Genomic DNA, 57,671 nt, shown 5'->3' with positions numbered 1-57,671 from the left:
TATGCAGATTATTTTTCAAGATCCGTATTCTTCTTTAAACCCTCGGAAAAAAATATTGGATATTGTGGGAGAGGCTCTTGATATTCATAAACTTGTGAAAACAAATGAAGAACGCCAACAGCGAGTTGAACAGTTACTTGAACTAGTAGGCTTAGACAAAGAACATGCAATGCGTTATCCACATGAGTTTTCAGGTGGTCAACGCCAACGTATTGGTATTGCACGAGCATTGGCTGTTGAACCGAATTTTATTGTCTGCGATGAACCACTATCTGCACTAGATGTATCGATTCAAAAACAAATTGTTGATTTATTAAAGGATTTACAGCAACGGCTTGGCTTGACATATTTATTCATTGCACATGATTTATCTATGGTAAAACATATAAGTGATCGTGTGGCTGTCATGTATGGTGGGAAAATTGTTGAGCTTGCGGAAAGTGAAGAACTATATACGAATCCACAGCATCCCTATACACGTGCATTGTTGCAATCTATTCCAATTCCAGATCCAGCCATAGAAAAACGAAAATACGCTCATTCAACAAATGATGAACCACAAGTACAATATGATGTAGAAAATAGTGAACTCGTTGAAGTTTTACCTAATCATTGGGTTGCAATAACATCTACATAACTTGAATGTAGTAGCTTGATATTTTACAATAGAAACAACGTGAAACTTTTTTCATTCGGCCAGGACTTTTACTCCTCCTCGCCGATGATTAGTTGAACGTATCAGACTTTTATAAGGGTCTCTTTCTTAACTACAGTAAATAGTTAAGCAATGGAGCAGGGATTACTTATTACAGTGTGATAATGACGAATAGTTGTGAGGGAACTACTACATGAAAATGCAAGACATCAAAACGTTAATAACGAGTGGTACAATCATTCTTGCTGTTGCTCTATATATGATCTTTGGCAGAACACCAACAGAAGATAAGGATACAACTACTTCTGAACAACAAGGCATTATTTCGATTGAAGCGGTTGAAGAAAAGACTGGGAATGATCGCTTTAATGTAGAGTATATAAAAGCTTATGATGGCGATACTTTTCAGGCGACCATTAATGGTGAGAAACAAAAAATCCGCTTATTGATGGTAGATACACCTGAAATGAATTATAACAAAGATGATGAACAGCCTTTTGCACAAGAGGCGAAGGATTACTCGATAAAGCTTTTAGAAAACGCTAAAAAAATTGAAGCGGTCTACGATGTAGGACCAGAAGTAGATAATTACGATCGTCTACTAGTTTATGTCTTTATTGATGATGTGTTATTACAGGAAGCCTTATTAAAAGAAGGGCTTGCAGCTGTACGTTTTATTCATAAACCAAATAATACGTTTGAAGATGAATTCCGTGAAATTCAGCAAGACGCACAAGAGGAAAAATTAAATATTTGGTCACATGATAATTACTTCCAAAAAGATGGATTCCATCCCGAAGAAATCAATTAAAATCATCAGATTACTACGCTTTTAATCGTCATTCTTAATAAAGAACATTTTGCAAGTTCAAGAAGATGCTGTCTGTATTTTGCAGGCGGTATCTTTTTTTATTGATTCGACGAGAACACACATGACCTCAGTCATGAGATGAATCTATTGTGTGGTGCGTTAAATATAGAAAAGAAATATTGCGAAGGCTAATAGATAAAACTTTGCAAAACGTTATTCGTAAAATCGCAAGAGAGCACGAAATAAATATTGTTAAAATGGAGACTGACGGCGATCATATCCATTTATTAGTTGAATGCACGCTTCAACAATACATCCCTGATGTGATGAAGGCTTTGAAAGGTGTTTCTGCAAGGATTATATTCAGAACATTCCCTACTTTAAAATCAAGTCTTTGGGGAGGTTACTGATGGAACCCTAGCTATTTCATTGCCACAGTTAGTGAAAATACCGAAGAACAAATTCGAAATACTATTCAAAATCAAAAGAAGAAATGAGGTTTAATCATAAGACGACACAAAGCCTATAAGTTTAGAATCTTTCCAAATTCAGAACAACAAATACTTATTGCTAAAACTATTGGTTCTTGTCGTTTTGTTTTTAACCATTTCTTATCAAAATGGAACGTTCATTACAAAGAAACAGGCAAAGGTCTTACTTACAGTCTTAGTTCAGAAGAATTGCCGAAAATGAAACAAACTCCTGAAAACATTTGGCTAAAGGAAGTAGATAGCAAGACTTAAAACATTTGTCAAAGACTTGACGGATGCTTTTACACGTTTCTTTAATAATCAAAATTCTTTTCCTCGTTTTAAAAGTAAACGCAATCCTACACAACAAAATGCGTAAACAATAGTATAGAGATGCTTACAAGTCATATAAAATTGCCCTTCTCGCTTAACCACTTCTAACGTTTCACAATTTATCAAATCTATTTTTTCTTGATAATACCCAAATCATGATGATTGAAGAGTATTATCCTCGCAATTTTTCGCAATCATTAACCTATCTTTACATGATTTACAAACTTTCGGAATAGATGGGACAAAAACGGAATCCTAATTCAATTGGATAAACACATCTTCAAAGAATGATATAGAAAACTTCCCCTTGGAATCTATTCACAGTATGTAAGCAATCGTGTCGTTGACTCTTAACGGAAACTAACTGCTAAACTATTGGTTAAGTAAACGAATAATGAAGTTAGATTCATTAAATTTGTTTGATATAAATTATATCAAGGAAATTGATTGTCAAATTATGTTCTAAAAGTAGCAAAGAGTGATTTTGATTATTGAGAAATAGTTGTTATGATTTGAATATTCTTGGGAATGGTGACTATATACCTATTTATCTAGCATTAAATGAAAATTCTAAAGTTTTTACATAAAACGAATTAACCTAATGGATCTATGGCTCCTGCTTTCAACTTTGATTATGTTATTAGTTTCAATGTTTTGTGGGATTCAGACTAAGAAAAAGCGGCACGATATTCTATAAAAAAGTTAAATAAACTTCGTTTATGGGAAACTATGTGTAAACATGACGCTGATAGGAATGTTGGTTGAAGACTTTGGGGTGAGACTATGCATAATTTTTTAGATCGATCTACTTTGCATAAAGTACAGGTACTAAATCTTATTTATAATGAAAATCGATTTTTTTCGAGTTTTGAGTTAGCTCAAGTTACGGAGTTGTCGGAGAGAACCATTTTGAAGATACTAGCGGAAATTTCTTTAGATTTACAAATAATAACAGAAGCTGCATATATAAAGGAAGAAAAGCCAAAGTATTTTAAATTGGATTACCAAGATCATTTTTCAATTAAGACCGTAGAAAGACATTATTTACAAAATTCATTAACATATAAAGCTTGTGATGAGATTTTTCATAATACATTTGATGATATTACTACATTTTCATTAGAAAATTTCACAAGTTTGGCCTCTATGTACCGTCGTATAAATAAAATTAAGCCGTTGTTAAATCAATTTCATTTAAAATATAAATCTCAACAAATGGTAACTCTTGAAGGAACAGAGAAACAATTTCGCTATTTTTACTATTTGTTCTATTGGAATTCATGTTGGGGAGAAGTATGGCCATTTACTTTAGTTACAAGAGAGGCAATTCAGAAAGTAATGGAGGAAGTGAATATAGAGCTTCCACATTCGGTGATATATTGGCTTGCTATTTGCTTAACACGTGTGAAATTAGGCTTTCAAATTGGGCAAGATCCAATGTATTCCACTTTTACAAAACATCATTATCATTATGGGGATTTTTCCAAAGTAGTTGAGCGTATATTTAAGGAACTAACTACATTGTCTGACGAAGAGATTGAATTAGAAATGATGTTTTCATTTACATTCACTTGTTGTTTACAACATTATGACAAAAAAGATAAAGCAGTAAGTTTAATGATGAACTTTGCTCAGCACCATAATCAAGACTTATTCGTGCAAGCAACTTTGTATTGGATAGAAACATTTATGGATCATTTTTCCATTACACTAAATGTAGAAGAATATGGAGTGCTATTTGTGAATTTACTTCATCTCCATTATTTTATTATAACTTTTTCTGGTCCATCTTTTTTATTTAAAGAAGATCCTTATCAGAAGAGGTTTGAGATGCATGAAACTACTCAAATAGAAATAATGAATCAATTTTATGATCGACTTATGGAAAATGAAGATTTTTCACTTGTTTTTAAACAGAGAGATACTTTGATAGGGCGGTATCACAAATTATTGAAACAAACGATTAATATTATTAATAGAGAAGTAATTAAAATTAAAATTGTTTCGATGATAAATGATATTCCACATCTATTCGATCAAATTAAACGTGTCTTTATACATGTTGAATTATGTTCAGAAGTTGAAGAGGCGGAGTTAATCATTACAGATAGTCTATACTTAAACCTTAAAAAAGAAGCACGAGAATTGTTTGTGTGGGATGTGATGCCTAAAAAAAGTGACTATGAAAGGGTAGGAAAAAGATTACAAGAAATATATTTAAATAAAAACGAAGAATCAAATAATCTTTTAATTAAAGCTTTAATATGTCAAATCTAATAGGCATTCAATATTAAAGAAAAAATTAGTAGAAATTACATATGAAATGCAAAGCATCATAGATAGAGTAACCAAAATTTAGGGTGGACCGAATTTATTGTCATTAACTATAACAATTGTAGCAGTAAGCGCTGAAAAACTTGGAAGAGGCTTAGATATTGTTGGAGAGGCGGTTAAAAGTTACCTTCTAATGTAACAAAAAATCAGTCACTGATGGAAGTCGTAGAAACTAAAGATGCAAAGTCAACACTTCTCTTGAAACGATTAATACCTTTGTTCAAGATGGAAATCAAATCATAGAAGGAATGAGGGACACTAATATGTACGAAAGACAAATTCCAGATGAACTAACCTATTATTTGAAATTGGGAGACGCAGTCGTAATTACGGATGAAAATCTAATAATCTTGGAAGTCAATAATCAATACAAAAATATTACAGGTTATAAGAGAGAAACTATTATCGGATCACCAGCTGAATTTTTAAACTCAAATATGCAGCCAATTATGTATAAATCATTAAGAAGTGCATTAAGTAATGGTAAATCATGGTCTGGTGTAATGGGCGATATAAAGAAATCATCAGGATCTTGGTATTCTACCATAACGATCACGCCTATTAAAATAAATGAACAGATTTACTATGTAGGAATCACACGAAGTGCCGAACAACTTGTAGTACAAGACAACCACCGAAGAAAAGAGGAACAAAAAGAATTATTTAAAGTGTTAGCTATATCAAGTGAAATTCGTGATACAGGTATAGTAGAACATCTTTTAAGCGTTCAAAAATTAACAGAGAAATTCTTGTTAACCCTTACTGAGGAGAAAATATATAGCTTACCTGTGAAGTATATAGATAAAATTATTCAATATAGTATATTGCATGACATTGGAAAATCGGGTATTCCTGAATCAATACTTTATAAACCTGGTCCACTTACGTTCTATGAAAGGAAAATAATCGAAATGCATCCGTTAATCGGAGTTGAAGTCCTACATAAAATTTCTGATGGAATGAATTATAAACTTTTTGATGACATAGAAATAGCAAGTAATATTATTAAATACCATCATGAAAAATGGGATGGTACGGGATATCCTGACGGACTAAAAGGAGAAGATATTCCTTTTGAAGCAAGGATAATAGCCATAGTAGATGTATATGATGCTTTAATTAGTAAAAGATCTTATAAGAAGTCTTGGTCAAAAAAAGAGGCTTTGTCCTATTTGAAAGAACAAAAAGGAATTCAATTTGATCCTTTTCTAGTTGATGCTTTCCTAGAAAGAGTTATTGATTTACCAAGATGATGAATAGTAGCGGAATTCTCTGCTATGATCGAGTAACTAACAGCAATGAGGGCATCTTCTAGAAATGTCGCAATGGTTTGTATGTCCCTAAGTGCCGCATAGAACAATAAAAGAATTATTTAATATTGAAGAGCTCGTTTTTTAAAAAATGAGTTCTTTTTATGTGCGATTTTTTTCTACAACCTTGATGGTACGAACAACTTGGTACTTCACAGGTATTTGAGGTAGAAGCGCAGATATATAGGTTTTTTGAGCGGGGATTTGTATACATTCCACGGGTGTTACTGTACATAAAGGGCAGGAGAATGATTCGTAAATTTTTCCGATCTTGTAATAAGTGAAAAGCCTTATCTGAACAAAATATTTTTTTACTCATACTATATAGAAACATAGATAATCAGATCTGAGGAGGTTAAAAATGCATTGGATTACCATCATTCTTATAGGTATTGCTGCTAATCTAGATAATTTAGGAATTGGTCTTGCCTATGGTGTTAAAAAGATGAGAATTCCAGTCCTATCAAACGCAGTTATTGCCATTATGTCAATGATTGTCACATATGTTGCAGTAACTGCTGGGAGCACAGTTATTGAGTATATCTCAGCGCATACGGCAAATCTTTTGGGAAGTCTTTTGTTATGTGTTATTGGGATGTGGACGTTATTGTCCACTCGCTTTTCTAAAAAGGGGATCATGAGCAGTCCTGAATTATTTGATGAGGATAAAAATAATGTTATCTCATTCAGGGAAGCCATTACACTGGGATTCGTCTTATCAGCAAATTGTTTAGCAGGCGGAATTGCAATTGGAGCGAATGGTATTTCAGCCATATGGACTGTTATATCGATTGGTACTTTTTCATTTATAACCGTCGCGATTGGTAGTCATTGTGGATCCTTACTAACAAAAACATTCATTGGAAAGTATTCGACAGCCATTTCTGGATGGCTATTAATGATGATTGGTGTATTTGAGATATTTGCTAAATAGTCTTGTTATAGTTTACTAATTGAGAATAGATTTACCTAAATAATAAAGATGTTACTTAGAAATAGAAATTGTTTTAAGTGTAATAGCGTAAATGTACATTGTGGATTTGGATTAAAAGTCCATGCAAAATCAGATTATAAGTGATTTTTGTACATAGTCTCTAAATTGATAGTATTGACATAAAAAGGGAGCATGCAGAGGTTTTTCTGTAGTGCTTCCCTTTTTATGACAGGAAATTTTGACATATTAAGGACGATTTTGGTTTAATAGTTGACATACGCTGGTATTAACGATTATTCTTGGAAATAAGGTTGTAATTGAGAATTGTTTTCGTTTGCGCGAAAATGCTTTTATGGAAAACATTGTGCATATAAATTATTTCAATTATAATGATTTATGGAAAATGGATAAAAAATTTCCATTATTATAGAGGAGGCATGCAACACATGAAGAAAATAATGATGTTGGTCATGCTAGTCAGTATGTTTGTATTTAATATAGCTTTACCTCAAGCATCTGCTCAACTAGCTGATGGCACACATTCTGTAAAATATCAGGTGAATAAACCAGATAGTAGTTCTGCGTCCATTGCAAATGATTATTTCGTAAAGCCTGCAAAGGTGACTGTGAAAAATGGGACAGCTACTGTGCAAATTACCTTGAAAAATAGTGCATGGATAACTAAATTCCAACCACCTGGTGGTGCTTCTGTTGTAAGCGAAGATAAATCAGCTGACACTCGTGTTGTACAATTAACAGTAAAAGATTTAACAAAACCGGTAGTTACATCGATGAAAATTGATATCGATGATATTAATTATCACCATGAATATAGCGTCTCATTAGTATTCGAAGTAACATCAGCAGGAAGTTCGACAGCAACGATAGCAAACGATACTAAATCGCCAACGCCAACTACTTCCGAAAGTCAAGTGTCTAATCCTCAGACAAGCGATGCTACGCCGTATTTATTAATCGTTGGTTTAGCAGGATCAGCATTTTTACTTTATAGAAAAAAAACACAAACAAAATCGGAGGCTCAATAATGACTAAAAAACGTCAATCACGCGCAACAAAAATCGTACTAGCTTCACTACTAGCTGCATCACTTTCAGTACCATCTTTTGCATCTGCGAAAGAAGCTGAAGTCACAACAGTAAATACTGAAGTGAAAGCAGAAACTACAAAGGAATCAGTAGTTACACAAGAAGGAACAACTGTAAAATTCCAAACATTCAAACCAGGTACAGATGAAGCTGGTTACATGGACAAGTATTTCGCAGGAACTGGTTTACTTGTAGAAAAAGATGGTACATATACTGTGAAATTAACAGTGCCAGCTGAATTTGCGGCTATGATTCCTGGTTTCCAAGTGAAACAAGGCGATAAATATGTTGATGCAACAATTGAAAAACAAACAGATGGTTCAAGCATCGTGTCATTCCTGGTAGATCCAAAAGCGAAAACAGCAGCAAAAGTACATGTTGTTGTGGCTGAAGCTAGCATGGACAAATGGTACGACTTTGATTTCCAACCAGTAGCTGCTACAGAAGAAACTGTTACTGAAGAAAAACCAGTTACTGAAGAAGAAGTAGTCGTAACAGATGAAGAAGATGTAGATGTAGATGTATATGAAGGAACAGTAACTGTTTATAAAGATGGCACTAAAGAAGAATCAATGATGAAAAACTACATTGACTCTACAATAGCAGTTGCTAAAGCAGACGGCACATACGTTGTTGGTATGATTTTCCCTAAAGGTCAGTATGTTCAATCATTTAAAGTCGATGGTCAGGACGCTGTATTAGACGAGGAAGAAACTGATACAGATGAGCGTCTTTACTTGTTTGAAGTAAAAGATATCAAGGCACTTACAACAGCACAGATTCATATTATTGTAGATGAGCCAGCTGCTGGTGTGAAATATGATTCAGTTCACACAGTTCAATTTAAATTTGATGTGAACTTTGACCAACCTGTAACAGAAACAGAAGAAACTACTGTTGATAATCCATTCAAAGATATCGACAACAATGAAAACAAAGAGGCAATCTTAAATTTACTTGCTTATGACATTATCGTAGCGCAAGATAAATTCAACCCTAACAATAGCTTAACTCGTGCACAATTTGCTTTAATGATTGCACGTACATTAGAATTAGAAGCTACTGAAGTTGCTGGCTTCCAAGATATTAAAGGTATTGAAGCAGAGAAAGCAATTAACGCTCTTGCTGAATATGGCATTGTTGAAGCACGTGATAAATTCAATCCAAATGGCACATTAACACGTCAACAAGGTGCTTTAATGATTTACCGCGCAATTCAGGCTGTTACTGAAGGCGAGTTAAAAGTAGACATTTCATTACCTTATGCTGACGTATCTACTATTGCTAATGAAGAAGCGAAAGAAGCATTCTCGTTACTAAATAAAGAAGGCATTATGACTGGATCTGTGGGTAAAGATGGTAAGACTTATATCAATGCCAACAAACCATTAACACGTGGACAAATGGCGAAGATACTAAATAATTCTTTAGATTTCTTTTATGAATTTGAAGAATAACAATAAGCACTAAAACAGCAACTTCCTTTCTCACTTAGATGAGGAAGGAAGTTACTGTTGCTTCTATAGAAAATTGGGGGAAATTCATGGTGAAAATAAATAGAAAAAACTTTCTTTTGTTAGCGTTCATTCCTATTTTTTTAGCATTCCTCCCTCCATTTGTATGGACGCATGCACAGGCTGAAGAACATAGATCCATAGAAAATGGATCGTATCAAGTTGAACTAAGTTTTCCATCACTTGATGGAGTGGAACAAAGTCTTTTATTCAGTAAAGAAGCAAAACTTATCGTCAAGAATGGACACTATACATTAGCTTTGGCGGTAGAAAATAAAAATAGACTGACAAATATACATATTGAACAAAGCGAAAAAACGCTTCCCTTTAAAAAAGAGAGTACTGAAAATTTAGTTCAGTTTGATGTAATAGATTTAATGCAGCCGATATTTGTAATGGGTTTAATGGCTATGGATAACCTTCCTTTTACACAAGAGCTTCTAATAAAATTAGAGACTATTAAACCGATAGAGATTCAAAGTGAAGAGTCTATATTAGAGAATGAGGTCGAAGAAAACTCTACAATAGATATACCTGAAAAAGAGTGGACAATGAACTATGTACTTCTAGTTGATGGAAAAAAAGAGCCCTCAATTATGAATACATATGTAAATCCTGTGGCAAAGATGATAGAAAAAGAAGGACTATTCTATGCGCAGCTGACGCTATTAAAATCTGCTTGGATAACAGGGCTTACGGTGGAACAACAGGGGCGGCAAGTGGAACCTAAGCTTATATCTCTTATAGATAATGTGCGGATTATTGAATTTGAAATTGAAGATTTACAACAATCGCTAAGAATGTGGGTAAAGGTTGATATTCCGGAGGTTTATTATCATCATCAATATTTCGTTCATCTAAATTTCGATCAACAACAGGTGGCCAAGTTTTTAAATAAACTTTCAGAAGCGGAATCCTCTGGGCAGGTAGTCAAAGTAGCGCCTCCCATCATTACTAAAGTAGAAGAAGTAAAGAAAGCACCAGACAAATGGACAGTCGAGTCGGTGACAAAACCAACCATGCTAGCACCTCCGATAGTTCAACCTACACCTTCTGTCCCAAAGGAAGAACTGTTAGCTTTTGACCGTACACTTGATACAAATACTGAAGACGTTACTGAAGATGAAGCCAATAAAGCTGAAGTCAAAAAGGAAACAGTTACTGAAAAGGTAGTGATGGATACAATGACAACCCAGCAGCTGGCTCTATTAGATAAGGTGAAAATGGCATTGCTCATCATTATTTGTATTTTATCGGGGTGGTTACTTGTTCGCCGCATCAAAAATGCTAAAAATGAAGCAACGGAACAGAAATAAGTAGGAGATGACATTATGAACAAATATTTGAAAGCGTTGATGCTCTTCATGGCACTTATGACTTTATTCGTAATTGCTGGTTGTAGTGGTGGAGAAGACAAAACTGAAGCACCTGCTGAAAAAATGGAAACAACAGCAGCATCAACTGAACAAAGTGAAAAACGTATTATTGCAGGTACAGTTGTCGTTGCGGAAATTTTAGATAAGCTTGAGTTGGACGCGATTGCAGTACCAGAAACTGAGAAAGTATTAGCTCCACGCTTTGACGGATTACCAACTATCGGCAATGCAATGGCACCTGATATGGAAATTGTGAAATCTTTGAATCCAACAGATGTATTATCAGTTTCAACGTTAGAATATGATTTACAAGATAAGTTCAAACAATTAAAAATTCCCGTAAACTTTTTAAATTTTCAAAGTGTCGATGCGATGCTTAATGAAATTAAATCTCTAGGCGAACAATATGACCGTACTGCACAGGCAGAAGAATTAGTCACGAGCTTACAAAAAAATATTGATGCTGTCCAAACGGTTGCGACCAATAAAGAGGGTCCACGTGTATTAATTTTACTTGGTATTCCAGGTAGTTATTTAGTGGCAACTGAAAATTCTTACGCAGGTGACCTTGTGAAACGTGCGGGGGGTATTAATGTGATGGAGGGACAGGATGCAGAGTATTTATCTTCAAATACAGAATATCTGCATAATAGTAACCCAGATATTATTTTACGCCTTTCGCATGGTATGCCTGATGAGGTGGTAAAAATGTTCGATGAAGAATTTAAAACAAATGATATTTGGAAGCATTTTAACGCAGTGAAAAATGGCAAAGTATATGATTTAGAAGAAGAATTATTCGGTACAACTGCTTCCTTACAAGTGCCACAAGCTTTAGGGCAGCTGATGGAAATCTTCTATCGTTAATAGCAAGTAGAAATTGACGCTCGTATCACAAGCTAGCCTTGTTATAGAGCGCTTTTCTTATATTTAAGGTAAGCGTGAATTAGACAAGAAAAAGGGAAATCGATATGACAAAAAAAATAATAAGTTTTTCGATCGTAATAGTGTTGTTGCTTGTCACAGTGGTCTATTCGGCAACAACAGGTAGTATTAAAATGGGCTTTTTTGAATTTATAGGTGCACTATTTGACAAAGAAAATAGCCAAATGGAGGCAATTCGTGATTTACGCTTCCCGCGTATTATTGTTGCGCTATTTGCCGGGGCGGCCCTTTCTGTTTCAGGTGTACTTTTACAATCTGTCATGCGGAATCCTTTAGCGGATGCTGGGGTTATTGGTATATCTTCTGGGGCAGCATTTGTACAGTTATTTATTATTTCATTTTTTCCTGCCTTATTTTTCATGACACCCGTTCTAGCGTTTATGGGCGGGGCTTTGGCCTGTGCGCTTGTTTTTGCCTTGTCATGGAAGTCGGGGTTAAGCCCTCTGAAATTGATATTAGTTGGGATTGCTATTAATGCCATGTTTACTGGTTTAACAGAGGCGTTTATTAGCTTAGGGGGCTCGTTAAATACATCAGCTTCTAGTGTCATTGGTTCGAATTTAACAATGCGCACTTGGAAAGATGTCTCGACAATTGTAACTTACGGTTCAGTGGGGTTAGTTGTTGCCTTGGCGTTATATAGTTGGTGTAATCTTCTTGTCCTACAGGATAAGACAGCAAAAAGCTTAGGTTTCAACGTTGCACGTGCTCGATTATTGATAGCAGCAGTTGCCGTACTGTTATCAGCTATTTCTGTTGTCGTAGCAGGCGTAATATCGTTTGTTGGCTTGTTAGTGCCACATATTGCAAGGCGTTTAGTAGGTTACGATCATAAGGTACTGATCCCATTTACCGCTTTAGCAGGGGCATTATTAATTTTGGTGGCAGATACAGTTGGTCGGACAATTGTTGCACCACTTGAAATTCCTGCTTCCACTATTATGGCAATCATCGGTGGACCGTTCTTAATATTCCTACTACGAAAAGAGTGACGAAACATGGAAATGCAAGATATTATCGTATCTCATGATAATACGCGAAATCATTTAGACGGTGTGACGACGGCCATTCAAAAAGGCAAAATAACAACAATTATTGGTCCAAATGGTTGTGGAAAATCCACATTGTTAAGTGTAATGTCGCGCAATAACATGCCAAAATCAGGCCATGTCTCATTAGAAAATAAAGATTTAGTGCATTATAAGTCAAAAGAATTTGCTAAAAAGTTGGCGATTGTCTACCAGCAGAATGAGGTACCGAAGGATTTAACCGTTGAAAAATTAGTAAGCTTTGGACGACTACCACACAATACAATGTTAAAGCGCAATCAGGAAGAAGATGCGAAGGCTATTGACTGGGCGCTTGCTTGTACAAATTTACTAGAAAAGCGTGACAAAGATTTAGAGGCGCTATCAGGTGGAGAACGTCAGCGTGTGTGGATTGCGATGGCGTTAGCACAGCAATCTGAAATTTTATGTTTAGATGAACCGACGACGTATTTAGATATTTATTATCAAATTGAGCTATTGGAGCTTGTCAAAACATTAAATGAAGAGCATGGCTTAACGATTGTTATGGTACTTCATGATATTAACCAAGCGATTCGCTATAGTGACCATATTATATTGATGAACGCAGGGAAGATTGTCACTGAAGGAGTACCGCGTGACGTCATTACGAAAGCAGTCATAAAAGATGTATATGGGGTTGAAGCCATCTTTAATGAGGATGAACAACTTGGTCTTTATATGGTGCCCTTGGGGATATAAGTTGGTGGAATGATGAAAAAATGGACATCTAAACTTTTAACCTGTGTATATTTAGCGATATTTTTATATTCTGGCTATGCACTAGTAAAGTATTTTTATACGTATTACGAGACGTCGAAATCACTTAAGGAAGTACAAAGCATTTATGAAGAAACATTGATAACTATTGACAAAGAAGCTGATGTTTCATTAACTTCGACAGAGGAGTTACTAGCAAAATATACGATACGCCCACAATTTAAAGAGCTATTAGCTGTAAATGATAGAATTGTTGGTTGGATATCTGTGGATAACACGAAACTTAATAATCCCATTTTGCAAGCGAACAATAATGATTTTTATTTGAATCGTAATTTCAAAGATCGTGAAAGTCGTGCAGGAAGTGTTTTTATGGATTATCGTAATGATGCACTTGATATGAGCCGAAATACTATTTTGTACGGGCATGCTATGAAAAATGGGACGATGTTTGGGAGTCTGAAAAATTATTTAAACCAGGATTATGCAGATGCACATCGTACGATTTATTTGGACACACTCTATGAAGGTTATGATATTGAAGTTTTTGCAGCATATGAAACAACAATTGATTTTTATTACATTGAAACAGAATTTAACAGCAATGATGATTTCCTACAATTTATTAAGGAAGTTCAAACGCGTTCTACAATCGATATGAATATAGCTATTGGACCAGACGATAAAATCCTTACATTGTCCACTTGTAAAGATTCTGTAATGAGTGATGAACATCGCTTTGTTGTGCAAGGAAGACTAGTAAAGCGATAAAAGCTCCTCTAGAGGCAGAAAGGAGTTGTCTCAAATGAAATTTTATGAGATAACTCCTTTTATAATCGTAATTTCGTTAAGACAAGTCAAAGAAAGACTATGGTTAAAAAAACTATTAAATAAAAAATAATTACTTGACGTAATTTGTTTATTAATATATAGTAAGTTACATAAAGTAATCAAATGCTTTTAGTATCTACAATCAGTCATCATAGAAATTCAGCTAAAGTAACTGCAAATGTTTAACCTTTTTAGTAACAGGGTAACATAAAAATAGTAGTTACTTCATATTTTATCATATATCTCGAATTCGAGATAAAAACAACAATTGGAGGAATTCACAAATGGCAAAATGGAACATCGATTTAGGGCATTCAGCAATAAACTTTCAAGTAAAACACATGATGGTATCAAAAGTAAAAGGAGTATTTGATACTTATTCAGCAGATATTGAGGCAGCGGATCTTACAGATTTAACTACAGCAAATATTAGCCTTAGTATTGATGCAGCAAGCATCAATACACGTAGCGAAGACCGTGATAATCACTTAAAAGCAGAAGATTTCTTTGATGCAGAACAATATCCAAAAATTACATTCAAATCTACTAGCATTACTAAAAAATCAGATGATACGTATAACCTTACTGGTGATTTAACGATTAAAGATGTAACAAAATCGGTAACATTCGATACAGAGTTTAATGGTAAAGGCACAAATCCATGGGGCCAAGAAGTCTATGGTTTCGAGGCAGAAACGACAATTAATCGTGAAGAATTTGGATTAACTTGGAACGCAGCCCTAGAAACAGGTGGCGTACTTGTTGGGAAAGACATCAAAGTAACTGTAGAACTTGAAGTTAATCCTGCTTAATATTACAGACTTAGCTGTGCTCGAGAAATAAATTCTCGGGCACAGTTTTTTTGTGGAAACGAGAAATGTTACGGTTTGTAAAAATAATCCGTAAAATAATTGCCTTGCATATTTTTAGTAAATTATGCATATAAAACATCATATTGTTTTTGGGGGCGATGGGATGAATGTATTAGTGACAGGCGGTTATGGGTTTATTGGTAGTGCTGTAGCGAAGCGTTTCTTTAAGGAAGGTGCAAATATTTATATTATTGATAATTTAAGTACAGGGCATTTACGCAATATAAATTTTGAGCACAAATCTTATCTATTAAATGTGGAGGATGAGGTTTGTGAGCATTTCTTTAAGGAAGTGGCATTTGATGTAGTGATCCACTGTGCAGCACAGACGAGTGTCCAAAAATCAATGCATGAGCCAGTGAAGGATATTTTAACGAATATAGTAGGGCTTAGTCAGATGCTCTTTTTATCGTCAAAATATAAGGTAAAGCATTTTGTTTTTGCCTCGTCGGCTGCTGTGTATGGTGATAGTCACTATCCACCACTTGACGAAAATGATATTAGCGAACCTGTTTCGATGTATGGTTTAAACAAAAGTATCGGTGAAACATATTGTGAGAAGTGGCAACGAGATTATCATTTGCCGACATTAATTTATCGCTTTGCCAATGTGTTTGGTCCTAGTCAATCCATGCAGGGAGAAGCGGCAGTCATTCCAAGTATGTTAAAAAGTATTATAGAAGGAAAGCCTTTTACTATTTATGGAAATGGTGAACAGTCTCGTGATTTCATCTACGTGGATGATATTGCAGATGCCATCTATGCAGGTGTAGAGGTTGGCCTTAAAGGAACATATAATGTGTCAACAAATGAAGCATGGTCGATTCATCAGGTTATTTTATTATTACAGCATTTAAATCATCCTTTAGAAATCCAGTATGCACCTTCAAGAGAAGGTGATATTGAGCACTCTTTTTTAAATAATGAAAAACTGACGAAAGCAATTGGCTGGAAGCCGAAAATTTCCTTTGCTGAAGGTATAGAACGAACACTACAGGCATTACAGAATGAAAAAATAGTTGAAATTTAACTTTTTTGAATAGAATTTCTCCAATTTATTGAGCTTCTAGTGGATTTCAGGTTAGGAGCAGAATAGGATATCAGTAGACGATACAAGTTGATTGGAACGAAAGGCGCGACACTCCTGCAGGAACAGCACGTGCGGAAAATCCATTTTTGCGGCGATTCGCCGCAAAAATTAGTAGGAGCCGTGCCTGCGGAAAGGGAGCGCCTGGAACGGAAATCAACGGTTTCTTACTATTTATGCTAAAAAGAGAAAGACAGTAGGCAACCTCAAATTTCTTTGAGTTTGTCTACTGTCTAAAGTATCTACTCTTAGGAGTGGATGCTTTTTTTAGTAGCTAGTAATTATCTACTAATTTCAGCTTCAGCTACTTTTTTTACACGCGCTATAAATTCTACTACTACCTTGTCAGTAGCAAACATTAAAAATAATTTTACAAACCATTTTAAAGGGTGATTCGTTACAGTATATGTAAAAGAAGTCTCTTTTTCATTTATTTTATATAATTCATAAAAAGCCGTGATTTCAAACATATTAGCAAGTGTAAAACCCACTTTTAGCTTTTTTTTATCAGGTGTATTCGTATATTCTAAAGTTTCTACATCATACTCTGCTATGCGCTTTCCTTCTTTATATTTTTGGCGATATACACTACCAACCACTTCTTCCGTTATCTTAACAGGCTTATTTTCAACCACTTGAGGCATAATCTTTTGCATTTCAGCTAAAGAACCATCAAGAAATTTCCAAACATCTTCTATTGGGGCATTTATTGCAATACTTTTTGTCCATGCTTTCATCGAAAAACACCTCGAGTTTTTATAAAATTAATTTATTCATTCATTATCATTATAATATCCTGTAAAAATTTACTTCAAACAGCATATTTAAAGCTATTTCTAATCAAACTGATAATGTAATTGTACTAAACATTTGTAAAGTAATAAATCTATTGAGCGTTATGATCTTTAGATGCTATGCATTGTATTAATTTTACGATGAGTAATATGTCTTTTTTTAGGTATATTGTATAATTAATTAAGGAATGTTGTGGAATTGAACGGAGGCTATTTCATGCTAGTGGATTTTAGAGTGAAAAATTGTTTAAGTTATAAGGATGAAACAATATTTTCAATGGTGGCAGGCAGTCGAATTCGAAAATTGAAGGATACACACACGATGAAGATCGAGTCATTACGCCTGGTGAAAAGCGCTTTTATATTTGGGCCAAATGGTAGTGGGAAATCGAATTTATTCGCAGCCATTAAAGTTCTACGTTCGTTGTTGTTTAACTTTGAAAATTTAAATAACGTCAAACAGCTTCGTTTGCCATACCAGCCTTTTAAACTAGGTGGTTATCAAGGGATACCAACAGAATTTATGATCTCGTTATTACTAGACGGTTCTCTTTATGATTACGAAGTACAATATAATGCAGAGCAGGTACTTTTTGAGCGCTTAACAAAAGCATCGAAAACGAAAAAAGAGGCGTTATTTATTAGACGATGGGATGGCACGGACTACACGTATGAAACTGCACAAAGTACGTCACTTGAGCTGACAAAATATACACGCAATAATACTGCCTTCTTATCAGTATTAAATGTTTTTAATGATGCCGATGCAACGAAAATTTTTGATTGGTTTTTACATAAAATTTTATTTTTAGATGAGGCACATCGTTTATCGAGTCATCCGCTCATTCGTAAGCTTGAGGAGGAGCCATTTAAGCGAGAGGTTATTAAGTTACTAAAAATTGCAGACTTTTCGATTCAGGATTTGACAGCGAGATGTGTAGAACGCAGAGAAAAAAATACAATTAGTTATGATTTTGATACGCCAGAAATTATACAAGAGATAGATATTGATTTACATTATTTATCGTTTGATGAAGTGGGTACACCACTTGGCACAGAAACAATTAATTGGACCATGGATTCAAAGGGAACAGTGCGTATGCTTCATTTGGCATGTGTCATGGTGGATGCATACAATAAAGGGAAGACAATTTTTATAGATGAGTTTGATACGGCTTTTCATGTGTCGATTTGCGAATTTTTAATGGCTATTATGAATAGCAAGCGCAATGAAAACAATCAATTTGTTGTGACCAGTCATGAAATTGATTTATTGGATCAGCCACTACGCTCCGATCAAATTTGGTTCGTCAATAAAAGTTTTAAAAATGAATCAGAGTTATATTCCTTATTTGATTTTGCCGATTTGCAGAAAAAACGAGGGGATATGTCGTACGCAAAGCGTTATTTAAAGGGAGAATTTGGCGCAACACCAGTTATTAATGAATACTTATCAAATCAATATTTAAGTGAATTGGAGGTATTCGAGCAGTGAGAGTACGTCACCAAGGAAATCGCACGCTGCGTAAAACGATCTTAATTTATTGTGAGGGTGAAACTGAGCGCATTTATTTTGAGCAAATGCGAATTTTAAAGCGATCAAAAATGGTGAGTGTCAAAATTAAAAATGTTAAACGCTCTGCCATCAAGTTAGCACAGCACGCTTTTCGAGATTCTAGCTACCAATATTTTGATGAGGTATGGGTTGTTTTTGATAAGGATGATTTAACTGAAAAGCAGTTAGAGGAAGTTAATGTGTTCTGTGAGGAAAAAAATATTCATATCGCCTATACAAACGAAGCCTTTGAACTGTGGCTTCTGCTACATTTTGAAGAAGTCGATATAAAGGAAAAATATCCTCGTGCCGTGTTAAATAACAAGATGCAACAGCATCTTGGCGTGACGCGCTATTTCCGACATAAGGCCGACGAGTCTATCATTGCACCGATAGCACTACGACATGAGGTAGCTATTAAAAATTGTACAGATATGATGGCTCTTCAAAACACTGAAAGTCGTGACAATCCTTATTGCAACATACATGAAATGATCCAATACATATTCTAAAAAGTATAGCAGGTTTTCTGTCCATAGACGGAAAGCTTGCTTTTTTCATCTATGTTATCTGTATTAAGAAGCTCTTTCTTGTACTTAGAAAGATTAAAAAATATTTACATTGAATTTTCGGAATTAATTTTTTTTTATAGAATTTAGGTTGTAATTTTGAACTGAGTATAATAAAATAACTTAAAACATATTAAACCTAGTAAAATTATAAAGATTAAAAGAGGTGACAGGATACATATGACAGCACCGTTAATTTCTATACAACGAGTAAGTAAAACATTTGCTGAGCAGTCTGTGCTCAATCAAATATCATTGGATATACAAAAGGGCGAAGTGATTGCTATTTTAGGAAAGAGTGGTTGTGGTAAAAGTACCCTATTGAATTTAGTAGGAGGCTTTGAACAGCCTACAGCAGGACAAATTTTATTGGATAACCTAGTGGTAACAAAGGCGAGTAAACGCTGTATAATGCTGATGCAAAATTATGGCTTACTTCCTTGGCGTTCAGTTCAAAAAAACGTTGAATTAGCCTTAGAGGGAACAACATTGACGAAGATAGAGCGTCAACAACGTGCACAATATTACTTAAAACTTGTTGGTTTAGAGAATCGTTTAACAGCATTACCAAGTGAGTTATCGGGTGGGATGCAACAGCGTGTAGCAATTGCCCGTGCATTAGCGATTGAACCAGAAGTAATTTTGATGGATGAACCATTTGCGGCACTCGATACTTTTACACGCTATTACTTACAAGATGAGCTACTTGCCATTCAAAAAGAAGAGCAAACGACAATTTTATTAGTGACACATGATATTGACGAAGCTATTTATTTGGCGGATCGCATTTTTATTATGAGTCCAAATCCTGGGCGCATACACCGTGAATTACAACTTCGAAGTACGAAACCGAGAGATCGATCAGATTCGGAATTTCAACATTTCCGTGAAGTCATTTTCAATGAATTCCAGTTTACTCATCCGCAGGATACAATCGAATACAATATTTAAAATGGAGGAAAAGACATGAAAAAGAAATTAGGCTTATTCTTACTTGTATTAACATTACTACTCTCATTAGTGGCGTGTGGAGAGAATGAAGAAAGTACAGGAGCGCAAGTTGCAGGAGATAAAAAAGTAGTGAAAATTGGCTACTTACCAATTACACATGCAGCACCCCTTTATATGCAAACTGACAAGGAGTATGAAGGTTATGCCATTGAGCTTGTGAAATTTGGGTCCTGGCCTGAGCTGATGGATGCTTTAAATACAGGCAAAATTGATGGAGCATCTGTGCTTATTCAATTAGCGATGAAAGCGAAGGAGCAGGGAATTGACTTAAAGGCGGTTGCTCTCGGACACCGAGATGGCAATGTTTTAGTTGGGGCACCGGATATTGAAAAAGTAGAAGACTTAAAGGGAAAAAGCTTTGCCATACCAAATAAATACTCTACGCACAATATTTTATTATATCGTATGTTGCAAGACGCAGGCTTAAATTATGATGATGTGGCTGTTGTCGAATTACCGCCAGCGGAAATGCCAGCTGCGTTAGCGGAAGGTCGTATCGCAGGATATGTAGTTGCAGAACCATTCGGCGCTCTTTCTGTGGCACTCGAAAAGGGGAAGGTATTATTCCAATCTGAGGAAATTTGGCCGAATTCAATTGACTGTGGATTAGTCCTCCGTAGTGCATTTATTGAGGACGATAAAGAAACAGCCAAACAGTTCGTAAAGGATTATGCAGCTGCTGGTGAGCAGATGAATGCAGGGGATAAACATGCGCATGATGTTGTTGCAAAGTACATTAAAGTTGACGAAGAAGTATTGGATTTATCGTTAAATTGGATTTCTTACAATAACTTAAAAATCGAAGAGGGTGCGTATGCTATTTTAAGAGATTCGTTAATGGAAATGGGCTTATCCGAGGAACCTCCAACGTATGAGGAGTTTGTAGATTCGACATTAATTGAACAATGGTAGGGTGGCATAGGTATGAAAAAATTGAACAAAATTGGTCCCATTTTGCTTGGATTTATGTTACTAGTTGGAGTCTGGCAACTGGCAACGGTCATTGGAGGACATGATGCAGCATTATTCCCACCACCGTTAGCGGTATTTACTGCCTTACTGAATACGATTAAAGACGGCTCCATTTTTGAGCATATACAAATTAGTCTTTTACGATTTTTTAGTGGTTATTTGCTAGCAGTTATTGTGGCTGTTGTTCTTGGATTGTTCTTGGGGAGATGGACAAAGGTTTGGGCTGTTTTAGATCCAATTGTGCAGGTATTGCGCCCTGTATCGCCAATAGCTTGGTCACCATTTATTGTTCTATGGTTTGGAATTGGTAACATGCCAGCCATAGTCATTATCTTTATTGCAGCATTTTTTCCAGTACTATTATCGACAGTATCTGCCGTAAAAAAAGTCGACGATGTATATTTACGCGTAGCAGCAAATTTTGAAATGTCACAGTTTGATTTATTGCGAAAAATTGTCTTTCCTGCAGCATTTCCGATGATTGCAAACGGATTACACATGGCATTAGGGAGTGCATGGATTTTTCTTGTGGCTGGAGAGATGGTTGGTGCGCAGTCAGGACTTGGTTTCTTAATTGTCGACGCAAGAAACTCACTAAGCCTAGATTTAGTAATGGCAGCCATTATTGTCATTGGTGTACTCGGTTTACTACTAGATAAAGCGATACGCTATTTCGAGAGCTGGGTTGCAAAAATTTGGGGTGGTCAAGGAGTCTAGTATTACAATGATGGATACTTTTTTTCAGAGGTATCAGCGATTTGTGCTGGGCGATCAGCGGAAGTAGGGATTTTAACAGAGCTGTTGAGTGTTAATGTCATAGAAAAGAACTGCTCCAATGATTTATCCCGAATTAACGGTCAGTAATTGATCTGTTCCGAAAGCGAAGCGGCAGCGACAGGATGTTGGTCACACAAGCTTTTTCACAGGATGTGAAGGTTTTAGCTTGTGTTCCTCTATTTATCGTGGGGGATGAAGATAACCCCCACTGATTGAAGTTTCACTTTATTGGGCAGCTCCAGTTTGTATGGCACGTATTTGAATTGTTTCGATGCGCTCGCCTGTATTTTTTGAATAGTAGCCTAGTTCTACTTTTTCGCCAGTCTTGGCATCGACGATTTCTTTAAAGCAAGGATCCAAGTGTTCACTGCCCCATAAAATCATGGCGTTAAACACGGGTTCTAATGCCTTTCCAGCCTCGGTTAAGGAATAGGCATAGCGAGGAGGATGAGCTGAATAGAGCGTGGATGCCACAAGCTCTGCATCTTCTAAAGATTTTAAACGAGCAGACAATAAATTTGCTGAGAGTCCTGGCAAATTTAATTTAATATCATTAAAATTTGTTTGTCCGATTAATAGCTCATGCAAAATGAGCAAAGTCCAGCGGTCACCGATAATATTCAAAGTTTGTGCAATATTGCATGGTAAGTCATAACGTGTTTTCATAGTACTTCCCTCCATGCAGTAGTGTAGCACAAAATATAATTTTTAGTAAATTCAGTTGTTTTTATTAAGTAAGTATAATAAAATAACTCACATAAAGGAAAAACAAACTAATCGGAGGTATTTACTATGAGTTTATTTTTAGTAGAATCAACAGTAAGTGAAGTAACGAACAAAGAGCAATTTGCAGCATTAGTAGAACGTATTGGGCAAACGCAAGATGTTTCAGTTATAGAAGTGCAAGTTGCAAAAGATTTTAGCCGAGCATACTTCATCGTGGAGGCTAATGACGAGGCGCAAGCAACAGTTGCCTTATCTGAACAAAAAATTCAGGCAGATTTAGTAAAAGAAGTTCGTCTCGTTGGGAAAGAGCTTGAAGATGTGAAACAAAATCAAGAGGTCGTAAACTACTTAGTGGAATGGGAGATCCCAGCGGAAATTACAATGGATCAGTACCTTGCTCGTAAAAAGAAAAACTCAGTGCATTATGAAGAAGTACCTGAAGTGCATTTCTCTCGAACATATGTCTGTGAAGATATGACAAAATGCTTGTGCTTCTATGATGCACCAGACGAAGCAGCGGTTAAGCGTGCACGTGAGGCAGTACAAACACCAATTTCGTCTTTAACAGAATTAGCCGATAAATAGAATCCGTAATTGGTGAATCTTAACCGATATCTAGTTGAACTAATCGGACATTTGCGGGTGGAGTCTTCCTATTGCGAAGTAGGAAACTTAGCGTCTGTTAGTGTATGGAAAATATAGGATAGGAGTGAAAAACCATGGCAGTAGATGCAGTAGTGTTACAAGCTTTAATTGATGAAAAATTAAAACCGTTGGTAAAAAAGATTGATGAGGAAGCTTATTATGCGGAGGATTTTTTATACGCGCTAGGTAAGGCTGGATTTTTTGCTTCAATACAAAAGGATGAGCAGACTACGCTACTAGATGAGCTAACGATTGTACAAGAGACGGCGAAAGTTTGTATGACGACTGCATTTTGCTTATGGTGTCACCTTGCCGCCTTAACGTATATACGTAAAACGGAGAATGAACAATTACGTGTTACTATTTTGCCATTACTTGAAAGTGGCGAAGTGCTTGGCGCGACAGGATTATCAAATCCAATGAAATATTATGCTGGCTTAGAGAAGTTACACTTATCAGCGAAGCGTGTAGAAGGTGGCTATATTATCAATGGCATCCTACCAGCGGTATCAAATTTAGGGAACAATCACTGGTTCGGTGCCATTGCACATAATGGCGAGCAGGAAGTAATGGTGTTTGTAAATACTGATAATGCGGCTATTACGCTAAAAGAAAAAATACACTTTTTAGGCGTGAATGGTAGTGCGACCTATACATGTAAGTTTGACAACGTGTTCGTTGCGGATGACTTTGTCGTAACACATGAAGCGAGCTCTTTTGTTGATACAATTCGTCCAACATTTGTACTGTATCAAATCCCACTTGGCTTTGGTGTTGTTGAGGCTTCAATTGAATGCATTGAAAAGGTCTCGGCAAAACAAAATGGCTGCAATGGATATTTACAGGTACAGGCAGATAAAATTGCAGAGAAGCTACAATATTTAAAAGGAACCTTAAAAGCGCTCGTGCAATCGGATGAGGTCAGTTTACAAGCTATTTGCCAAATTCGTTTACAAGCAGTTTATGATACATTGGCAGCAGTACAAGCAAATATGCTTCATAATGGCTCGGCGGGCTATATTGTCGGAAGTGTATCTTCTCGTAAACTTCGTGAGGCATACTTTTTTGCCAACTTAACGCCAACAGTAAGACAGCTTGAGAAAATGACACAGAATTTAATGATAGCTGAATAGATATAGAAAGACCATGGAAAGCTTAGCCGTCCATGGTTTTTTTGTTTCTTTGAATGAAGCTATTCTTGAAACACAATAGGAAGCATGTTTATTCCAGAGAAACATATAGTGTGTATAGAGCGTAATTAGTACTGGTACGAAAGGGGATTGCGTGGATAAATCTTGGTCAAATCAGGGCAAAGATGTAGATGGTAATGCAAAGGATAAGCAGTTAGAACAGTTTCGTATCAATAATGAAGGAAAAAAGATGAACACCAATCAAGGAATTAAAGTTTCAAATGATGAAGATTCATTAAAAGCTGGTGTACGTGGTCCAACAATCATGGAGGATTTTCACTTTAGGGAAAAAATGACACATTTCGATCACGAGCGCATACCAGAACGAGTTGTGCATGCAAGAGGCTTTGCGGCACATGGAGAATTTGAACTGTATGAGCCCATGAAAGAGTATACAAGGGCAAACTTTTTGCAAGATCCAGGTAAGAAAACACCCGTATTTGTAAGATTCTCTACTGTGGTTGGAAGCTTAGGTTCTATGGATACCGCTAGAGATGTTCGAGGATTTGCAACGAAATTTTATACAGAAGAAGGCAATTATGATTTAGTCGGCAATAATATACCTGTATTCTTTATTCAGGACGCCATTAAGTTTCCTGATTTAATTCATGCAGTAAAACCTGAACCACACAATGAAATGCCACAAGCAGCCTCCGCTCATGATACGTTTTGGGATTTTGTTGCCAATAATCAAGAAATAGCCCATATGATAATGTGGCATATGTCCGATCGAACGATTCCTAGAAGTTTCCGTATGATGGAGGGCTTTGGCGTTCATACTTTCCGTTTCGTGAATGATAGAGGAAAGTCAAGATTTGTGAAATTCCATTGGAAACCAGTTTTGGGTGTGCATTCACTCGTTTGGGATGAAGCACAAATCATTGGCGGCAAAGATGCTGATTTTCAACGACGTGATTTATGGGAATCAATTGAAATTGGGGATTATCCAGAATATGAACTTGGTGTACAGATGATTGAGAAAGAAGAAGAATTTAAGTTTGATTTTGATATTTTAGATGCAACAAAGCTTTGGCCAGAAGAGTTGGTGCCTGTAAAAAAAATTGGCAAAATGACATTGAATCGCAATGTGGATAATGTTTTTGCAGAAACAGAACAAGTAGCCTTCCATCCAGGAAATGTTGTGCCAGGCATTGACTTTACGAACGATCCACTTTTACAAGGACGATTATTTTCTTATATAGATACACAGCTCATTCGTCTAGGCGGTCCAAATTTTGCAGAAATCCCGATAAACAGATCGATTTGCCCAATTCATAACAATCAGCGCAATGGCTTTAGCCGACAAACCATTAATCTAGGAAAAGTGAGTTATCATAAAAATTCACTGGCAGATAATACGCCTTCAACATCTACCGAGAAAGAGGGTGGCTTTGTCCATTATGAAGAAAAGATCGAGGGACGTATTACACGAGCCCGCAGTAAGTCTTTTGATGACCACTTCTCACAAGCAAGGCTATTTTGGAATAGTATGTCCCCCCCTGAAAAGCAGCATATTATTGATGCCTTTAGCTTCGAGGTAGGCAAAGTGAAAAGTAAATCTGTTCGGCAACAGGTTGTTGATATGTTCGTCCATGTTGATAAAGCGATGGCGACGACTGTAGCTGAGAATATTGGTGTCAATCGACCAACTGGCGAACAATCGAAGGTCTCGGCCTCATCACCTGCCCTTAGTCAGGCAAATACAATAAAATTACCGCAAACACTGAAAGTTGGTGTACTAATTGGTGATGGATTTGATGCGAATGAAGTGGGAGAGGTGCTGAAATATTTAACCAGGCAGGGTGTTCGATATAGCATAATTTCTGATAGACTGGGTGTAGTTACAGCCAGTAACGGCGTTCAGTTAATGGCCAGCGAAACATTTATCACAACGGATGCGGTGTTATTTGACTCGTTATATGTTGTAGGCGTTCGAGCGGACAATCAGGCAAAATTTAATACACATATTGTGAACTATATAAATGAGGCATATCGACATTATAAACCGATTGGCATTGCCATATCTGGTATGACATTTTTTAATATGTCAAATGCTAATGTAGGATCAGGCATTGTCATGGCGACGGGCAACGCACAATTTGCTAAAAAATTTGTAGAAGCTATTGCACAACAACGTTTTTGGCAAAGAAATATTTATTAACGCACTATGGAGCTATCATATTTTCATTTAGAAAGAGTTATTAGTGAAATAATGATTTTATCAGCGACACAGGCTGTTCTATCATCGGAAAATGCGATTCTATCAGCGCAACTAGCCAATCTAATAGCGATAATGTAAACGGGGACTATTCGACGTCGAACAGTCCTTTTTATAATTTTAATGATTTCACCAAATAGTATGATAGTAAATCTTCCCTATAAGTCACTACCCATTTCGTATATACTTAAATGGACTATATTTTGAGAAAGGGACCAATATTATGCAATGTTTTAAGAAAGTATTATTTTATCTGGCAGCTCTCTTCTTCTTTGTAGCCATTTCAGATCAGGCATTTGCTGCCAAGTCTACAAATTTTTATGAATATAGTAATGCGAAGGGTGTTACGGTCATTAACTATCATTCATTTGGAGATTACAAAGAAATTGCCAACATTAATATTACAGCAAAGCTATTCCGTGAGCAGTTACAGATGCTTAAGGACAGTGGTTATACAACCATTACCGAGGAGCAGTTAATTGCTTATTTACAGGGGCATGGGCGCATTCCTGTGAAATCTGTATTTTTAACGATCGATGATGGCTTCGAAAGTGTGTATACGATTGCTTACCCTATTTTAAAGGAGATGGGTATGCAAGCAACACTATTTGTTATTGTCAAAGATGTGGAAACGGGTTATAGAAAAGGTGTACCAATGTTGAACTGGCAGCAAATAAAAGAAATGTCAGACTCACATAGTATTCATGTAGGTAATCATACATATGATTTACATTGGCGTGGCAACAATGATGCACCAAAGCACGAGGCGATGATACTAAATCAAACGAAAGATGGAAAGGCGCTTACAAATGAGGAACGTCAACGTTACATTCTTGAGGATGTAACAAAAGCACATCAATTAATAGAGAAACATACAGGGAAGGCACCTACATCCTTTGCCTATCCATATGGCGTTTATGATCGAGTTGCTGAACAAGCAATAAAAGAAGCTGGCTATCGAATCGACTATTCAACACAGGGTGGTTTTAATATGTTCGGGGATGGAACCGTTCATATTAAACGAATTGATTCCAGTAATCGTGTAAGTGCGCACGACTTAAAAAAGATTATAGAAAACCATCAGAAACTAGCAGAACAGCGTTATATTAATCGAGATATTCAGGTCGAAGCACAAGTTTCGTCGAACAAGGTTGCACTTAAAGCTTGGCTGAAGAGTGATATGAAGAATGGTACGCTTCAGGCAAAAGAAACTCGATTTGAGCTCTATAAAATGGTGAATGGTGAACGCCAACTTCAACGTAATTTTGGAAGTTATCATGTTGCAGCGAGTTCCAATACAAAGGTTATGTCGACAGAAGAGAATGTAATAAATTACGAAGCTGGTGGCTACTCCGTCAAATCGATTATTATAAAGCAAAACGGAAGTAAAGAGGTTTTTTGGATTAATTTTAATCGATGACATAGAAAGTGCAAGTCTCTCATTTATCTTTTCAAGGATGATGGGAGACTTTTTATGTGCCTATTGCATCTTAAATGCTATTGCTGGATTGTAGAGATTTACGGCAGCATGCAAAGGGGAGATAAAATGTTTTTGAATTTCCTACAAATGGTATCTCGTTGCATTCAAATTTTGTAAATGTTAAGGTGAGAGATGAGGTGAATTTAGTGGAAAAGTTTGATGTAGCAATTATTGGCGCAGGTCCAGGGGGATATGTGTCAGCCATCCATGCAGCTAAAAGTGGCATGAAGGTCGCTTTAGTAGAACGTGGAAAAGTAGGAGGAGCGTGCTATAATGTTGGCTGTATTCCGTCCAAAATTTTATTAGAGCATAGCAAGCTTGTACAAGAAATTAAACGTGGCAATGAGTGGGGCATTGAGACAACTACTGTGAATGTGAATTTTGAGCGCTTGATGCAACGCAAAGATATTGTTATTGGTGAGCTATTAGCGAACATTGAGCATTTTATTGCGAGCAATCATATTACATTTTATCGTGGCGAGGCAACTGTTGCGAAGGATTTAACGGTAACGGTTGGTGCCGATAGCTTTGCAGCTACAGATATTATTTTAGCAACAGGCAGTAAACCTTTTGTACCACCGTTCAAAGGTTTAGAAAAGTCTACATACTATACAACAGATACCTTTTTTGATATGAAGGAGTTACCAGAGCAATTAACGATTATCGGTGGTGGTGTAATTGCAGTAGAAATAGCATTTAGCTTGGCTCCACTTGGAACGAAGGTAACAATACTTAATCATAGTGAAGATATTTTACAGACGGAAGAATCGGATGCAAGACCAATTATTCGTGAAAAGATGAAAAAGCTTAATATTGAGCTAGTGAAAGATTTCCAATTTGAGCATTTTAGTGGCAATGAAATTCACACATCTGAAGGAATCTATACATACGAAAATTTATTATTTGCAACGGGGCGTCGTCCAAATACAGAAATTGCACAGCAGTTAGGACTTGATTTTGATGGTCGTTTAATTGCTGTGAACGACCATCTTGAGACGAGTCAGCCACATATTTACGCTATTGGTGACTTAGTTGGGGGATACCAGCTTGCACATGCAGCAAGTGCGGAAGGCATTCATGTTATTGAGCATATCTTGGGAAACGCACCTGCAGTGATTGACCAAGCATTAATCCCTCGTTGTGTCTATACCCATCCTGAAATTGCTACATTCGGTCTGTTAGAAGAGCAAGTTGAGGTAGAATATACTGTAACAAAAATGCCCATTCATACAAATCCTAAAGCGTTGATGGAAGGCAATATCGAAGGTTTTGTAAAACTAATTGCAACACAACAGGATGGGCAAATATTAGGGGCATGTGTAGTTGCAGATGGAGCTACAGAAATGCTGAATGCCATTTTAGCTACGAAAAATGCAGGTGGTACAGCGCAATACCTAGCTGAAATGATTTTCCCACATCCATCAGTATCTGAGCATATAGGCGATGCAGCGAAGGCTGTATTTAGAAAAGCGATTCATCAATAAATGACAAGAGGTTGTCACCAAAGTCAGTTGTAAATGACTTTGGTGACAGCCTTTTTTAAAATTATTATATATGTGGCGTTTTATCACACAATGTACCGTTAAAATTTCCTGAATACCTATTGACATTATAAGGTATTATGATAAATTAAGTTAATAAGAATACTTGGTATTTGAGGAAAAACAAGCTGACTAGACATCTAGAGGCTTCTATTTTATACAGGGGATATCCCTCTATGTATAAAATAGAAGCCTTTTTTTTTAGATATAGGAGGAAAGAAGAACAATGAAATTAGGATTTTGGTTACCAATTTTCGGTGGATGGTTACGGAATGTAGAAAATGAAAGTATGCCAGCAACTTTTGAGTATGCGAAACAGGTTATTCAAACAGGTGAAAAGCTCGGCTTTGATGCAACTTTAATCGCAGAGCTCTATTTAAATGATATTAAAGGGATTAATGCGGATGCACTTGAGGCATGGTCAACAGCGGCGGCACTGGCAGCAGTTACTGAAAAGATAGAAATATTAGCGGCAGTTCGACCTGGTTATCATAACCCAGCTGTAACAGCAAAAATGGCTGCAAACATCGATCATATTGCCAGAGGTCGGTTTACATTAAATATCGTGTCAGCTTGGTGGGAACAAGAGGCGAAGCAATATGGTGGTCATTTTACAGAGCATGGTGAGCGTTATGACCGTACAGAGGAGTTTGTCGATATTTTAAAAGGTTTATGGACAGAAGAATCATTTAGTTATAACGGTAACTATTACAAACTGGAAAATGCACATTTATCACCAAAACCAGTTCAAAAACCATATCCAAAGCTATATGCAGGTGGCGAAAGTGAACGCGGCAAGCAGGCGATTACTAACCAATGTGATGCCTATGTTATGCATGGTGGTACCGTCGGGGAAGTAGCTGAAAAAATAAAAGATATGATAACTCGCCGAGAGTCTGCGGGGAAAACATCATTCGAAACGTTTGGAATGGCGGCCTATGTTATTGTTCGTGATACAGAGGAAGAAGCACAGGCTGAGCTAGCACGAATTACCAATGTGCAGGATACAGCAGGTTATGTAGGTTTTGGCGATTTTACGAGTAAATCAAAGCTAGAACAGGAAATTACACTGCAGGATTACTCAGTATCCAACCGTGGCTTACGACCAAATTTAGTGGGTACACCACAGCAAGTCGCTGAGCGGATTTTAGCGTACGAGGCAATAGGCGTGAACTTATTATTACTACAATTTTCACCACAGTTAGAAGAAATGAAACGTTTTGCAAGAGATGTGATGCCTTTAGTTAAAACCAAAACAGCCATTTTGCAGTAAGGAGCGACCACATGACGGCTAAAATTTATATACTTCATGAAAATGATGAATGGACAATTCATTTGATTAAGCGATTACAGGAGCAAAACCTTCCTTATGAGACATGGCATCTAGCAGAAGGCTTAGTGGATTTATCAGCAGAGCCGCCACAAGGAATATTTTATAGTCGTATGAGTGCCTCATCTCATACTCGGGGGCACGCATATGCACCTGAATTAACAGCAGCTGTGCTTGCATGGCTAGAATTCCATGGAAGAACCGTTATTAATGGTAGTCGCGCGTTACACTTAGAAATAAGTAAGGTTAATCAATATACAGCGCTTGAAGCTGCTGGTATTCAAACGCCAAAAACAATTGCAACTGCCGGTAAAAATCAGCTAATAGAAGCGGCTGAAAAAATTGGTACGGCATCGTTCATTACAAAGCATAATCGTGCAGGTAAGGGTCTGGGGGTACAATTATTTCACTCAGTAGAAGCACTGGAAGCTTATGCACATAGTTCTAAGTTTGAATCGCCTGTAGATGGTATCACGCTAGTACAACAATATATCAAGGCGCCTGAGCCCTACATTACACGCTGTGAATTTGTCGGTGGCAAATTTTTATATGCTGTTCGTGTTGATATATCAGAGGGCTTTGAACTTTGTCCTGCCGAAGCTTGTCAAATAGGTGATTTATATTGCCCGGTAGGGGATCCTGTCGCACAGAAACCGAAGTTCCATATTGTGGATGATTTTCCGGGTGAACTAATTGAGCGCTATGAAGCATTTTTGGCACGTAATAAAGTGCGTGTGGCAGGCATTGAATCAATTATTGATGAGGGTGGCATGGTTTTTACGTATGACGTGAATACAAACACAAATTATAATCCCGATGCAGAAAAGGAAGCCAATCAATACGGTATGTTAGCTGTTGCGAAATACTTAGGTGCAACATTACATCAATATGAAAATGCATTACAAATGCTTTAAGGACGTTTTCGAATAGGCATGTGCAAAGGAGAAATAATAAATATAGGCTTAAAAGGAGTGGTTAAGGTGACAAAAGTAGTGATTATTAATGGCAGTAATACAAGAGATTCACGTGTTACGGGGGTACAAGAAAAGGTAGAGCTCTTCTTCAAGGCACAAAGAGTAGCGGTTCATACCAACTATGTGCACGAATTACCGACAGCAGATTTAATCAAGGCCAATTTCGCCAGTGAGGCAATTATAGCTGAAAATAAATTAGTAGAGGAAGCCGATATTGTCGTAATCATAACGCCGATTTATAAAGCCTCCTACACGGGGATTTTAAAAACCTATTTAGATTTATTGCCTCAAAAAGCATTGGAGGGTAAAATGATTTTGCCAATAGCAGTGGGTGGCTCAATCGGACATTTGCTTGCATTAGAATACGCCCTAAAGCCAGTTTTGGCTGTGTTAGGAGCCACAGATATTGCACATTCTGTATATATCATTGACAAGCAAATTATTCGATTAGAGGATGGTGGCTTTGCAGTTGAGGAAGAAGCTATTAAACGTCTAGATGTAGAATTAAACAAGTTACAGCACATTGCTACCGTTAATTAAAAAAGTGATTTCCAACATTGCATTAACAAGCATCGTTTTGTTTTAATGTGTGAAATAAAAATAATAGCGCATCATAGGAGAAAATATCCCATGATGCGCTATCTATTAATTTGCTTCAGGTTCGTCCAGTAAAGTTTCCTTCTCCGACGTTGCTGTAGAAAGGAATAAGAAAGCTTCATCTTGCAATAACAATATTTTCTCTTCACAAATACCATGCGCTAATGGCCCTGAAAAAATGGATTCCCACCAAGTTCCTGTTGTTGTTGTCATTATCTACGCCCCCGTTTCAATTCATTCATATGTAATTGTATATTTCCCGAGATCAAAAAAGTAAAACATACCCTACATAACTTCAATTTTTGATTTTTACAGCCATATCACCCATTGCAGAAAGAGGATTTTTGGTCTTCGATGTTGTATCGTATAGACAATGATAGTTTGTTTCAAAAAGACAAAACTATGTATGCCATTATAAAAAAAGGGGTGTTTTTTTTATGAATTTTACCACACAAGATGTTGAAAAAATGATTACAGAACAACGCACATTTTACTTCTCACGCGCGACAAAAGAAGCGAAGTTTCGTAAAGACCAATTATTGAAATTAAAGAAAACCATTTTAAAATATGAAAAAGATGTCTTGAATGCATTATATTTAGATTTGCGAAAAAGTGAATTTGAGGCATATGCAACAGAGGTTGGCATTGTTCTCGATAGCATTTCATATATGGTAAAGCATGTGGAAGAATGGATGAAGCCAGAAGCTGTAAAAACCCCAATACAGTATCAAATGGGGAAAAGTTTCATTGTTCGAGAGCCATATGGTGTTACATTAATCATTGGACCTTTTAATTATCCATTTCAACTCGTCATGGAGCCATTAATTGGAGCAATCATTGGTGGGAATACTGCCATAGTAAAGCCATCTGAAACATCAGTGCATACAGCAGCAATTATCAAAAAAATAATAGAGGAGACGTTTGATTCCTCTTATATTCGTGTTGTGGAAGGCGAAAAGGAAGAAGTGACGGCGTTAATTCATGCCTCATTTGATTATATCTTTTTTACAGGAAGCGTAGCAGTTGGGAAAGTAGTAGCAAGAGCAGCGGCTGAGCGTTTAACACCGATTGCACTTGAACTTGGTGGAAAAAGCCCAGCGATAGTCGATCAAACAGCGAATTTAGAAGTAGCTGCAAAAAGACTAGCATGGGGAAAATTCACAAATACGGGTCAAACATGTGTAGCACCAGATTATGTGCTCGTCCATAAGGATGTCTATGAACGATTTATAAAATTGTTAAAAGATACGATTCGTTCTTATTACGGGAAAAATGCCCTGAAAAGTCCTGATTACGGTCGTATTGTAAGTACTAGACAATTTGATCGCTTGCAACAGATTTTAGTGGAAGAGCGGGATGTGATTACGTACGGTGGTCGATCAGATCGAGATGATTTATATATGGAGCCTACGATTATTGAACAAGTAAAATGGTCAAGCCCTTCAATGCAGGACGAATTATTTGGACCGATTTTACCGGTTATGATGTATGATGATTTGCGTCTTGCTATTCATCAAGTTCGTCAATTACCAAAGCCATTAGCGGCATATTTTTTCTCTGAACATGAGAAAGCTATCCAATATTTTTTAGAAGAGCTACCTTTTGGTGGTGGCTGTATAAACGATACGATTACACATGTTGGAAATCTCCATTTGCCGTTTGGAGGCGTAGGTCCTTCAGGCGTAAAAGCCTATCATGGTAAGGCAAGTTTTGAAAATTTTACACACCCAAAATCAATCTTAAAAAAATCATCGAAGCTCGAAACGAATGTTCTTTTTCCACCATATAAACAAAAGGTTAAGCTTGTCCGTACTATTATGAAATAATGTGTTAGTGGAGGTGTCAGGTCACTATTCTGGAGACACCTCCATTTGTTAATTTTTAATAGCAGGTAATTTTATTTTTATGATTGTACTGCATTTTATCTTACTTTCAATGGCGATGTTTCCACTGTGATCCTAAATTATTTTATTTGTAATAAATATTCCAAGACCTGTACCATTTCATGAAGATCAATACATAAACTGCGTTAAATCACACGATTGTATCCAGCCGATAGTAGGACAACAAAGACAAAGGTCTCGCAATACTGCGTATGAAGTATGTTTTCTGCTGAAATACGGTGATAATAAGATAAAGAAATAATTTCTAACAAAAAAACAATACTAAGGATAGTATTAATTTTAAAGGATTGATAAATCGTTATTACACCGATTAGAACCTCGAAGTTGTTAAATAACTTGAGCATGACGAGCACACCATAAGCAAAAATAGCTGTCACAAAAAATAAAAACAACAACAATTTTATTGCGCATACGTAAAAGGGCAATTTGTTACAAGGCAAGCACCTCAATTTCTACAACGATATTCACCATCCATACATGATTTGACGTTGTCGATAAATGACGATTTTTGATAAGAAAGGCAAAATTCAATATATTATTAAAATGGTAGCGTTTTCATCAAAAAAACGTATCCTGAAGCATTTCATTTATAGGTGAATAAGTAGTAAAATAAATTCATTAGAATGTGGGGGTATTCAATTTGTCATTTTTTGTCGAAAAAACAAGGGTGATGAAATGAGTGTTGAGATTGATTGGAGGACTATGAAATGTATGCAGAGGAATTGTTAAGTGCATTACCTTTGAAAAAAATTATTGGAGAGCTACCAGATCAAGTCAGTGATATTGTGATTGATTCTCGTAGTGTGCAACCAAATAGTATGTTTGTTTGCATTAAAGGCTACACAGTAGACGGTCATGACTATGCGGAGAAGGCTGTAGAAGGTGGCGCAACGATCGTGTTGACTGAACGTCAATTACCGTTAGCAAATACTATTGCACAAGTTATTGTAAAAGATACGGAACGCGCAGTTGGCTTACTAGCGGCTAAGTTTTTTGATTATCCATCGAAGGATATTACAATGATTGGTGTGACCGGAACAAATGGTAAAACATCAGTAACGGGTATCATTCAAAATATTATGCATGGTATGGGCGAGAAGTCTGCACTATCTGGAACAATTGGCTTTAATTTGAATGGTATTTTATATGAATCTGCAAATACTACGAGCGATGCATTATCGACCCAGCAAATGATTTTTCGTGCAAAAATGGAAGGCTGTCGATTAATGACAATGGAAGTCTCTTCACATGGTTTAGCCCTTGGGCGTTTAGCTGGTGTTGATTATGACGTAGCTATTTTTACGAATCTAACACATGATCATCTTGATTTCCATGGTACGATGGAAGAATACGGCCATGCAAAAGGCTTATTATTCTCCCAACTTGGACAAGATTTAGAAAAGAATAAATACGTGGTGTTGAATGCAGATGATGCTTGGTCTGAGCGCTATTCAGCGATGACACCCTTCCCAGTATGGACGTACGGTTTAAAAAATGAAACAGCCGATTTCCGTGCCATTAACTGTGAGTACCATGACTATATGACCTCTTTTGACGTGGTTATGCCAGAAGGTACATACCCTGTCAAAATGCAATTACTTGGAGAGTTTAATATTTATAATGTACTTGCAGCGATAGTTGCTTTTTATGGTCGCGGCTACTCAATGGAAACAATTATTGAGCAAATTGAACAACTACCGCCAGTTAAAGGACGAATGGAGAAAGTTTGTTCAGATTTACCCGTACAAATTTTTGTCGATTATGCGCATACACCTGATGCTATCGAAAAAGCGATTGCTGCGGCGGAGCCTTATAAAAAAGGTAAACTGATTTTCTTGGTAGGTACAGGTGGAAACCGAGACAAATCAAAGCGTCCAGCGATGGCGGAGAAGGCATCATCAGCAGATTATGTTATTTTAACGACTGATGATCCTCGCTATGAAGATTACGATAGTATTACGGGGGATCTTGCGAAAGGAATGCAACATACGAATTATGCACGTATTGGTGATCGTGCTGAAGCAGTCCGACATGCAATTGCTATAGCTGAACCAGGTGATATGATTATTTTTGCTGGCAAAGGTCATGAAGATTATCAAATTATTGAAAACAGGAAATATCCGCATAGCGACGCAGAAATCGCTGTAGAAGCAGGCCGTTTAAAATTTGTCTAATTTTATTTTATCGAGTCTCCCACTCCTATAGCTGGAGAGAGGCTTTTGATCTAATGGACCAGAGGAACACCAATTTGTTAGCACCTTTTTAGTTTATAGAGAAACCTTTTAGTTAGAAAGTTAGTGACTAAGAGGTTTTCTTTTTGGAGAATTCATGTAAAAAGGTTGTACGAAAGGCAAGTCTTCTTTTATTATTAGTAGGTATGAAAAAAGGAGAATGACGAGATGACTTCAAATTTAGAAAAAGATATATTAACACGACGTACATTCGCCATCATCAGTCACCCTGATGCTGGGAAAACGACGATTACAGAAAAGCTTTTACTATTTGGTGGTGCGATTCGTGACGCTGGAACAGTAAAAGGGAAAAAATCAGGAAAGTTCGCAACATCTGACTGGATGGAAATTGAAAAGCAACGTGGGATTTCAGTAACATCTTCAGTCATGCAATTCGATTATAATGGTTCACGTGTGAATATTTTGGACACACCAGGGCACCAAGATTTCTCTGAGGATACGTATCGTACTTTAATGGCAGTGGACAGTGCTGTCATGGTTGTGGATGCAGCAAAAGGGATTGAGGCCCAAACATTAAAATTATTCAAAGTTTGTAAAATGCGCGGTATCCCTATTTTTACCTTTATCAATAAGTTAGACCGTCAAGGTAAAGAGCCACTTGAGCTGATTGAGGAGCTTGAAGAGGTACTTGGCATTCACGCTTACCCTATGAACTGGCCGATTGGTATGGGGAAAGAGTTCCTCGGTATATATGACCGTTATAATAAGCGTATCGAGCAGTTCCGTACAGAAGAGGGAGAACGCTTCCTACCAATCGATGAGAAAGGCGCTCTAGCAGTAGATCACCCGATGAAAGTAACTTCATATTACTCGCAAGCAATGGATGATATCATGCTACTTGATGAAGCGGGGAATGCGTATTCTGAAGAAAAAATTCGCCGCGGAGAATTAACACCTGTATTCTTCGGTTCAGCCTTAACTAACTTCGGGGTACAAACATTCCTTGAAACTTATTTACAATTTGCACCAACGCCACAACCGCGTATCACTGAGGATGAGCAATATATTGATCCAGTTGAGTATGGGGAATTTTCGGGCTTCATTTTCAAAATTCAGGCCAATATGAATCCTGCACACCGTGACCGTATTGCTTTCGTACGTATCGTATCTGGTAAATTTGAGCGTGGTATGAATATGACCTTATCTCGTACAGGTAAATCTTTCAAAGTAACACAGTCTACACAATTCTTAGCAGATGACCGTGAAACAGTAGACGAAGCAGTGGCTGGAGATATCATTGGCTTGTATGATACAGGTACGTATCAAATTGGTGACACAGTCGTTGGCGGTAAGAAAACATTCCAATTTGAAAAATTACCACAGTTCACACCAGAGCTATTTGTCCGTGTGACGGCGAAAAATGTCATGAAATCGAAGCAATTCCATAAAGGGATTCTACAATTAGTGCAAGAAGGTGCGATTCAATACTATAAAACGTTGCATACAGAAGAAGTTATTCTTGGTGCAGTCGGTCAATTACAATTTGAGGTATTTGAGCACCGCATGAAAAACGAATATAATGTTGAAGTAAAAATGGAGCCGATTGGTTCTAAAATTGCACGCTGGATTGAAAACGAGGACGATGTCAAAGAATCAATGTCTTCAGGTCGTTCAATGCTTGTAAAAGATCGCTTTGACAATTATGTATTCTTATTTGAAAATGAATTTGCTATGCGCTGGTTCGCTGATAAAAACGAGCACATTAAATTGTATAGTCTATTGTAAAATAAAAACACGAATCGACATTTATGTGATTCGTGTTTTTTTACAAGGAAAAATGGGGATAGGTGTTGAATATAAACAGTATTAGGAAAAACTAACGGGTGCCAACCTTCAACCCAACAAGAGTGAATAAAAGTGAAGATTTAATCCCCAGCAAGTGCTCACTAAAGAATACATAATAAAATCTTTATAAACGTCAGTGGCGTGTGAGACACCACTTGAGGTTCCTAACTATTTAGAAAATCTCCAAATTTAAATTTCACTTTATAAAAAATTCTCCTTTTCGGCAATCATACTAAGGAAGAGAAGAAAAAGGAGTTTATACAACATGAACATTAGTGATTTTTCGATTAAAAGGCCAGTTTTCACCATCGTTACGATGCTGCTCGTCATTATTTTAGGTGGCGTATCCTTACTTAAAATACCTATAACACTAATTCCTGAGTTAAATCCACCTATTGGCGTCGTTGTCACAAGTTATCCTGGCGCAAGTCCAGCAGAGGTGAACGAGAAAATAACGAAGCCATTAGAAACAACGTTGGCTACCTTACCAGGTATAAAAAAAATTCAGTCTACCTCACAGGAAGGATCAAATTTAATTGTTCTTGAGTTTAATTGGTCAACAAATATAGAGGACGTTCAGCTAGATATTTTGCAACGTATCGATATGACACCACTACCGAATGACGCAGAGAAACCGAGCTTTTTAAAATTTGATCCATCGCAATTTCCAATAATTCAGCTTTCTTTACGTGCTGAAAATGACAAGATAGACGTACGTGTATTAGCGGATGCTTTGGAAAAAGAACTTCGACGTACAGACGGTGTTGCCAGTGTTAATGTGTCAGGTAAGCTGGTAGAAGAAGTCCAAGTAACATTGGATGAATTGAAACTGAAGGAAAGAGGTTTAACGCAAGCAGATATTATACACATCATTCAAATGAATAATATTTCACTTCCGGGTGAACCGGTGTCAACTGCTGATGGAAAGATGCTGACGACACGAATTATTAGTACCTTAACATCACCAGAAACTATCGCTGATTTAATCGTCTCGGTGAATCCAATAGACGGTCAATCATTAACAGTAGGGGATGTAGCTACCGTTAAACGAACGGAACAAAAATCTATAACAGAAACACGTGCTAATAATCATTCAGCTGTATTAATGTCTGTTCTACAAGAATCAGGAGCCAACACTGCTGAAGTGTCAAAAGCCTTTCAACAGGCTTTAGACGACCTACTCGCGAGAGAGCAATATAGTGGTGTAGTAGCTGATGTGTTAGTGGACCAAGGTAATTATGTGGATGCAGCAATTAGCAATATTAGTACTTCACTACTTGTTGGTGGCTTATTTGCAATGCTTGTTTTGTTTGTCTTTTTACGTGGCGTGAAAAGTCCAATTATTATTGGGATTGCTATTCCCTATTCGGTAATCGTCACATTTGTTTTAATGTTTTTCGCCAATTTCTCACTTAATATTATGACGTTAGGAGCATTAGCGCTCGGAATTGGGATGTTGGTTGATAATGCCATCGTCGTGATTGAAAATATTGAACGTCATTTAGGTCTTGGCAAAGGGCCAATAGAGGCTGCTAGACAAGGGACAAGGGAAGTTGCTTTAGCTATTACTGCGTCTACATTAACAACAGTAGCTGTCTTCATTCCAGTTATGTTTATTGAAGGCTTAATTGGGCAAATTTTCACGGAATTTGCACTGACAATTTCCTTTAGCCTAATTGCCTCATTGACGGTTGCACTAACGGTCGTACCGATGCTGGCAAGTCGTTTTTTAAAAACGAAAATCGAAAATATCAATGAGAGTCGTAAAGAATCACGATTTTATAAGCGTTACAAGGCATCCGTTGTATGGGTATTGCATCATCGAATACTTGTACTCATGACGACAATTTTTCTTTTCGCCATTTCCTTGTTTGGTTTAATGAAAATCGGTACAGAGTTTTTACCAGCAACAGATGAAGGTTTCGCAACTGTGAATGTGAATCTTGAAAAAGGGGCCGCAGTGTCCGAAACAGAAAAGGTTGTTGCTAAAATCGAGAAACGCTTGAAAGAAGAGCAAGATGTTGATGTATACGTTAGCTTAATTGGTGGTACACAACAATCGCAATCCAGAGGACAGACAAGTGCCAATCAAGCAGAAATGTATGTGAAGCTGGTGTCACTCGCAAATCGACAACGATCAATTTTTGAATTTGTTGAAGAGGTCGAACAAGATTTAAAAACAGAACTAGGCGCGCGAGCTGATATCACCTTCAATGTATCAACAACTTCAGGCTCATCACCGAATACATTAACATTCCGTTTAACGGATTCAAATGAGCAACGTCTTCATAAATCGGTTGAAAAAGTACAGCGGGAGCTATTAAAAATTGAGGCAGTCACGAATGTTATGACTGATTTAGATGATACGATACAAGAAATTCAGATTGAAGTTGACCGTGAGAAGGCAAAGGATTATGGCTTCTTACCTGCACAAATTGCACAAACAGTTAATCACATGACAAAAGGTCAATTTACGTCGCAAATGATTGCAGCGGATGGAGCAGTATTATCAATCTATACAGGCTTTGGACAGGCTTTTAATGACAGTGTCGACTCATTGAAGGAGATGCAACTGCGTTCACCTGCGGGGCTATTTGTCAAACTGAAGGATATTGCATCTGTTTCTGTGCAGGAAGGACCAGTATCCATCCGACGCTCCGACCAAGCGGCTGCGGTAGCATTTTTTGTTGACTATGAAACGAAGGAGTCACTTGGAAGCATTTCAAAAAAGGTTGATGCAGCTCTTGAAAAAGCTAGTTTACCTTCTGAAACTCAAATTATCTTTAGTGGTGATCGAGAGCTATATGATAGTGCCATCGATGATATGCTATTAGCTGTTGCACTTGCAGTAGTGCTTGTATATATTGTTATGGCTGCGCAGTTTGAATCCTTTAAATATCCGTTCGTCATCATGTTCACTGTGCCATTGATGATTATTGGTGTTGCTATTGCGATGTTTGCTACGAACACTTTAATCGGTGTGACATCTGTTATAGGTATCTTAGTACTTGTAGGCATCGTAGTGAATAACGGTATTGTACTTGTAGACTATATCAACCAGCAAAAGGAAAAGGGGATGGCACCTTATGAGGCGATTTTACTTGCCACAGTGGATCGCCTTCGTCCAATCTTAATGACTGCACTTACAACTATTCTTGGGTTACTACCACTTGCTTTTGGCATTGGTGAAGGAGCAGAGATGAATCAGCCAATGGGGATTGCCGTTATTGGTGGTCTTGTGACATCCACTTTGCTGACATTATACATTGTGCCGATTGTGTATAGCCTAATCGATAAAGAAACAAGGAAAATACAGTAAAGACAAGGGGGGAATGGGAGATGGCTGTTCATTTTTTTACGGGATTTCCAGGGTTCATTTCGAGTCAGTTAATTCGTGAGTTATTTGGAAAAAACAAAACACAGGAAGTCATTGCTATTGTCTTAACAGGAGAGTTACGAAAGGCGAATATAGAAAAAAATAACATACTGGCGGAGTTTCCAAATTGCTCGATTCAGATTGTAGAAGGGGACATTACGCTCCCAAATATTGGTCTTGGAAATCAAATCATGCAGGAAATTTTACCTCAAATTGAAGTCATTTGGCATTTAGCGGCAATTTACGATTTAGCTGTGCCACGTGATATAGCATGGAAGGTAAATGTACATGGAACCGCGATGGTCAATGATTTTGTACGTACACTACCGAATGTAAAGCGTTATATGTACTTTAGTACGGCATATGTAGCTGGTTCACGGGAAGGGATTTTACGTGAGAATGAGCTTATTCGACCGCGTGCTTTTAAAAACTATTATGAGGAAACAAAATATGAGGCTGAACATCGTGTGGAAGATTTAAAATCGGAGGTTCCACTCACAATTATTCGCCCTGGGATTGTACGAGGACATTCTGAAACAGGAGAAACGATTAAATTTGATGGGCCATATTTCTTTTTAAATATGGTAGATAAATTAAAATGTTTGCCGTTCATTCCGTATATCGGAGATTCAAATTCAACTATAAATGTCGTACCAATAGATTATATTCTAAAGGCATCTATATTTATAATGGACGAGAAAAGTGCTGAAGGGAAAACACTACATTTGACAGATCCTAATCCTCATCCTGTGCAGGAAGTATATCGTACGATGGTAAAACTATTGACGAATCACTATCCAAAGTGGCGCTTACCACTAGTTCTTGCAAAAAAATCGTTGCAAGTACCATTTGTCCGAAAAAAGTTAGGCGTTGAGCAAGAAACCTTAGATTATTTAACCTGGAATGCGATATTTGATACAACAGAAGCGGTTACTATTTTACAAACAGGCGGTATAACATGCCCTGACTTTATACAGACTATGCCAATGATGGTTAATTTTTATTTAGCGCATAAAGAGGATGAGAGCTATCAAATACAGATTAAATGATGCTAGATATTTTTGTCAGTAATAAATGATAGTGCTATAATAATCCTACAGAAGAAAAATCCTTCGACATTTGTCAAAGGGAGTAGCTAACAGATGAGAGCGATGTATCTGGTTTCTCATTCGTCAAGATAAGGTGTAAACCATCTGTTGCGAGAGGGAATGACTTAAGTGAATGATATAAAATCCACAGTGGGGATTTATGCACTGAGAGCGAAGTAACAGTTATAAATTTGCTTAGCAAGGAGGTGTCTCAAAAGTCATTTGAGACGCCTCCTTCTGCGCGAAAGCGAAGCGGTAGGTATGTTAAAATTGCTTTTTTAGCTATTATTATCAGCAAAACGGTCAGTAAGACGTTCACCTCAAGTGGAAAGATGTGAGTGAGTACACAAGGTGGTCGAACAACTGATCGTAAAAGCCCGATTGGTTCAACGAACAATCAGTGAGGGGAGAAGGAACCCCCCACTGATTAGAGTTTCACTTTATCGTATTTGGCTTATTAGAAGCTTCCTTTTCTTTTGCAAACGTCTAGTAATTGTTAGTTATTTGGGTATACAAGCTTAAAGGGGGCACATTGAATGGAAGCAATATTATTACAATATGGCTGGGTACTCATGGTACTAGTTGTATTAGAAGGATTATTAGCAGCAGACAACGCGGTTGTGATGGCTGTAATGGTTAAACACTTACCACATGAACAACAAAAGAAAGCATTATTTTATGGATTATTTGGGGCATTAATATTCCGATTCTCTGCCCTGTTTGTTATTACAGTTTTAGTGAATTATTGGCAAATCCAAGCTGTGGGGGCAGCCTATTTACTATTCATGTCCGCCAAAAATATCTATGACTTGAAAAAACACAAAGATGAGCCTGAGGAAGAATATGAGGGAAAAACTAAAAAAAAAGGCTCTGGTTTTTGGATGACTGTTGTTAAAGTAGAATTAGCAGATATAGCTTTTGCCATTGATTCTATGCTAGCTGCAGTTGCTATAGCTGTGACCTTGCCGCATTGGGGTGATTTTGATATAGGAGGCATCAATGGCGGGCAATTTACTGTCATGTTACTGGGCGGTTTTATTGGGGTCATTATGATGCGTTTTGCAGCTCAATGGTTTGTTAAAGTATTAAATGACTATCCTTCACTTGAAACGGCAGCATTTTTAATAGTTGGCTGGGTAGGTGTGAAGCTTGTTGTTTTAACATTAGCACATAAAAATGTGGGTGTTTTACCAGCAGATTTCCCACACTCAACAGCATGGGAATTAACTTTCTGGATTGTTTTAATAGCAATAGCATTAGGTGGATACTTAATTGGAGTACGAAATAAAAAAACTAACTAAATAATTTTTTGAGGTTGTCCCTAAAATCCCTCAAACAATATTGATCGTCTTCCTATAGGATGATAATCTGCTTCGCTTTCCGCAGGCACGAATCGCATCAGCAACATGTTTTATGTGCGAAAGCGAAGCGACAGCAACAGGTGTTTAATGTGCGAAAGCGAAGCGACAGCAACAGGATGTAGGTCACGAAGATGTCACAGGACGTGACGATTTTAGCCATTGTTCCACTTGGCCATAAGTACTCCAGGTACACTATTTTTACTTTTAGGACAGCCTCTTTCTTTTTATTCCTATTTTTTCTATACTAATATCAAGTTTGTCATCAAGAGGTGGAAGGGGGTTGGTGAGGTGCCGTGGAAAAAATCATCGAATAAACTCGTGACACCATTTCAGGTACTTGTTTCTTATTATTTTATAGCAATAGCGATTTCCTTCCTGTTATTACGTCTTCCCGGCGTTCATAAAGAGGGTGTGGAAGTTTCACTACTAGATAGCTTATTTACAGCTGTGAGTGCTGTTAGTGTGACAGGCTTGACGACATTTAATATTTCAGCGACCTACACAACATTTGGCCTTGTCATGGTTCTTGTTATTTTGCAGCTAGGTGCAATTGGTATTATGTCACTTGGCACCTTTGTTTGGTTGCTTGTAGGAAAAAAAATTGGTATGCGTGAGCGTCAACTAATTATGATTGACCATAATCAGTACAATTTGTCAGGTGTTGTCCAGCTTATTCGGGAAATTTTGAAGATCTTGATTGGTATTGAATTAGTAGGCGCTATTATCTTAACGGCTCATTTTATGAATTATTTCGATACATTTGAGGAGGCACTTATTCACGGTGTCTTTGCCTCCATTTCTGCTACTACCAACGGTGGATTTGATATTACGGGGATGAGTCTACAACCATTTCATAATGACTATTTTGTTCAATTGGTAACGATGGTGCTGATAGTTTGTGGAGCAATCGGATTCCCAGTATTAATTGAAGTGAAAACATTTTTACTCAATAGACACCCAAATTTCAGATTTAGCTTATTTACAAAAATTACAACATCCACATATGCGATTTTATTTGTTGTAGGCGCACTTGTTATTTTACTGCTTGAGTCATTCCACTCCTTTAAGGGAATGCCTTGGCATGAGGCGATTTTTTCAGCAATGTATCATTCTGTTTCGACTCGTTCGGCAGGACTTACAACGTATGATGTAACAACCTTTAGCGAGGCCACGGATATATTTATGAGCTTTTTAATGTTTATTGGTTCTTCCCCAAGCTCAGTAGGGGGCGGGATACGAACGACGACTTTTGCCATCGCTATTTTATTCTTAATCACGTTTGCAAGAGGAAGAGAGGATATTCAAGTATTTGGACGTGAAATCCATCTAATTGATGTATTCCGCTCGTTTGTCGTTATTTTATTGGCGTGCTTTATGGTGTTGACTGCCACAATTGTTTTATTGATTACGGAACCGCATGCGACACTCATTCAAATTATCTTTGAAATTACATCGGCGTTCGGAACATGTGGGATGTCCTTAGGGATAACCTCAGATTTATCGGTTATCGGTAAATTTATTATTATTATATTAATGTTTATTGGTCGGGTTGGTTTAATATCCTTCCTTTATACACTCGGTGGTGGTGGAAGAGGAAAAAAATCAAGTTACCACTATCCAAAGGAAAGAGTAATTATTGGGTAAGGAACCTAAATCATTAGTATAAAAGGCTTTTGTGGGGGGATATTTTTGAATTCCCCCTTTTTTTTGCCCCTTAAAGATTAATTTTTGAGGTAATCTTCGAATTTTTTAAGGGAATTTCTCTCGTGATCAGGTGTAATGTCTTCGTTAAATAGGAAAAGGTTAGGAAGTAATTTAGCGACGTGACTGTCACATTACCAGGTAACGACGAAGTGTTTCGATATGCCAAACAAGCCTTGAAAACACAAGTGAAGGGGCTATTAATAAGTAATTGAATGAATAATAAAACCAGGTACTCAAAAATGTGAGCCTGGCTTTTCTCATTTCCCAAAAAAATATTTTTATTAATAAAATACCAAAACAAGTCGCTTCATTTTTACATCTTACCTAGACATTAGTACGACTAGGCACTATGATAAATAAGAGAAAAAAGGGGGGGCTTGAATGGGGAAAAAACGGTATTCTTCAGATTTTAAATTAGAACTTGTTAAACAATATCGCCTCGGCACCGCTGTAAGTAAACTATCAAGCGAATATGGTATTTCAGAAGTTACGATTTATAAATGGATAAAATTATACTCACCTGTTGAAGGTGTGGTCGATATGACAAAGGCAGAAGTATTAACAATTCAAAAAGAAAACGAGCGATTAAAACAAGAGGTTGATATTTTAAAAAAGGCTATTACCATATTCGCACCCAAATAGCTGAAACAGATGTGATTGAATATATTGAACGAGAAAGTAAAAAATATGCGGTTAAAGTACTTTGTGAGTTATTAGATTTACCAAAAAGTACGTATTATAACGCATTGCAAAAAAATGCAACACCAACACAATCTGCACCAGAGGGATTATTAGAAGAAATTGAACAGATTTTTATTGAAGAAGGACAACTTTACAATGCTTCCCAGTTGTATGAAATTTTAAAAATGCGTGGCTTTCAAGGAAGCTTGCGAAAAGTACAGCGTGTGTTAAAAAAAGCAAAAGTAGAAGCGCAAGAAGAAGAAAACCAGGAGCCTATTGTTAATGTTGGCTTTGAAACGACGGATGCCAATAAAAAGTGGGTACTCAATATTAGTTATGTACCAACATGGCATCAAGGTTGGGTTTATATGGCATCTATTTTGGATGTACATACAAAGAAATTAACGGGCTTCAGCTTTGATAAATCATTAAGTGAAGATTTATTTGTAGAGTCAATAGAGAAAGCATATGCACAATTTGAAATACCACCAGTACTTTACACGTCTTTACAGCCAGAGTTTATTGCTCATTGCAAAGAAGCTTGTAGTGAAAAAAAACTGCCATTACCACGAATTATTCATAAAGAATATTTATATGACAATGAATGTTTACAAGCAATCGTGCCGTTCTTAACAGGAGCAGAAAATCGACTGCGTCGAGGTCATGCCTCACTTCGCAGTTTAAAGTTAAAGTAAATAGGAATAAATAAAAAGGTGAATAGCAAACATGCTATTCGCCTTTGGTTTTTAATAAAGTTATAAAATTTAACTTTTTTGTGTCCGAATTGTTGACGTTTTATGAAAAATTATTTATATTTACTGTGTAATAGGATTTTGTGAACCTAATTACATATCAAAATCCATTTTGAGGGGAGCGATTTTAAATGAAAGCATTAGTCTATGTAGGTCCAGGTAAAAAAGAATTACGCGAAGTTGAAAAACCACATGTAATTAAAGACGGTGACGCAGTTGTTCGTCTATTAAAAACAACAATTTGTGGTACAGACTTGCACATCTTAGGAGGCGATGTACCTGCTGTTAAAGAAGGTACAGTTTTAGGTCACGAAGGGATCGGTATTGTAGAAGAAGTAGGTACAGGCGTATCAAACTTCAGAGTAGGCGATAAAGTAATCATTTCATGTGTTACTTCATGTGGTAAATGTCACTATTGTAAACAATCTTTATATGCACACTGTGAAGATGGTGGTTGGATTTTAGGTCACTTAATCGACGGTACACAAGCAGAGTACGTACACATCCCACATGCAGACAACTCTTTATACCACATTCCTCAAGGGATTTCAGATGATGCGGCTGTAATGATTTCTGATATTTTACCAACAGGTTTCGAAATTGGTGTATTAAATGGTCAAGTATCTCCTGGAGATGTAGTAGCTATCGTAGGTGCAGGTCCAATCGGGATGTCTGCATTATTAACTTCACAATTCTATTCTCCATCAAAAATCATCATGATTGATCTCGATGATAACCGTTTAGAGGAATCAAAGAAATTCGGGGCAACACACACAGTCAACTCTCGTGATGCACAAGCTGCAATGGATAAAATCTTTGAACTTACTGATGGTCGTGGTGTAGACGTAGCAATCGAAGCTGTAGGTTTCCCTGTAACATTCGACCTTTGTCAACGTATCTTATCACCGGGAGGTCGCTTAGCGAACGTTGGTGTACATGGTAAACCGGTCGAACTACAATTACAAGATTTATGGATTCGAAACGTAACAATTACAACAGGCTTAGTATCAACAAATACAACGCCAATGTTATTAAAAACATTAGAAACTGGCACGATTAAGCCTGAGGCACTAGTAACACACCGTTACAAATTTGACGATATGATTGAGGCATATGAAACATTCGGAAATGCAGCGAAAGAAAATGCTTTAAAAATTATTATTGATTTCGAATAATTAAGAATCATCGTTGAAAGCCTCTTAAGATTTAAAAGTGAATGCGAAAAACAAATGACAAATACCAGGTACTCACGATGGAGTCCTGGGTTTGCCTTTTAAAGCCGAAATTTGTTATCGATTTTTGTCGCTCCTAACATGCCCCCTATAGTAAACTTAACGAAAGATAACAAACTATTTACAAAAAAAATAAATTGATTTCATTACTCAAATACACAAAAAATACAAAAGAATCCTTCGCTAAATAAGAGTCATGGTTGGATCATTGATTGCATAGATATTTCCGTTTCTTTTAGGAAGTAGATTTAATTCAGTGGGTGGTTGCTCATTGAATGTAATGGGTACAAAAGGAATTTTGTGGTTAATTTTCTATATGAAAGTGAAAGGGTTCATTTAAAAAATCAGCAGAAGAAATAAAGGTGAGATCCCCAGATAATTAATTTTGACACATAATTGTCAAAAAATTTAAAATATTTTCAGTAGACTTCCCGATTACAGCTATTATCAAATGGGTATTATTAACAGGTTATGAACCCTATGGAGATAAGGATTAAGCACTAAGCTTTTTTAGCATAGTTGTGAAACCTCTACTAACATCAGACGACATAGCAATGGTACTGTTTTCAATTTATAGTTTAATCTCAATATTATTATTTAGATATATCCGTTTACAAGAAATATAAAAACAAAAAATAAATGAACAATATTTTTATAAAAAAAACGCTATTCCCTTTATTTATTATGGGAATAGCGTTTCTTATTAAAGTGAATGGATAGTTGCAAAGTATGGAGCCTGACCGTGACGGAAGTAGGTTAATAGGTAGCCATTTTTTTGTATTATTTTGCCTTTTATTAAATTTTGGTAATCTAAGTGATGTGGAATAACAAGTGTATGCTTGAACAATTCCTTCTCGGAAAGTTTGAAGTTGGCAAATTCTTCACCTGCGATTTCAGGATTTTCACGTAAAGCAATATAAATGGCTTTTTGTTGTTCCTCTGATGGTCGTTCTTTCCACCATAATTTTCGTGGCTGGAATTGTTGTGCCTTTAAATAATCAAGTTGCATTAAGCTTTGAATAACTTGTAAATCAGCATCTTCAACTGTTTCTAAAAACTCAAGTAAACGGCGGAATAAATCCTCAAGTTGATGTCCAATGCGTGACCATCCCTTCGTTTCCCAATACGTACCAAAATTTTGGAAGAAATCAAATGGTGTTTCAAATACCTCTGTTACTAAGTATTCAATCGTATAATCCATGCGGTGATCGTTCCAATATTTCTCTAGGACATCCTCAGCATGCTTAATACGAACAATATCTTCGAAGGTTAATACATTATTTGAAAAAATTTCATAAGGTGATAAATCCACATATGTGTAGCCAAACTTTTCAGCCTCTAAACGAAGCCCAGTACCACGTAATAATTTTAAGAATCCAAGTTGTAATTCTTCAGGTCGCATAGCAAAGACATCATTAAAAGTTTGTCGGAAGCTTGCATAATCTTCCTCTGGTAGACCAGCAATTAAATCTAAATGCTGATCAATTTTTCCTCCGTCTTTGACCATCGTCACCGTACGCTTTAGCTTTTCAAAGTTTTGGCGACGTTGTACGAGCGTATTCGTTAAATCGTTTGTCGATTGTACACCAATCTCAAAGCGGAACAAGCCTACAGGTGCGTTGTCATTTAAAAATTGAATGACTTCAGGTCGCATAATATCGGCGGTAATCTCAAATTGAAATACAACGCTTGGCTGATGTTCATCAATTAAAAATTGGAACATTTCCATCGCATAGCTTCGGCTGATATTGAAGGTACGGTCAACAAATTTAATGATACGTGCACCGTTATCCATAAGGAATCGAATATCTTCTTTTATTTTTTCACGGTTAAAGTAGCGAACACCTACTTCAATAGAAGATAAACAAAATTGGCAACTAAATGGACAGCCACGACTAGTTTCGATGTATTGAATACGTTTGCTAAGATGCGGAAGATCCTCTTCAAAACGGAATGGACTTGGTAGTTCACGTAAATCTATTTTCGGTGCCTGTGCGTGAATTCGTACCTTTCCATCCTCTAAATAACATATCCCAGGTACATCCGCTAAAGAGATTTCTCCATTTAAATGACGTAGTAATTGTTTAAATGAAGTTTCTCCTTCACCCATCACAATGAAATCGACTTCTTCAATACGGCGCAACCAATGATGGGAATCATAAGAAACTTCGGGACCGCCAAGCAAAATTTTAACATCAGGACAAACCGTTTTTAACATTTTGATTACGTGAATTGTTTCTTCAATATTCCAAATATAGCAACTAAATCCGACAATATCAGGTTTTTTTTGAAACAAATCTGATACAATATTAAAAGCGGGGTCTTTAATTGTATATTCTGCAATGATTGGATCAAATTCTGGTAAAGCAGCACCTTTTAAATAACGCAAGGCTAAATTTGTGTGGATATATTTTGCGTTCAATGTAGTTAAAATAGTATTCATGCACTTATCTCCTTTTCAACTTCTAATTGTAACAGTCAAATAGCTGACAAACAATATAATCCTTTTTGCCTATTTATTTTGTGAACAGTTCGTGAAATAATTTTAAATACTTAAATTTACTAAATTTTGTAATAATAGAATTGTACAGTCATAAAGTATAGTAAAGGCTCAAATTTGGAATTAGAGGTTTTTTACTCTTGTGAAAGGTTCGGTGAGAAAGTTGAAGCAAAATGATATGAATCAATGTTTTGGAAATCTTATGAAAAGTACTTCGTCACCAACACTTATTCTTAATAAAGCAGGGAAAATTTTAAATGTGAATGAGGCTGCTATTAAACTTTTTAACCTTAATCTAACGTATATTGGCTATTTATCAATGGACGAGCCATCTAATTTGAAATGGTCAAAATTCGTCAATCAATTACAAAGTGATTTAAGGTCAGAAGAAATATTTAATATTCGAACGGCTGGTAATGATTTTGAAATGATGTCCTTTAAATGTTTCTATGAATCGAATACAGAAGAAATTGTCGCACAAATTTCTACATTAAATGATGATATGGCCCATGAATTGTATGTTAGTCAAGAGCAGGAAAAGTCGCAATCTTTTAATGCTTATGATCACTTACCTTATGCTGTAATTGTGAGTGATGCTAGCGGGATTATTCTTGGGCTAAACAAGTATGCAGAAATGTATTTGAAAATTGAAAAATCCCAGCTTCTGCATAAAGCTCATCAACATATATTTGATTCATTTTCGATGAAAGATGGGCAGATTACAACATATCTTTCAAAGCTTATGGGTGAAAAGCATGCCAATATCCATGTTGTTGACGAAACACAAGTGAGCAGTACTTGCTACTATGAGATTTCAAGTATTTTTGATGAGTATAACAATATTATTGTCACTGTTATTAATGATGAAACTGAAAAGAAACAATTACAGCATAAAATTGAACATCAACAAGCTTTAAATGTTGTTGGACAAATGGCAGCTAGTATTGCCCATGAGATTCGTAATCCGTTAACTTCTTTAAAAGGCTTTACTGAACTGTTAAAGCTGAAAGCAGATGAGGAATCACGCATGTACTTATCTGTAATTGATAGTGAGCTACAACGGATGGAACAAATTTTATCTGAGCTTTTAGTATTGTCCAAGCCGACTAGTATGAAAGTGGAGTTAATCGAATTAGATCATGTTGTGAAACAAGTTATCGAGTTTATGTTACCTGATGCACTTATGAAAAAAATAATGATTCAATATATTTCTTCCTCTACTCAAGTGTATATTGGTGGCAATGAAAACCGCTTAAAGCAAGTATTTATGAACCTTATTAAAAATGCGATGGAATCAATGCATAACGGCGGGACTATAACTGTTGAAATGAATATTATAGACTGTGCGATAGTTGAATTGAAAGTTAAAGATGAAGGCAGTGGTATGGATTGTAAGACGATTCAAAATTTATTTCAACCTTTTTACACGACAAAATCAACAGGGACAGGACTGGGCCTTGCTTTCGTGAAAAAAGTCATTGAAGAGCATGAAGGTGTAATAGGGGTTAACAGTGAAATTCAGAAGGGGACATGCTTCCATATGCAATTTCCAATTTACACTTTTAATCAAATTGACTCGTTAGAAGTTTCTACGAAAGACTCTGCTTATTTAGTAACATAGAGAAAGTAAAAACGATTGTATAGGCGACAACTAGATACAAAATGATTAATGCTTTTGACAATGCTTTTCTAAAGTCGCTATAATGGCAATTATAACGAGCGAATTGAGAGGAAAAGGCTATGACGTCAGAAGATTTAAAGCAATCATTAAAACTATATATTGTATTATCACGTGCACATAAAGCAATTAATGAAACAACCAATCACTTTTTTCAAGCGAATGGATTAAATCCAACTGAATTTGCGGTTTTAGAGCTTCTTTATCATAAAGGGCGACAACCGTTACAGCAAATAGGGAATAAAATACTACTTGCCAGTGGATCTATTACTTATGTAATTGATAAGCTTGAAAAAAGAGGTTATCTATTGCGTGTTTCTTGTCCAGCAGATCGCAGAGTTACCTATGCAGAAATTACGGCAAAGGGAGAAGCGTTTATGGGTGAATTATTTCCAGAGCATGAACAGCATCTTCATAAATTGATGAGTGCACTGTCAGAAGAGGAAAAAGAACAGGCCATTGCATTATTAAAAAAATTGGGTTTGTCGATTAAAGATTTGTCTTATTAAAAAGAGTTGTCTCAAATGGATTTTTGAGGCAACTCTTTTAGTATGCGTAAAGCAACCGATCGAATTAGTAGTGGAATTTTTTTATTTTGCTAGGAACGTACTTGTACATTCATTTTTGATACGGTAGAAGGGCTTGAAATGACTGTATTAGGTCATTCTGATGTTTTATACTAGGCAAAAAAAAGAGGTCTTAGAAAGACTTCTAAGACCCTACACAGACTGCATATTATTTTTTAGAGATAGTAGCTGCCATTGCAAGCATTGCAGCTGTTAAATCTTGTTCATCATTATCATGAATTGTAATTTTTGAAATAAGACCATCTTTCTCAAAAACAACACCGATTACTTTATCTGTATCGAAGTGTACAACATAACTTTCAATATTTTTAACATCTTTGAAAGCTGCTAGTTCTTCAGTAGATAATGCTGCTGTATCTCCAACCGCATTCATGTAATCTTGCATAGATGTTTTCACAGCGTCATAACTTGTTTCAGAAGCAGTAGTGGTTTCGATACGCATAAATACTTCATCATTTTCGTTTGATACTAACATATCTTTACCTGGTTCTTCTTGTGAAAGTGTAAATCCTGGTAACTGTTGTACTTTATAGCCTTGATCAACGCTTTTTGATTCAGTTGCAGTTGCAGATTTGTCTTCACCTTTTTGTACGTAATTAATTTCTGTTTCTTGTTGTGGTTTAGCTTCTGCATTTGTTTTTGATTCATCGGTTGTAGGCGTTTCTTGCTCTTTGTCTACAGTTCCACTCTCAGTAGGTTTTTGTTCAGACGCTGTGTTAGCTGGTTCATTTTGTTCAGCATCTGATTCCTCTGATTTATCTGAAGTGTTACAACCCACAAATAAAACGGCTGTTAGTAATAATGCAATCATTGAAAATAATTTTTTTTGCATAAAAAGCCCTCCTTTTCTATATTAAACGTTGGTAAAAGATAAAATGTTTCCCAAAAATTTTTGTTATGATGTTAAAGGTAACACCAAAAACAATAATAGTACAAAAACGACATGAGCGACAATAACTAGCGGCATACTTTTACGCCATTCATATAAAAAGCCCCAGATTAGGCTTGCTATTAGAGAAGCAAGCATTCCAAGCATAAAGCCACTTAAAGCGAAGGAAACGGCGCATAAAAGTGCTGTGACAAGAACAGCAAAATGAGGACGCATAAAGCGTTTCATCTGTTGTTGTACATAACCACGCCAAAATAGTTCTTCACCAATGGCTACTATGAATACAAGTAAAATGTAATGCCAAATATTTTGTGGACCATAGACCGTTAAAAATTTTTGTACGGACCTTACGAACTGGTCATTAATGAATGGTGCGAGCCAATAACCCAATCGTATAATGCCATATGTGATTGTACCGTATCCGATACCAAAAAGTAAAAATTGCCAAGTAGGTAACTGATCCTCAATTTTACCAGCAAGAATAGCGATGGCAATGCATACGAGCAAGGTAAATGCATATAAGTACCAAAATACAGCCGGGTTAGCAAATGTAAAAGCAAGCATCCCATAAACGAATAATAAAGAAAGGAGAAATATTATTGTTTGTTTCGAATTTGTAAGCATAATTCGACCTCCATACTTTAATATTATCAAAAAAAAAGTCCCTTATCATCTATTAAGACAAAAAGGGACTATTCAGACTATTGGGATTCACTTGCATTTAAAATTTTGTAGCGTTTATGGTTGACGACCGTTTTCTCTTCAATCTCAAGGGAATCAAAATTCTCCATATATGTTAGATCAACGATCACCGAATTTTCATTTACTTTTTCAACAACACCTTGTAAACCATTTTTAAACTCGATAATATTTCCAACTTCAGCTATTTTCACAGACAGTCAGCTCCTTCATCGACTAATAATATACAGTTTGCATGAAAAAAAGGGAAACGTAAAGCCTTTTTTGAATAATTCATAATTAATTACACAAAATAAGAAATAAGAAGGGAATAGTAAAAATGGATAAATATGAAAATGTGCTTAAGCAATTACAAAATGGGGAAATAGAAAGTATAGAAATTGATAAAGATGAGTTTTATGAATTTCGAGAAGTACTCGTTAAACATCCTTTCTTTAAACATTTTAGAGGTGATGCGAAACAGAATGGGCGAATAATATATACGTATCTGGAAAAACCTAGAAGTTAATTTGTCGAACATTGTCGGAAGTTAATGCTGTAAGAAATGAAATATAAATGTATAATAATGGTATGATTATTTGTATGTTGGAGGGTTGTATGAATGGTCAATCTACTCTTGAAACAAATGGAACAAACTCGTGAGATGATGATTCGCTCCGGTGTAGAAAACGGATTACAAAATGCAAAAACCATTCAACTGAGCCGCAGATTAGATCAGTTAATGAATACTTATTATAGACAGACAGCATTTGAAGAAAAAGAAGATCATGATGATTTGTTTCAGTATTCGGAGTAAAAAACTTTTTAAATAGAATGTTTAAAAAGCATTTATTGGGGAACACTTATTTTGAACACAGCAACATTCTCATTTCCCCCTTTAGAGCAGTGATAACCCATCACTTGCTCTCTTTTTTTTGCTTATTCGGTATATATGCAATGCGCGAAAATTTTAGTACAAGTCAATATGAAGAGTTTGAATTATTGCACTAATTCAACTACACTGGAAACACATGAAAATTGCTATCTAATTGTTTCTAAGAACTACGAGACAGAATATAGCCTCGGAGCTGGAAATTTGTCGAAAAGCATTTATAAACAAAGGAGTACTTACATATGGGAAAAGAACGTATTGCATTTATTGGCGCTGGTGTTATGGGTGCTAGTATCATCAAACATTTATTACAAAATGGTCATGAAGTAGCAGTCTATACACGCACAAAAGAAAAAGCAGAACGACTTATAGCATTAGGAGCCAGCTGGGCAAGCTCACCTGCCGAAGCATTTAAAGATAAAGATATTGCCTTTACAATGGTTGGTTATCCCGCAGATGTGGAAGAAGTTTATTTTGGAGACAACGGTTTATTTCAAACGGCAGAAGCTGGCAATATCGTCATTGATATGACAACTTCAGAGCCGACTCTTGCAAAGAAAATTTATGCACACGCACAGACGTTGAAAGTCGAGGCTTTAGATGCGCCTGTTTCTGGTGGAGATATTGGTGCGCAGAATGGTACATTGTCGATTATGGTCGGCGGAAATCAGACTACCTTCAATAATGTTTTACCAGTTATGAGCCATTTTGGTGCAAATATTGTATATCAAGGGGAAGCAGGGGCCGGACAGCATGCAAAAATGTGCAATCAAATCGTTATTTCTTCTGGCATGATTGGTGTGTGTGAGTCGCTAGCTTACGGTTTAAAGGCTGGGCTTGATTTACCAACAGTATTAGAATCGATCTCTTCAGGTGCTGCTGGATCATGGTCTTTAAGTAATTTGGCACCACGTATGATTAAAGAAGATTACGCGCCAGGCTTTTACATCAAGCATTTTGTAAAGGATATGAAAATCGCTTTAGATGAAGCGAAAAAAATGGGTATTATGTTACCAGGTTTAGCACTTGCTTATGACATGTACGAAAAGTTAATGGATGCGGGTTATGGTGACAACGGTACACAGACACTAATAAAGGCTTATAAATAAATATTTGAAAGTTGGAATGTATGATAATTGCTTGTGCACTTCCTTCACAGAAAAGGTAAATAATATTTATGGTATTAGAAAACCCGAAGTATCATCTCAAGGGAGGATGGATACTTCGGGTTTTCATCTTTAAAGCGACTCACTACCACACAGAAAATAACGAGTTACAGCAGTATTACTCTTTATCAAAAAGTTTAGCGTCTAACGAATAACTAGAAGCACCTGCAAGTGCGAAGTATAAAGCCATTGCACCTAAAGCTAAATCTAATTCATAACCAGCTAAGCCGTCAGCTCCGATAAAGCCAACGCTAAGTTTTGCTGTAAAAATAGCAACAATCATTGTCACTGTCAGTAGAGCACCAAAAATCCTTGTACCTAAACCTAAAATAATTGCTATCCCTCCGACAAGTTCTATAATGGCAACAATATAAGCCATAAAGCCTGGAATACCAATCACAT

Annotated in this window: 51 protein-coding genes and 2 pseudogenes (2 of these 53 running past the window's edge); 44 read left to right on the top strand and 9 right to left on the bottom strand. The window is 36.6% G+C overall.

Annotated elements, in window-relative coordinates; translation table 11 throughout:
* The 16 genes and pseudogenes from ACQKII_RS01635 to ACQKII_RS01560 all read left to right on the top strand — a co-directional run.
* Window positions 1–637, top strand: the final stretch of a protein-coding gene (locus tag ACQKII_RS01635) for an ABC transporter ATP-binding protein (protein ID WP_427455705.1). It extends 1,103 nt beyond the left edge of the window; only the last 637 of its 1,740 coding nucleotides appear in the window; its start codon lies off the left edge, out of view; the stop codon is at window positions 635–637.
* 211 nt (window positions 638–848) lie between these two features.
* Window positions 849–1,466, top strand: coding sequence for a thermonuclease family protein (locus tag ACQKII_RS01630; RefSeq protein ID WP_427455703.1), 618 nt, complete (start codon window positions 849–851; stop codon window positions 1,464–1,466).
* 146 nt (window positions 1,467–1,612) lie between these two features.
* A pseudogene (tnpA, locus tag ACQKII_RS01625) lies at window positions 1,613–1,963 on the top strand (IS200/IS605 family transposase).
* A gap of 9 nt (window positions 1,964–1,972) precedes the next feature.
* Window positions 1,973–2,356: pseudogene (locus tag ACQKII_RS01620) on the top strand (helix-turn-helix domain-containing protein); the annotation flags it as partial.
* Window positions 2,357–3,052: 696 nt separating this feature from the next.
* Window positions 3,053–4,546: a helix-turn-helix domain-containing protein gene (locus tag ACQKII_RS01615; RefSeq protein ID WP_427455701.1), complete on the top strand. Its 1,494-nt coding sequence runs from the start codon at window positions 3,053–3,055 to the stop codon at window positions 4,544–4,546.
* Window positions 4,547–4,866: 320 nt separating this feature from the next.
* Entirely contained in the window at window positions 4,867–5,856 is a 990-nt protein-coding gene (locus tag ACQKII_RS01610; protein ID WP_427455699.1) for an HD domain-containing phosphohydrolase, read from the top strand.
* A gap of 418 nt (window positions 5,857–6,274) precedes the next feature.
* Window positions 6,275–6,847, top strand: a complete 573-nt coding sequence (locus tag ACQKII_RS01605) for a manganese efflux pump (RefSeq protein WP_427455697.1) — start codon at window positions 6,275–6,277, stop codon at window positions 6,845–6,847.
* Window positions 6,848–7,293: 446 nt separating this feature from the next.
* Window positions 7,294–7,893, top strand: a complete 600-nt coding sequence (gene isdC / locus ACQKII_RS01600; protein WP_427455695.1) for a heme uptake protein IsdC — start codon at window positions 7,294–7,296, stop codon at window positions 7,891–7,893.
* Window positions 7,893–9,410: an NEAT domain-containing protein gene (locus ACQKII_RS01595; RefSeq protein WP_427455693.1), complete on the top strand. Its 1,518-nt coding sequence runs from the start codon at window positions 7,893–7,895 to the stop codon at window positions 9,408–9,410. Before isdC ends, ACQKII_RS01595 begins: the two co-directional genes overlap by 1 nt.
* Window positions 9,411–9,496: 86 nt before the next feature.
* The gene (locus ACQKII_RS01590) at window positions 9,497–10,783 is read left to right on the top strand and encodes an NEAT domain-containing protein (protein WP_427455691.1); all 1,287 of its coding nucleotides are present in this window, start codon (window positions 9,497–9,499) and stop codon (window positions 10,781–10,783) included.
* Window positions 10,784–10,798: 15 nt separating this feature from the next.
* Complete coding sequence (gene isdE, locus ACQKII_RS01585; protein ID WP_427455689.1) at window positions 10,799–11,710, top strand: heme ABC transporter substrate-binding protein IsdE; 912 nt, start codon at window positions 10,799–10,801, stop codon at window positions 11,708–11,710.
* Window positions 11,711–11,814: 104 nt separating this feature from the next.
* The gene (locus ACQKII_RS01580) at window positions 11,815–12,780 is read left to right on the top strand and encodes a FecCD family ABC transporter permease (RefSeq protein WP_427455687.1); all 966 of its coding nucleotides are present in this window, start codon (window positions 11,815–11,817) and stop codon (window positions 12,778–12,780) included.
* A gap of 6 nt (window positions 12,781–12,786) precedes the next feature.
* Window positions 12,787–13,557: an ABC transporter ATP-binding protein gene (locus tag ACQKII_RS01575; protein ID WP_427455685.1), complete on the top strand. Its 771-nt coding sequence runs from the start codon at window positions 12,787–12,789 to the stop codon at window positions 13,555–13,557.
* Window positions 13,558–13,566: 9 nt separating this feature from the next.
* Complete coding sequence (gene srtB / locus ACQKII_RS01570; protein ID WP_427455683.1) at window positions 13,567–14,346, top strand: class B sortase; 780 nt, start codon at window positions 13,567–13,569, stop codon at window positions 14,344–14,346.
* A 344-nt stretch (window positions 14,347–14,690) separates the two neighbouring features.
* Entirely contained in the window at window positions 14,691–15,218 is a 528-nt protein-coding gene (locus ACQKII_RS01565; protein ID WP_427455681.1) for a YceI family protein, read from the top strand.
* A 163-nt stretch (window positions 15,219–15,381) separates the two neighbouring features.
* Window positions 15,382–16,308, top strand: coding sequence for an NAD-dependent epimerase/dehydratase family protein (locus ACQKII_RS01560; RefSeq protein ID WP_427455679.1), 927 nt, complete (start codon window positions 15,382–15,384; stop codon window positions 16,306–16,308).
* A gap of 338 nt (window positions 16,309–16,646) precedes the next feature.
* On the opposite strand, the gene ACQKII_RS01555 is transcribed toward ACQKII_RS01560, so the two are convergent.
* Window positions 16,647–17,102: an SRPBCC family protein gene (locus ACQKII_RS01555; RefSeq protein WP_427455677.1), complete on the bottom strand. Its 456-nt coding sequence runs from the start codon at window positions 17,100–17,102 to the stop codon at window positions 16,647–16,649.
* 274 nt (window positions 17,103–17,376) lie between these two features.
* On the opposite strand from ACQKII_RS01555, the gene ACQKII_RS01550 reads away from it, so the two are divergent.
* From ACQKII_RS01550 to ACQKII_RS01530, 5 genes are all read left to right on the top strand, one after another.
* Entirely contained in the window at window positions 17,377–18,654 is a 1,278-nt protein-coding gene (locus ACQKII_RS01550; protein WP_427455675.1) for an AAA family ATPase, read from the top strand.
* Window positions 18,651–19,226, top strand: a complete 576-nt coding sequence (locus ACQKII_RS01545) for an RloB family protein (RefSeq protein WP_427455673.1) — start codon at window positions 18,651–18,653, stop codon at window positions 19,224–19,226. Before ACQKII_RS01550 ends, ACQKII_RS01545 begins: the two co-directional genes overlap by 4 nt.
* 237 nt (window positions 19,227–19,463) lie before the next feature.
* Window positions 19,464–20,234, top strand: coding sequence for an ABC transporter ATP-binding protein (locus ACQKII_RS01540; protein ID WP_427455671.1), 771 nt, complete (start codon window positions 19,464–19,466; stop codon window positions 20,232–20,234).
* A 15-nt stretch (window positions 20,235–20,249) separates the two neighbouring features.
* Window positions 20,250–21,206: an ABC transporter substrate-binding protein gene (locus ACQKII_RS01535; RefSeq protein WP_427455669.1), complete on the top strand. Its 957-nt coding sequence runs from the start codon at window positions 20,250–20,252 to the stop codon at window positions 21,204–21,206.
* A gap of 12 nt (window positions 21,207–21,218) precedes the next feature.
* Entirely contained in the window at window positions 21,219–21,983 is a 765-nt protein-coding gene (locus ACQKII_RS01530; RefSeq protein WP_427455667.1) for an ABC transporter permease, read from the top strand.
* A gap of 285 nt (window positions 21,984–22,268) precedes the next feature.
* Here the strand turns inward: ACQKII_RS01530 and ACQKII_RS01525 are convergent, their stop codons facing one another.
* Window positions 22,269–22,709 carry a winged helix-turn-helix transcriptional regulator gene (locus ACQKII_RS01525; protein WP_427455665.1) on the bottom strand — a complete coding sequence of 147 codons (441 nt, stop codon included), beginning with the start codon at window positions 22,707–22,709 and terminating at the stop codon, window positions 22,269–22,271.
* Window positions 22,710–22,835: 126 nt separating this feature from the next.
* Between ACQKII_RS01525 and ACQKII_RS01520 the strand changes: the two genes are divergently transcribed.
* The 8 genes from ACQKII_RS01520 to ssuE all read left to right on the top strand — a co-directional run bounded on the left by ACQKII_RS01520 (window position 22,836) and on the right by ssuE (window position 32,687).
* Window positions 22,836–23,354, top strand: coding sequence for a DUF4242 domain-containing protein (locus tag ACQKII_RS01520; RefSeq protein ID WP_427455663.1), 519 nt, complete (start codon window positions 22,836–22,838; stop codon window positions 23,352–23,354).
* A 134-nt stretch (window positions 23,355–23,488) separates the two neighbouring features.
* Window positions 23,489–24,547, top strand: coding sequence for an acyl-CoA dehydrogenase family protein (locus ACQKII_RS01515; protein ID WP_427455661.1), 1,059 nt, complete (start codon window positions 23,489–23,491; stop codon window positions 24,545–24,547).
* Between the two features lie 151 nt (window positions 24,548–24,698).
* The gene (locus tag ACQKII_RS01510) at window positions 24,699–26,765 is read left to right on the top strand and encodes a catalase (RefSeq protein WP_427455659.1); all 2,067 of its coding nucleotides are present in this window, start codon (window positions 24,699–24,701) and stop codon (window positions 26,763–26,765) included.
* 280 nt (window positions 26,766–27,045) lie between these two features.
* Complete coding sequence (locus ACQKII_RS01505) at window positions 27,046–28,242, top strand: polysaccharide deacetylase family protein (protein ID WP_427455657.1); 1,197 nt, start codon at window positions 27,046–27,048, stop codon at window positions 28,240–28,242.
* A 206-nt stretch (window positions 28,243–28,448) separates the two neighbouring features.
* Window positions 28,449–29,786, top strand: a complete 1,338-nt coding sequence (gene lpdA / locus ACQKII_RS01500) for a dihydrolipoyl dehydrogenase (protein WP_427455655.1) — start codon at window positions 28,449–28,451, stop codon at window positions 29,784–29,786.
* Between the two features lie 283 nt (window positions 29,787–30,069).
* On the top strand, window positions 30,070–31,116 hold the full coding sequence (locus ACQKII_RS01495; RefSeq protein WP_427455653.1) for an LLM class flavin-dependent oxidoreductase: 1,047 nt from the start codon (window positions 30,070–30,072) through the stop codon (window positions 31,114–31,116).
* An 11-nt stretch (window positions 31,117–31,127) separates the two neighbouring features.
* Window positions 31,128–32,087, top strand: a complete 960-nt coding sequence (locus tag ACQKII_RS01490) for an ATP-grasp domain-containing protein (RefSeq protein WP_427455651.1) — start codon at window positions 31,128–31,130, stop codon at window positions 32,085–32,087.
* A gap of 66 nt (window positions 32,088–32,153) precedes the next feature.
* Entirely contained in the window at window positions 32,154–32,687 is a 534-nt protein-coding gene (gene ssuE, locus ACQKII_RS01485) for an NADPH-dependent FMN reductase (protein ID WP_427455649.1), read from the top strand.
* Window positions 32,688–32,792: 105 nt separating this feature from the next.
* Here the strand turns inward: ssuE and ACQKII_RS01480 are convergent, their stop codons facing one another.
* Window positions 32,793–32,957, bottom strand: coding sequence for a hypothetical protein (locus ACQKII_RS01480; RefSeq protein WP_427455647.1), 165 nt, complete (start codon window positions 32,955–32,957; stop codon window positions 32,793–32,795).
* 224 nt (window positions 32,958–33,181) lie between these two features.
* On the opposite strand from ACQKII_RS01480, the gene ACQKII_RS01475 reads away from it, so the two are divergent.
* Window positions 33,182–34,570 (top strand): aldehyde dehydrogenase, encoded by a 1,389-nt coding sequence (locus tag ACQKII_RS01475; protein ID WP_427455645.1) that lies wholly within the window; start codon window positions 33,182–33,184, stop codon window positions 34,568–34,570.
* Window positions 34,571–34,773: 203 nt separating this feature from the next.
* Here ACQKII_RS01475 and ACQKII_RS01470 read toward each other — a convergent pair whose 3' ends face one another.
* Entirely contained in the window at window positions 34,774–34,992 is a 219-nt protein-coding gene (locus tag ACQKII_RS01470; protein ID WP_427455643.1) for a hypothetical protein, read from the bottom strand.
* A 363-nt stretch (window positions 34,993–35,355) separates the two neighbouring features.
* On the opposite strand from ACQKII_RS01470, the gene ACQKII_RS01465 reads away from it, so the two are divergent.
* From ACQKII_RS01465 to ACQKII_RS01425, 9 genes are all read left to right on the top strand, one after another.
* The gene (locus ACQKII_RS01465; protein WP_427455641.1) at window positions 35,356–36,822 is read left to right on the top strand and encodes a UDP-N-acetylmuramoyl-L-alanyl-D-glutamate--2,6-diaminopimelate ligase; all 1,467 of its coding nucleotides are present in this window, start codon (window positions 35,356–35,358) and stop codon (window positions 36,820–36,822) included.
* Between the two features lie 225 nt (window positions 36,823–37,047).
* Window positions 37,048–38,625, top strand: a complete 1,578-nt coding sequence (locus ACQKII_RS01460; protein ID WP_427455639.1) for a peptide chain release factor 3 — start codon at window positions 37,048–37,050, stop codon at window positions 38,623–38,625.
* Window positions 38,626–38,950: 325 nt separating this feature from the next.
* On the top strand, window positions 38,951–42,004 hold the full coding sequence (locus ACQKII_RS01455) for an efflux RND transporter permease subunit (protein WP_427455637.1): 3,054 nt from the start codon (window positions 38,951–38,953) through the stop codon (window positions 42,002–42,004).
* Window positions 42,005–42,024: 20 nt separating this feature from the next.
* Window positions 42,025–43,110, top strand: a complete 1,086-nt coding sequence (locus ACQKII_RS01450) for an SDR family oxidoreductase (protein WP_427455635.1) — start codon at window positions 42,025–42,027, stop codon at window positions 43,108–43,110.
* Between the two features lie 575 nt (window positions 43,111–43,685).
* Window positions 43,686–44,450, top strand: a complete 765-nt coding sequence (locus ACQKII_RS01445) for a TerC family protein (RefSeq protein ID WP_427455633.1) — start codon at window positions 43,686–43,688, stop codon at window positions 44,448–44,450.
* A 348-nt stretch (window positions 44,451–44,798) separates the two neighbouring features.
* Entirely contained in the window at window positions 44,799–46,154 is a 1,356-nt protein-coding gene (locus ACQKII_RS01440) for a TrkH family potassium uptake protein (protein WP_427455631.1), read from the top strand.
* 441 nt (window positions 46,155–46,595) lie between these two features.
* Complete coding sequence (locus ACQKII_RS01435; protein WP_427455629.1) at window positions 46,596–46,856, top strand: transposase; 261 nt, start codon at window positions 46,596–46,598, stop codon at window positions 46,854–46,856.
* Between the two features lie 11 nt (window positions 46,857–46,867).
* Window positions 46,868–47,590, top strand: coding sequence for a hypothetical protein (locus ACQKII_RS01430; RefSeq protein ID WP_427455627.1), 723 nt, complete (start codon window positions 46,868–46,870; stop codon window positions 47,588–47,590).
* Window positions 47,591–47,778: 188 nt separating this feature from the next.
* Window positions 47,779–48,822 carry a zinc-dependent alcohol dehydrogenase family protein gene (locus ACQKII_RS01425; RefSeq protein ID WP_427455625.1) on the top strand — a complete coding sequence of 348 codons (1,044 nt, stop codon included), beginning with the start codon at window positions 47,779–47,781 and terminating at the stop codon, window positions 48,820–48,822.
* Window positions 48,823–49,582: 760 nt separating this feature from the next.
* Here the strand turns inward: ACQKII_RS01425 and ACQKII_RS01420 are convergent.
* Window positions 49,583–51,322 (bottom strand): B12-binding domain-containing radical SAM protein, encoded by a 1,740-nt coding sequence (locus ACQKII_RS01420; RefSeq protein ID WP_427455623.1) that lies wholly within the window; start codon window positions 51,320–51,322, stop codon window positions 49,583–49,585.
* 235 nt (window positions 51,323–51,557) lie between these two features.
* Between ACQKII_RS01420 and ACQKII_RS01415 the strand changes: the two genes are divergently transcribed.
* The gene (locus tag ACQKII_RS01415; protein ID WP_427455621.1) at window positions 51,558–53,000 is read left to right on the top strand and encodes a PAS domain-containing sensor histidine kinase; all 1,443 of its coding nucleotides are present in this window, start codon (window positions 51,558–51,560) and stop codon (window positions 52,998–53,000) included.
* A 119-nt stretch (window positions 53,001–53,119) separates the two neighbouring features.
* Window positions 53,120–53,566: a MarR family winged helix-turn-helix transcriptional regulator gene (locus ACQKII_RS01410; protein ID WP_427455619.1), complete on the top strand. Its 447-nt coding sequence runs from the start codon at window positions 53,120–53,122 to the stop codon at window positions 53,564–53,566.
* Window positions 53,567–53,792: 226 nt separating this feature from the next.
* On the opposite strand, the gene ACQKII_RS01405 is transcribed toward ACQKII_RS01410, so the two are convergent.
* The 3 genes from ACQKII_RS01405 to ACQKII_RS01395 all read right to left on the bottom strand — a co-directional run bounded on the left by ACQKII_RS01405 (window position 53,793) and on the right by ACQKII_RS01395 (window position 55,426).
* The gene (locus tag ACQKII_RS01405; RefSeq protein WP_427455617.1) at window positions 53,793–54,476 is read right to left on the bottom strand and encodes a hypothetical protein; all 684 of its coding nucleotides are present in this window, start codon (window positions 54,474–54,476) and stop codon (window positions 53,793–53,795) included.
* Between the two features lie 63 nt (window positions 54,477–54,539).
* A complete protein-coding gene (locus ACQKII_RS01400) occupies window positions 54,540–55,157 on the bottom strand; it encodes a CPBP family intramembrane glutamic endopeptidase (RefSeq protein WP_427455615.1) in 618 nt (205 codons plus the stop codon).
* A 77-nt stretch (window positions 55,158–55,234) separates the two neighbouring features.
* Window positions 55,235–55,426 carry a YkvS family protein gene (locus ACQKII_RS01395; protein ID WP_427455613.1) on the bottom strand — a complete coding sequence of 64 codons (192 nt, stop codon included), beginning with the start codon at window positions 55,424–55,426 and terminating at the stop codon, window positions 55,235–55,237.
* A 125-nt stretch (window positions 55,427–55,551) separates the two neighbouring features.
* On the opposite strand from ACQKII_RS01395, the gene ACQKII_RS01390 reads away from it, so the two are divergent.
* The 3 genes from ACQKII_RS01390 (at window position 55,552) to ACQKII_RS01380 (ending at window position 57,212) form a co-directional block, all read left to right on the top strand.
* A complete protein-coding gene (locus tag ACQKII_RS01390; protein WP_427455611.1) occupies window positions 55,552–55,740 on the top strand; it encodes a hypothetical protein in 189 nt (62 codons plus the stop codon).
* A gap of 93 nt (window positions 55,741–55,833) precedes the next feature.
* On the top strand, window positions 55,834–56,028 hold the full coding sequence (locus ACQKII_RS01385; protein WP_427455609.1) for a Spo0E family sporulation regulatory protein-aspartic acid phosphatase: 195 nt from the start codon (window positions 55,834–55,836) through the stop codon (window positions 56,026–56,028).
* A 317-nt stretch (window positions 56,029–56,345) separates the two neighbouring features.
* On the top strand, window positions 56,346–57,212 hold the full coding sequence (locus ACQKII_RS01380) for an NAD(P)-dependent oxidoreductase (RefSeq protein ID WP_427455607.1): 867 nt from the start codon (window positions 56,346–56,348) through the stop codon (window positions 57,210–57,212).
* Between the two features lie 175 nt (window positions 57,213–57,387).
* Here ACQKII_RS01380 and ACQKII_RS01375 read toward each other — a convergent pair whose 3' ends face one another.
* A protein-coding gene (locus ACQKII_RS01375) for a DoxX family protein (protein ID WP_427455605.1) crosses the window boundary here: on the bottom strand, window positions 57,388–57,671 show its 3' portion. The gene runs 109 nt beyond the window's last position; the window shows 284 of its 393 coding nt (coding positions 110–393); its start codon lies beyond the right edge, outside the window; the stop codon is at window positions 57,388–57,390.

Origin of the sequence: Lysinibacillus sp. NPDC048646 (assembly GCF_050272295.1) — a bacterium.
Taxonomy (GTDB): Bacteria; Bacillota; Bacilli; order Bacillales_A; family Planococcaceae; genus Lysinibacillus.
Note: the sequence above shows the minus strand (reverse complement) of the source record. Positions and strands in the feature narration are given on the sequence as shown.

Coding starts and splice junctions, on each gene's coding strand:
- ACQKII_RS01630 (WP_427455703.1), top strand. CDS start 849: ATGAAAATGCAAGACATCAAAACGTTAATAACGAGTGGTACAATCATT.
- ACQKII_RS01615 (WP_427455701.1), top strand. CDS start 3,053: ATGCATAATTTTTTAGATCGATCTACTTTGCATAAAGTACAGGTACTA.
- ACQKII_RS01610 (WP_427455699.1), top strand. CDS start 4,867: ATGTACGAAAGACAAATTCCAGATGAACTAACCTATTATTTGAAATTG.
- ACQKII_RS01605 (WP_427455697.1), top strand. CDS start 6,275: ATGCATTGGATTACCATCATTCTTATAGGTATTGCTGCTAATCTAGAT.
- isdC (WP_427455695.1), top strand. CDS start 7,294: ATGAAGAAAATAATGATGTTGGTCATGCTAGTCAGTATGTTTGTATTT.
- ACQKII_RS01595 (WP_427455693.1), top strand. CDS start 7,893: ATGACTAAAAAACGTCAATCACGCGCAACAAAAATCGTACTAGCTTCA.
- ACQKII_RS01590 (WP_427455691.1), top strand. CDS start 9,497: ATGGTGAAAATAAATAGAAAAAACTTTCTTTTGTTAGCGTTCATTCCT.
- isdE (WP_427455689.1), top strand. CDS start 10,799: ATGAACAAATATTTGAAAGCGTTGATGCTCTTCATGGCACTTATGACT.
- ACQKII_RS01580 (WP_427455687.1), top strand. CDS start 11,815: ATGACAAAAAAAATAATAAGTTTTTCGATCGTAATAGTGTTGTTGCTT.
- ACQKII_RS01575 (WP_427455685.1), top strand. CDS start 12,787: ATGGAAATGCAAGATATTATCGTATCTCATGATAATACGCGAAATCAT.
- srtB (WP_427455683.1), top strand. CDS start 13,567: ATGATGAAAAAATGGACATCTAAACTTTTAACCTGTGTATATTTAGCG.
- ACQKII_RS01565 (WP_427455681.1), top strand. CDS start 14,691: ATGGCAAAATGGAACATCGATTTAGGGCATTCAGCAATAAACTTTCAA.
- ACQKII_RS01560 (WP_427455679.1), top strand. CDS start 15,382: ATGAATGTATTAGTGACAGGCGGTTATGGGTTTATTGGTAGTGCTGTA.
- ACQKII_RS01555 (WP_427455677.1), bottom strand. CDS start 17,102: ATGAAAGCATGGACAAAAAGTATTGCAATAAATGCCCCAATAGAAGAT.
- ACQKII_RS01550 (WP_427455675.1), top strand. CDS start 17,377: ATGCTAGTGGATTTTAGAGTGAAAAATTGTTTAAGTTATAAGGATGAA.
- ACQKII_RS01540 (WP_427455671.1), top strand. CDS start 19,464: ATGACAGCACCGTTAATTTCTATACAACGAGTAAGTAAAACATTTGCT.
- ACQKII_RS01535 (WP_427455669.1), top strand. CDS start 20,250: ATGAAAAAGAAATTAGGCTTATTCTTACTTGTATTAACATTACTACTC.
- ACQKII_RS01530 (WP_427455667.1), top strand. CDS start 21,219: ATGAAAAAATTGAACAAAATTGGTCCCATTTTGCTTGGATTTATGTTA.
- ACQKII_RS01525 (WP_427455665.1), bottom strand. CDS start 22,709: ATGAAAACACGTTATGACTTACCATGCAATATTGCACAAACTTTGAAT.
- ACQKII_RS01520 (WP_427455663.1), top strand. CDS start 22,836: ATGAGTTTATTTTTAGTAGAATCAACAGTAAGTGAAGTAACGAACAAA.
- ACQKII_RS01515 (WP_427455661.1), top strand. CDS start 23,489: ATGGCAGTAGATGCAGTAGTGTTACAAGCTTTAATTGATGAAAAATTA.
- ACQKII_RS01505 (WP_427455657.1), top strand. CDS start 27,046: ATGCAATGTTTTAAGAAAGTATTATTTTATCTGGCAGCTCTCTTCTTC.
- ACQKII_RS01495 (WP_427455653.1), top strand. CDS start 30,070: ATGAAATTAGGATTTTGGTTACCAATTTTCGGTGGATGGTTACGGAAT.
- ACQKII_RS01490 (WP_427455651.1), top strand. CDS start 31,128: ATGACGGCTAAAATTTATATACTTCATGAAAATGATGAATGGACAATT.
- ACQKII_RS01480 (WP_427455647.1), bottom strand. CDS start 32,957: ATGACAACAACAACAGGAACTTGGTGGGAATCCATTTTTTCAGGGCCA.
- ACQKII_RS01475 (WP_427455645.1), top strand. CDS start 33,182: ATGAATTTTACCACACAAGATGTTGAAAAAATGATTACAGAACAACGC.
- ACQKII_RS01470 (WP_427455643.1), bottom strand. CDS start 34,992: ATGCTCAAGTTATTTAACAACTTCGAGGTTCTAATCGGTGTAATAACG.
- ACQKII_RS01465 (WP_427455641.1), top strand. CDS start 35,356: ATGTATGCAGAGGAATTGTTAAGTGCATTACCTTTGAAAAAAATTATT.
- ACQKII_RS01460 (WP_427455639.1), top strand. CDS start 37,048: ATGACTTCAAATTTAGAAAAAGATATATTAACACGACGTACATTCGCC.
- ACQKII_RS01455 (WP_427455637.1), top strand. CDS start 38,951: ATGAACATTAGTGATTTTTCGATTAAAAGGCCAGTTTTCACCATCGTT.
- ACQKII_RS01450 (WP_427455635.1), top strand. CDS start 42,025: ATGGCTGTTCATTTTTTTACGGGATTTCCAGGGTTCATTTCGAGTCAG.
- ACQKII_RS01445 (WP_427455633.1), top strand. CDS start 43,686: ATGGAAGCAATATTATTACAATATGGCTGGGTACTCATGGTACTAGTT.
- ACQKII_RS01435 (WP_427455629.1), top strand. CDS start 46,596: ATGGGGAAAAAACGGTATTCTTCAGATTTTAAATTAGAACTTGTTAAA.
- ACQKII_RS01425 (WP_427455625.1), top strand. CDS start 47,779: ATGAAAGCATTAGTCTATGTAGGTCCAGGTAAAAAAGAATTACGCGAA.
- ACQKII_RS01420 (WP_427455623.1), bottom strand. CDS start 51,322: ATGAATACTATTTTAACTACATTGAACGCAAAATATATCCACACAAAT.
- ACQKII_RS01415 (WP_427455621.1), top strand. CDS start 51,558: ATGAATCAATGTTTTGGAAATCTTATGAAAAGTACTTCGTCACCAACA.
- ACQKII_RS01410 (WP_427455619.1), top strand. CDS start 53,120: ATGACGTCAGAAGATTTAAAGCAATCATTAAAACTATATATTGTATTA.
- ACQKII_RS01405 (WP_427455617.1), bottom strand. CDS start 54,476: ATGCAAAAAAAATTATTTTCAATGATTGCATTATTACTAACAGCCGTT.
- ACQKII_RS01400 (WP_427455615.1), bottom strand. CDS start 55,157: ATGCTTACAAATTCGAAACAAACAATAATATTTCTCCTTTCTTTATTA.
- ACQKII_RS01390 (WP_427455611.1), top strand. CDS start 55,552: ATGGATAAATATGAAAATGTGCTTAAGCAATTACAAAATGGGGAAATA.
- ACQKII_RS01385 (WP_427455609.1), top strand. CDS start 55,834: ATGGTCAATCTACTCTTGAAACAAATGGAACAAACTCGTGAGATGATG.
- ACQKII_RS01380 (WP_427455607.1), top strand. CDS start 56,346: ATGGGAAAAGAACGTATTGCATTTATTGGCGCTGGTGTTATGGGTGCT.